At 72.8% G+C, this 56,093-nt stretch carries 53 protein-coding genes and 2 pseudogenes (1 of these 55 running past the window's edge); 35 read left to right on the top strand and 20 right to left on the bottom strand.

What is annotated here, in order from left to right; genetic code table 11:
- Positions 1 to 137: 137 nt before the first annotated feature.
- From ACIBBD_RS24390 to ACIBBD_RS24400, 3 genes are all read right to left on the bottom strand, one after another.
- Entirely contained in the window at positions 138 to 929 is a 792-nt protein-coding gene (locus ACIBBD_RS24390; protein WP_399421623.1) for a S1 family peptidase, read from the bottom strand.
- 266 nt (positions 930 to 1,195) lie between these two features.
- Positions 1,196 to 4,012 (bottom strand): AAA family ATPase, encoded by a 2,817-nt coding sequence (locus tag ACIBBD_RS24395; protein WP_399421624.1) that lies wholly within the window; start codon positions 4,010 to 4,012, stop codon positions 1,196 to 1,198.
- A gap of 255 nt (positions 4,013 to 4,267) precedes the next feature.
- Entirely contained in the window at positions 4,268 to 5,098 is an 831-nt protein-coding gene (locus tag ACIBBD_RS24400; RefSeq protein WP_399421625.1) for a response regulator transcription factor, read from the bottom strand.
- 123 nt (positions 5,099 to 5,221) lie between these two features.
- On the opposite strand from ACIBBD_RS24400, the gene ACIBBD_RS24405 reads away from it, so the two are divergent.
- Positions 5,222 to 6,892 carry an AMP-binding protein gene (locus ACIBBD_RS24405; protein WP_399421626.1) on the top strand — a complete coding sequence of 557 codons (1,671 nt, stop codon included), beginning with the start codon at positions 5,222 to 5,224 and terminating at the stop codon, positions 6,890 to 6,892.
- Positions 6,889 to 8,490: an AMP-binding protein gene (locus ACIBBD_RS24410; RefSeq protein ID WP_399421628.1), complete on the top strand. Its 1,602-nt coding sequence runs from the start codon at positions 6,889 to 6,891 to the stop codon at positions 8,488 to 8,490. The genes ACIBBD_RS24405 and ACIBBD_RS24410 overlap by 4 nt, the downstream gene beginning before the upstream one ends.
- 164 nt (positions 8,491 to 8,654) lie before the next feature.
- Here the strand turns inward: ACIBBD_RS24410 and ACIBBD_RS24415 are convergent, their stop codons facing one another.
- Positions 8,655 to 9,494, bottom strand: coding sequence for a hypothetical protein (locus ACIBBD_RS24415; protein ID WP_399421629.1), 840 nt, complete (start codon positions 9,492 to 9,494; stop codon positions 8,655 to 8,657).
- Between the two features lie 176 nt (positions 9,495 to 9,670).
- Here ACIBBD_RS24415 and gcl point away from each other — a divergent pair, with 176 nt between their 5' ends.
- Positions 9,671 to 11,455, top strand: coding sequence for a glyoxylate carboligase (gene gcl, locus ACIBBD_RS24420; RefSeq protein ID WP_399421630.1), 1,785 nt, complete (start codon positions 9,671 to 9,673; stop codon positions 11,453 to 11,455).
- Positions 11,456 to 11,531: 76 nt separating this feature from the next.
- Here gcl and ACIBBD_RS24425 read toward each other — a convergent pair whose 3' ends face one another.
- From ACIBBD_RS24425 to ACIBBD_RS24445, 5 genes and pseudogenes are all read right to left on the bottom strand, one after another.
- A complete protein-coding gene (locus ACIBBD_RS24425) occupies positions 11,532 to 12,170 on the bottom strand; it encodes a TIGR04222 domain-containing membrane protein (RefSeq protein WP_399421631.1) in 639 nt (212 codons plus the stop codon).
- A 134-nt stretch (positions 12,171 to 12,304) separates the two neighbouring features.
- The gene (locus tag ACIBBD_RS24430; RefSeq protein WP_399421632.1) at positions 12,305 to 12,550 is read right to left on the bottom strand and encodes a hypothetical protein; all 246 of its coding nucleotides are present in this window, start codon (positions 12,548 to 12,550) and stop codon (positions 12,305 to 12,307) included.
- Positions 12,551 to 12,949: 399 nt separating this feature from the next.
- A pseudogene (locus ACIBBD_RS24435) lies at positions 12,950 to 13,153 on the bottom strand (catalase-related domain-containing protein); the annotation flags it as partial.
- 236 nt (positions 13,154 to 13,389) lie between these two features.
- Positions 13,390 to 14,295: a 2-hydroxy-3-oxopropionate reductase gene (locus ACIBBD_RS24440; protein ID WP_399421633.1), complete on the bottom strand. Its 906-nt coding sequence runs from the start codon at positions 14,293 to 14,295 to the stop codon at positions 13,390 to 13,392.
- 49 nt (positions 14,296 to 14,344) lie between these two features.
- Entirely contained in the window at positions 14,345 to 15,184 is an 840-nt protein-coding gene (locus tag ACIBBD_RS24445) for a TIM barrel protein (RefSeq protein ID WP_399421634.1), read from the bottom strand.
- Between the two features lie 500 nt (positions 15,185 to 15,684).
- Between ACIBBD_RS24445 and ACIBBD_RS24450 the strand changes: the two genes are divergently transcribed.
- The 7 genes from ACIBBD_RS24450 to ACIBBD_RS24480 all read left to right on the top strand — a co-directional run bounded on the left by ACIBBD_RS24450 (position 15,685) and on the right by ACIBBD_RS24480 (position 21,580).
- Positions 15,685 to 15,936 carry a thiamine-binding protein gene (locus ACIBBD_RS24450; protein WP_399421635.1) on the top strand — a complete coding sequence of 84 codons (252 nt, stop codon included), beginning with the start codon at positions 15,685 to 15,687 and terminating at the stop codon, positions 15,934 to 15,936.
- Positions 15,933 to 16,301 carry a helix-turn-helix domain-containing protein gene (locus ACIBBD_RS24455; RefSeq protein ID WP_399421636.1) on the top strand — a complete coding sequence of 123 codons (369 nt, stop codon included), beginning with the start codon at positions 15,933 to 15,935 and terminating at the stop codon, positions 16,299 to 16,301. The genes ACIBBD_RS24450 and ACIBBD_RS24455 overlap by 4 nt, the downstream gene beginning before the upstream one ends.
- 147 nt (positions 16,302 to 16,448) lie before the next feature.
- A complete protein-coding gene (uraD, locus tag ACIBBD_RS24460; protein WP_399421637.1) occupies positions 16,449 to 16,958 on the top strand; it encodes a 2-oxo-4-hydroxy-4-carboxy-5-ureidoimidazoline decarboxylase in 510 nt (169 codons plus the stop codon).
- Positions 16,959 to 16,965: 7 nt separating this feature from the next.
- Positions 16,966 to 17,367, top strand: coding sequence for a hydroxyisourate hydrolase (gene uraH, locus ACIBBD_RS24465; RefSeq protein ID WP_399421638.1), 402 nt, complete (start codon positions 16,966 to 16,968; stop codon positions 17,365 to 17,367).
- 4 nt (positions 17,368 to 17,371) lie between these two features.
- A complete protein-coding gene (pucL, locus tag ACIBBD_RS24470; RefSeq protein WP_399421639.1) occupies positions 17,372 to 18,319 on the top strand; it encodes a factor-independent urate hydroxylase in 948 nt (315 codons plus the stop codon).
- 203 nt (positions 18,320 to 18,522) lie between these two features.
- Entirely contained in the window at positions 18,523 to 19,902 is a 1,380-nt protein-coding gene (locus tag ACIBBD_RS24475) for an 8-oxoguanine deaminase (protein WP_399421640.1), read from the top strand.
- Between the two features lie 334 nt (positions 19,903 to 20,236).
- Positions 20,237 to 21,580 carry a nucleobase:cation symporter-2 family protein gene (locus tag ACIBBD_RS24480; protein WP_399421771.1) on the top strand — a complete coding sequence of 448 codons (1,344 nt, stop codon included), beginning with the start codon at positions 20,237 to 20,239 and terminating at the stop codon, positions 21,578 to 21,580.
- Here the strand turns inward: ACIBBD_RS24480 and ACIBBD_RS24485 are convergent.
- The 6 genes and pseudogenes from ACIBBD_RS24485 to ACIBBD_RS24510 form a co-directional block, all read right to left on the bottom strand.
- Positions 21,546 to 22,148 carry an exonuclease domain-containing protein gene (locus ACIBBD_RS24485; RefSeq protein WP_399421641.1) on the bottom strand — a complete coding sequence of 201 codons (603 nt, stop codon included), beginning with the start codon at positions 22,146 to 22,148 and terminating at the stop codon, positions 21,546 to 21,548. The genes ACIBBD_RS24480 and ACIBBD_RS24485 overlap by 35 nt on opposite strands.
- A 438-nt stretch (positions 22,149 to 22,586) precedes the next feature.
- A complete protein-coding gene (locus ACIBBD_RS24490) occupies positions 22,587 to 23,009 on the bottom strand; it encodes an acyl-CoA thioesterase (protein ID WP_399421642.1) in 423 nt (140 codons plus the stop codon).
- Positions 23,010 to 23,067: 58 nt separating this feature from the next.
- Positions 23,068 to 23,727 carry a hypothetical protein gene (locus ACIBBD_RS24495; RefSeq protein ID WP_399421643.1) on the bottom strand — a complete coding sequence of 220 codons (660 nt, stop codon included), beginning with the start codon at positions 23,725 to 23,727 and terminating at the stop codon, positions 23,068 to 23,070.
- 121 nt (positions 23,728 to 23,848) lie between these two features.
- Positions 23,849 to 24,448: a histidine phosphatase family protein gene (locus ACIBBD_RS24500; protein ID WP_399421644.1), complete on the bottom strand. Its 600-nt coding sequence runs from the start codon at positions 24,446 to 24,448 to the stop codon at positions 23,849 to 23,851.
- 47 nt (positions 24,449 to 24,495) lie between these two features.
- Positions 24,496 to 24,693, bottom strand: a complete 198-nt coding sequence (locus ACIBBD_RS24505) for a DUF397 domain-containing protein (protein WP_399421645.1) — start codon at positions 24,691 to 24,693, stop codon at positions 24,496 to 24,498.
- A pseudogene (locus ACIBBD_RS24510) lies at positions 24,690 to 25,541 on the bottom strand (helix-turn-helix transcriptional regulator). Before ACIBBD_RS24510 ends, ACIBBD_RS24505 begins: the two are co-directional and overlap by 4 nt.
- Before the next feature lie 157 nt (positions 25,542 to 25,698).
- On the opposite strand from ACIBBD_RS24510, the gene ACIBBD_RS24515 reads away from it, so the two are divergent.
- A complete protein-coding gene (locus tag ACIBBD_RS24515) occupies positions 25,699 to 26,145 on the top strand; it encodes an ATP-binding protein (RefSeq protein WP_399421646.1) in 447 nt (148 codons plus the stop codon).
- Between the two features lie 21 nt (positions 26,146 to 26,166).
- On the opposite strand, the gene ACIBBD_RS24520 is transcribed toward ACIBBD_RS24515, so the two are convergent.
- On the bottom strand, positions 26,167 to 27,375 hold the full coding sequence (locus ACIBBD_RS24520; protein WP_399421647.1) for a pyridoxal phosphate-dependent aminotransferase: 1,209 nt from the start codon (positions 27,373 to 27,375) through the stop codon (positions 26,167 to 26,169).
- Between the two features lie 81 nt (positions 27,376 to 27,456).
- On the opposite strand from ACIBBD_RS24520, the gene ACIBBD_RS24525 reads away from it, so the two are divergent.
- A complete protein-coding gene (locus tag ACIBBD_RS24525) occupies positions 27,457 to 28,086 on the top strand; it encodes a winged helix-turn-helix transcriptional regulator (protein WP_399421648.1) in 630 nt (209 codons plus the stop codon).
- Between the two features lie 81 nt (positions 28,087 to 28,167).
- Here ACIBBD_RS24525 and ACIBBD_RS24530 read toward each other — a convergent pair whose 3' ends face one another.
- The 3 genes from ACIBBD_RS24530 to ACIBBD_RS24540 are packed head-to-tail and all read right to left on the bottom strand — an operon-like array spanning position 28,168 to position 31,836.
- On the bottom strand, positions 28,168 to 28,974 hold the full coding sequence (locus ACIBBD_RS24530; RefSeq protein ID WP_399421649.1) for a hypothetical protein: 807 nt from the start codon (positions 28,972 to 28,974) through the stop codon (positions 28,168 to 28,170).
- Positions 28,974 to 30,236 carry a vWA domain-containing protein gene (locus ACIBBD_RS24535; protein ID WP_399421650.1) on the bottom strand — a complete coding sequence of 421 codons (1,263 nt, stop codon included), beginning with the start codon at positions 30,234 to 30,236 and terminating at the stop codon, positions 28,974 to 28,976. Before ACIBBD_RS24535 ends, ACIBBD_RS24530 begins: the two co-directional genes overlap by 1 nt.
- 55 nt (positions 30,237 to 30,291) lie before the next feature.
- Positions 30,292 to 31,836: an IucA/IucC family protein gene (locus ACIBBD_RS24540; RefSeq protein ID WP_399421651.1), complete on the bottom strand. Its 1,545-nt coding sequence runs from the start codon at positions 31,834 to 31,836 to the stop codon at positions 30,292 to 30,294.
- 74 nt (positions 31,837 to 31,910) lie between these two features.
- On the opposite strand from ACIBBD_RS24540, the gene ACIBBD_RS24545 reads away from it, so the two are divergent.
- Together ACIBBD_RS24545 and ACIBBD_RS24550 are read left to right on the top strand one after the other, a co-directional pair.
- Positions 31,911 to 33,464, top strand: coding sequence for an IucA/IucC family protein (locus ACIBBD_RS24545; protein WP_399421652.1), 1,554 nt, complete (start codon positions 31,911 to 31,913; stop codon positions 33,462 to 33,464).
- Between the two features lie 60 nt (positions 33,465 to 33,524).
- On the top strand, positions 33,525 to 34,487 hold the full coding sequence (locus ACIBBD_RS24550) for a polysaccharide pyruvyl transferase family protein (protein ID WP_399421653.1): 963 nt from the start codon (positions 33,525 to 33,527) through the stop codon (positions 34,485 to 34,487).
- Between the two features lie 269 nt (positions 34,488 to 34,756).
- Here ACIBBD_RS24550 and ACIBBD_RS24555 read toward each other — a convergent pair whose 3' ends face one another.
- Positions 34,757 to 36,001: a PP2C family protein-serine/threonine phosphatase gene (locus tag ACIBBD_RS24555; RefSeq protein ID WP_399421772.1), complete on the bottom strand. Its 1,245-nt coding sequence runs from the start codon at positions 35,999 to 36,001 to the stop codon at positions 34,757 to 34,759.
- A gap of 412 nt (positions 36,002 to 36,413) precedes the next feature.
- On the opposite strand from ACIBBD_RS24555, the gene ACIBBD_RS24560 reads away from it, so the two are divergent.
- From ACIBBD_RS24560 to ACIBBD_RS24660, 21 genes are all read left to right on the top strand, one after another.
- Positions 36,414 to 37,292, top strand: coding sequence for a hypothetical protein (locus ACIBBD_RS24560; protein ID WP_399421654.1), 879 nt, complete (start codon positions 36,414 to 36,416; stop codon positions 37,290 to 37,292).
- Positions 37,293 to 38,265: 973 nt separating this feature from the next.
- On the top strand, positions 38,266 to 38,592 hold the full coding sequence (locus ACIBBD_RS24565) for a TcmI family type II polyketide cyclase (RefSeq protein WP_399421655.1): 327 nt from the start codon (positions 38,266 to 38,268) through the stop codon (positions 38,590 to 38,592).
- A complete protein-coding gene (locus tag ACIBBD_RS24570) occupies positions 38,589 to 39,869 on the top strand; it encodes a beta-ketoacyl-[acyl-carrier-protein] synthase family protein (protein WP_399421656.1) in 1,281 nt (426 codons plus the stop codon). Before ACIBBD_RS24565 ends, ACIBBD_RS24570 begins: the two co-directional genes overlap by 4 nt.
- Complete coding sequence (locus ACIBBD_RS24575) at positions 39,866 to 41,107, top strand: ketosynthase chain-length factor (RefSeq protein WP_399421657.1); 1,242 nt, start codon at positions 39,866 to 39,868, stop codon at positions 41,105 to 41,107. The genes ACIBBD_RS24570 and ACIBBD_RS24575 overlap by 4 nt, the downstream gene beginning before the upstream one ends.
- Positions 41,108 to 41,138: 31 nt before the next feature.
- Entirely contained in the window at positions 41,139 to 41,408 is a 270-nt protein-coding gene (locus tag ACIBBD_RS24580; protein WP_399421658.1) for an acyl carrier protein, read from the top strand.
- Between the two features lie 130 nt (positions 41,409 to 41,538).
- Positions 41,539 to 42,324, top strand: coding sequence for a 3-oxoacyl-ACP reductase FabG (gene fabG / locus ACIBBD_RS24585; protein WP_399421659.1), 786 nt, complete (start codon positions 41,539 to 41,541; stop codon positions 42,322 to 42,324).
- Between the two features lie 21 nt (positions 42,325 to 42,345).
- Positions 42,346 to 43,281: an aromatase/cyclase gene (locus tag ACIBBD_RS24590; RefSeq protein ID WP_399421660.1), complete on the top strand. Its 936-nt coding sequence runs from the start codon at positions 42,346 to 42,348 to the stop codon at positions 43,279 to 43,281.
- A 2-nt stretch (positions 43,282 to 43,283) separates the two neighbouring features.
- Positions 43,284 to 44,774 (top strand): FAD-dependent monooxygenase, encoded by a 1,491-nt coding sequence (locus ACIBBD_RS24595; protein WP_399421661.1) that lies wholly within the window; start codon positions 43,284 to 43,286, stop codon positions 44,772 to 44,774.
- 19 nt (positions 44,775 to 44,793) lie between these two features.
- Complete coding sequence (locus tag ACIBBD_RS24600) at positions 44,794 to 44,976, top strand: hypothetical protein (protein WP_399421662.1); 183 nt, start codon at positions 44,794 to 44,796, stop codon at positions 44,974 to 44,976.
- Between the two features lie 5 nt (positions 44,977 to 44,981).
- A complete protein-coding gene (locus ACIBBD_RS24605) occupies positions 44,982 to 45,164 on the top strand; it encodes an acyl-CoA carboxylase subunit epsilon (RefSeq protein WP_399421663.1) in 183 nt (60 codons plus the stop codon).
- A 93-nt stretch (positions 45,165 to 45,257) separates the two neighbouring features.
- Complete coding sequence (locus ACIBBD_RS24610) at positions 45,258 to 45,893, top strand: NAD(P)-dependent oxidoreductase (RefSeq protein WP_399421664.1); 636 nt, start codon at positions 45,258 to 45,260, stop codon at positions 45,891 to 45,893.
- A 27-nt stretch (positions 45,894 to 45,920) separates the two neighbouring features.
- A complete protein-coding gene (locus tag ACIBBD_RS24615) occupies positions 45,921 to 47,417 on the top strand; it encodes an FAD-dependent monooxygenase (RefSeq protein WP_399421665.1) in 1,497 nt (498 codons plus the stop codon).
- A gap of 18 nt (positions 47,418 to 47,435) precedes the next feature.
- On the top strand, positions 47,436 to 47,948 hold the full coding sequence (locus tag ACIBBD_RS24620; RefSeq protein ID WP_399421666.1) for a nuclear transport factor 2 family protein: 513 nt from the start codon (positions 47,436 to 47,438) through the stop codon (positions 47,946 to 47,948).
- 10 nt (positions 47,949 to 47,958) lie between these two features.
- Complete coding sequence (locus ACIBBD_RS24625; protein ID WP_399421668.1) at positions 47,959 to 49,230, top strand: nucleotide disphospho-sugar-binding domain-containing protein; 1,272 nt, start codon at positions 47,959 to 47,961, stop codon at positions 49,228 to 49,230.
- A 5-nt stretch (positions 49,231 to 49,235) separates the two neighbouring features.
- The gene (locus ACIBBD_RS24630) at positions 49,236 to 49,811 is read left to right on the top strand and encodes a dTDP-4-dehydrorhamnose 3,5-epimerase family protein (protein ID WP_399421669.1); all 576 of its coding nucleotides are present in this window, start codon (positions 49,236 to 49,238) and stop codon (positions 49,809 to 49,811) included.
- 161 nt (positions 49,812 to 49,972) lie between these two features.
- Entirely contained in the window at positions 49,973 to 51,562 is a 1,590-nt protein-coding gene (locus ACIBBD_RS24635; protein WP_399421670.1) for an MFS transporter, read from the top strand.
- Position 51,563: 1 nt separating this feature from the next.
- Positions 51,564 to 51,959, top strand: coding sequence for a hypothetical protein (locus tag ACIBBD_RS24640; RefSeq protein ID WP_399421671.1), 396 nt, complete (start codon positions 51,564 to 51,566; stop codon positions 51,957 to 51,959).
- Positions 51,956 to 53,332 (top strand): FAD-binding oxidoreductase, encoded by a 1,377-nt coding sequence (locus tag ACIBBD_RS24645; protein WP_399421672.1) that lies wholly within the window; start codon positions 51,956 to 51,958, stop codon positions 53,330 to 53,332. Before ACIBBD_RS24640 ends, ACIBBD_RS24645 begins: the two co-directional genes overlap by 4 nt.
- 17 nt (positions 53,333 to 53,349) lie before the next feature.
- Complete coding sequence (locus tag ACIBBD_RS24650) at positions 53,350 to 54,465, top strand: acyl-CoA dehydrogenase family protein (protein WP_399421673.1); 1,116 nt, start codon at positions 53,350 to 53,352, stop codon at positions 54,463 to 54,465.
- 11 nt (positions 54,466 to 54,476) lie between these two features.
- Entirely contained in the window at positions 54,477 to 55,307 is an 831-nt protein-coding gene (locus ACIBBD_RS24655; RefSeq protein ID WP_399421674.1) for an SDR family oxidoreductase, read from the top strand.
- Positions 55,304 to 56,093, top strand: partial view of an SDR family oxidoreductase gene (locus tag ACIBBD_RS24660; protein WP_399421675.1) — the 5' portion only. It continues 35 nt past the right edge of the window; 790 of the gene's 825 nt are visible here — the first part of the coding sequence; the start codon lies at positions 55,304 to 55,306; its stop codon lies off the right edge, out of view. Before ACIBBD_RS24655 ends, ACIBBD_RS24660 begins: the two co-directional genes overlap by 4 nt.

The raw sequence follows: 56,093 nt of genomic DNA on the forward strand, positions 1-56,093 counted from the left end.
GGGGGCGGGGGGTGCGGGCGGGGGGGGGGGCCCGCGGGCCGCCCCGCCCCCCCCCCCCCCCCCCCCCCCCCCCCCCCCCCCCCCCCCCCCCCCCCCCCTGGTACGTCACCTGAGGGGTGCTCAGGAGAACTTTCCGGTCACGAGGTGACCTGTGCGGTCACGAGGCTGGAGAAGGTGGTCAGCCGGGTGTACACACCCGGGTAACCGGCCTCCGCGCAGCCCTCGCCCCAGGAAGTGATCCCTGCCAGGACGCCCCCGATGAGCAGGGGACCGCCGCTGTCGCCCTGGCAGGTGTCCACGCCGCCGGACGTGTATCCGGCGCACACCATGTCGCTCGCGACGAAGTCGGAGCCGTACGAGCTGCCGCAGCTGGAGTCCGACACGATCGGGACGGTCGCCGTGCGCAGCTGGTTGGACGAGCTGCCACCCGAGGAGGTGGTGCCCCAGCCGAGGACGCGGGCCGTGGTGCCGGCCGCGTACACGCTCGTCTGGGAGGAGGAGACGTACGACGCCGTGGTGTACGGCATCGACGTCGACAGGGTCAGGACGGCCACGTCGTCGCCGTTGGTGGCGTCCGTGTAGGACGGGTGGATCCAGATCTTGCTCACCCGGCTCACCGTGCCGTTGGTGCCGTTGAGGTAGGTGCGGCCGCCGACCACTCTCACGCTGCCGGTGGTCTCGCCGACCATGCAGTGCGCGGCGGTGACCACCTTGGTGGGCGAGACGAGGGTGCCGCCGCAGAACTGGTTCTGCGAGGCGTCCGTGATCTGCATCATGAACGGGTACGCCGTCGTGGTGGTCGTCGTACCGCCGACGATCGGCTGCGGCGCTGCGACAGCGGTGGGGGCGCTGAGCAGGGCCGACGCTGCGGCGGCAGCAGTCGCGGCGACGAGAGCCGCGGTCTTCTTGGCACGGTTGAGCCCGAACATGGATCTCCTTGCTGAGGGAGTTGCCGGTGGGGGGTCGCACGGGTGTGGGGGAGTGCACGGGGGTCGCGGGACCGACCCCCGTGTGCCCGGGCGAGCGGCACGTCCCTTACGCTAGGGGCCGGAACCCTTGCCTCCCAATGAGGGAACCCCCTAGGGGAGTTGGGGAGGGAAAACCCTCGGTCGCCCCTTGGCAGACCCCGCGCGCCGAGCCTGTGCCGTGAACGCCCGCGCCAGGAGCCCGCGCTGGCAGTTAACCTGCCGAATCCTTACTTCGCGTGACGCCCCGCCGCCAGTCGGACGATGTCCACCCGCGAGCGGATCCCCAGCTTGCGGTAGACCCGGGTCAGGGTCGCCTCCACCGTCTTGACACTGATGAACAGCCGAGCGGCTATCTCCCGGTTGGTCGCGCCCTCCATCACCAGCGAGGCCACCTGACGCTCCATCGAGGCCAGCCCCTCGAGCGCGTCCGACGCGGGCACCGGCGCCGGCCGCGCCTGCGGCTCCGCCGGGACCTCCGCGGCCGCCGCGTCGACCTGGCGCAGCCACGGCAGCGCCCGGCACCGCCGGAACAGCCGCGCCGCCTCCTCGTACGACGTCGGCCCCGGCCGTCGGGTGCGCAGCCGGGCCAGCGCGAACGCCGCCCGCGCCTCCTCCAGGCCGTAACCCAGCCTGGCGAGCCGGTCCTGAACGGACGTCAGGCGGGTCAGCGCCCCGCCCTGGTCGCCCTGTGCCGCCCGCACCAGCGCCTCCGCCCGGTCCAGCACCGCCAGGACACTCTCCCGGCCCAGCCGCAGCGCTTGCTCGCGGGTGACGTCGATGAGGTCCTGCGCCTCGCGCGGTTCACCGACGAGGACCAGGGCCTCGGCGAGGTCGCCCTGCCAGCGGCCGCGCGCCGGGTCGGTGATGCCGAGACCCTGCTCCAGTTCCCGCACCCGGCGCAGGCTGCCGACCGCGCCGGCCGCGTCCCCGGCCACCAACTGGGCGTAGCCCAGGGCGGCCAGGGCACGGGAGAGGTACATCTGGTCGCCGTCCTCCTCGGCGCGGTCCACGGCCTCCCGGGCCAGCACCAACGCCCGGTCGACGTCGCCGCCGGAGGCCTCCGCGAGGGAGGTGAGCATGGCGGAGGCGCCCAGGCCGATCCCCGAGTCGCGGGCCAGCCGCAGGCTCTCCCGGGCCAGGTCCAGGGCGCGTCCGCAGTGCCCGGAGCGCAGTTCGATGTCGGCGAGGAAACGCTGGAAGTGCACCTCGCTCTCGACCATGCCGCGCCGGCGCACCTCACGCAGCAGCGCCGTGATGGTCGACCGGGCCTCGGACAACTGGTCGCTCATCAGCAGCCAGCGGAACCGGGCCATGCCGACGCCGTTGTGATGGCACGTCACGTACGGGTCCTGGGGCTCCTTCAGTGCCCGCTTGATCGTCGTCGGCGCGAGCGGATGACCCATCAGGATCTCGGTCGACGCCTGGAAGGACAGCGCCATCAGCTCGGTGCGCCGGTCGCCGCCGCGCGCCGCCAGGTCGGCGGTGTGCGCGGCCTCCTGCCGGGCCTCGGCGAAATCACCCTCGACGACCAGCTTGCGCCAGGCCAGCCGGTAGTGGACCAGGGCGAGCAGCCGCGGGTCGTCGCCGGCGTCGGCGAGGGCCTGCGGGAAGACGGCGTCGACCTCGCCCAGGGACTGCCCGGCCGCCTCGATCACCACCTCCCAGGCCCGGACGCGCTCGGCGGGCACCGTGGCCCGGGTGAGCACCTCACGCGCGATGTCCCGGGCAAGGTCCACCTCGCCGGCCGTGATGGCGTCCTCCGCGGCCCGCAGCCGGTGCTCATCGGGGCCGGGGGTGTCGTCCGGCGGGGTGTGGCGGGCCGCGAGCAGACCGAGCGAGGCGGCCACCGAGGGCGCGCCCCGGTCCCGGGCCAGCGCGGCGGCCTCGGCGAGCCGGGCGGCCACCTCCGGGTCGGTGCCGGTGGTCGCCAGGGCGAGGTTGCGGGCCCGCTCGATCGGATCGGAGGCGGCCGTGGACAGCGCGGCGTGCGCGGCCCGCCGCTCCTGCGCGGGCGCCTCCGCGTACAGCGCGGCCGAGATCAGCGGATGCGCGAACCGTACGGCCGGCCCCTCGGGCTCCGTCGCGAGCAGCCCGAGGGCCGCCGCCTGGGCGGTCTCGGCCTCGGCGTTCTCACGGCCGGCCGCGTGCAGCAGCGCCAGGGTGGGGCGGGCGCCCGCGCTGGCGACGAGCAGGGTGCGGCGGGCCTCGTCGGAGAGCATCTCCAGGCGGCTGAGCACCAGGGCGCGCAGCGAGGTCGGCACGGGCAGCGGCTCGCCGGGGCGCGGCGGGGTCGGGTTCTCGCCGAGGGCGCGGCCCAGCTCCAGGGCGAACAGGGGGTTGCCGCCGCTGGTGCGGTGGATCTCGCGGACCGTGGAGCGGGGCAGGTCGGTGTAGCCGCGGTGGTCGAGCAGGACGGAGACCTGGGTGCGGGAGAGGGGGTTGAGGCGGACGGCGAGGGTGTCGGGCGGGGACGCGCGTAGATGACGGTCGTACTCCTGCCCCTCCGTCCGCACCGCGCACAGCAGTTGGACGGGGGTCTCGCCCAGGCGGCGGGCGGCGAAGCCGAGGAGTTCGGCACTGGCGGAGTCCAGCCACTGCAGGTCGTCGGCGACGACCAGGACGGGGCCCGCGGCGGCGAGGGCGCGCAGCGCGGACAGCACGGCCAGCCGGAGGGCGAGGCCGTCGCTCTGCAGAGTCGATTCGCCGCGGCCGGTCAGGGCCGACTCCAGGGCGGTGCGCTGGGCGGCGGGCAGCCGGTCGGAGACCTCGTCGAGGACCAGCCCGAACAGGTCGGCCAGGGCCAGGAAGGGGAGGTGGGATTCGGACTCGGTGGCCGAGCAGCGCAACACGGTGCGGGCCGCCTCGCCGTAATCCGCGGCCAATGCCCGCAGCACGGTCGACTTTCCTATTCCGGCGGGGCCGTGGAGCAGCACACTGCCGCCGCGGGCCAACTGGTCACGGGCGGCCGTGAACAGCTCCTCCCGGCCGATGACCAGGTCGGGGCGGCATCTGGCAGGCTCCTTGAAGTCCCGTCGCACGGTCACCGCTCCCTCCGTGTGTCGTGTCCGGGCCAAATTCTAGGCAACGTCCCCTTGAAATCCGGAGGGACGAGGTGGTGAGGGATATAACAGCTGAGGCACAGGGAAATTCATCGAGGTGAGGGATGAATGAACGGTCGTCGCCCGAAGCCCTCCCTGGCTCGATCCGATCGCTCCGGCGAGGCCGCTCACTCCGCCCCCGCACCCACGCCACGCCCACGGCGGACCCGCGTCCGCCTCCCCCTCCACGGCCCCTCTTCCTTACGGCAGCAACCCCGCCCTCCGTGCCGCGACCACCGCCTCCCCACGCGTGTGGGCCCCCAGTTTCCGCATCGCCGACCGGAGGTAGCCCTTGACCGTCTCCGGGCGCAGACCCAGCCGCTCGGCGGCCGCCGCGTTGGTCGCCCCCGCCGCCACGCACGTCAGGACGTCCAGCTCGCGCGGCGCCAGGCTGAGCTCCGGTACCGCCCGCCCCGCCGTCAGCAGCCCGCAGGCGGCCAGCAACTCGGCCCGCAGACCGGGATCGGTGATGCGCGGGGCCAGCGCCCGCAACGCCGCGTGGGCCTCCCGGACCTGCTCCCAGCCCGCCGCCGAACCGCCACCGGCCTGCGGGCGCGCCGCCGTCAGCAGACCGCGCGCCTCGTCCCCGACCACCAGCGACTGCTCCACGTCCCGCGCCACGCCGACCGCCGCGTTCAGCGTGCGGTCACCCAGCGGCTGGGCCGTCCGCAGGGCGCCGTACAGCACACCCCGCACCCGGCGCCGTACCACGACGGGGACCGCGAGGACCGAGCGCAGGCCCTCCTCGGCCACCGCCGCGTCGTACTCGTGGCTGATCTGCCGGGAGAGGGAGTAGTCGGACACCGCGCAGGGGCGGGCCAGCGCGACCGCCTTGCCGCCGAGACCGTTGCCGGAGGTCACCGCCAGACCGCGCAGCGCGAAGGTGGCCGCGCCGCTCAGTTCGCTGATGCGCATCCGCTGCCGGCCCGGTTCCACCAGCCCGCCGAAGGCGACCGGCAGCCCCGTCACCCGCCGCAGCCGCGCCAGCGCGCCACGGATCTCCACCGCCCCGGCCGCGTCCGCTGCTGCCACCTGCCCGCCCTTCCTCGCGCCCGTGCGCCGCGGTGACCCCCGTTCGGGGGTAGTGAGACCCGCATCACGGATTACACGATGACAGAGAGCCGCCCGGCAATGGTCCGGCACCTAGGAGGACAGATGACGACGGCGACCGAGCAGTTCCGCAGGGCCCGGGACTTCCTGCTGGAACACCGTGAGGACTACGCCAGGGCCTACGAGGGCTTCGAATGGCCCCGGCCCGAGCACTTCAACTGGGCCCTCGACTGGTTCGACGTCATCGCGGAGGGAAACGACCGCCCCGCGCTGCACATCGTCGAGGAGGACGGCTCCGAGGTCCGGCTCTCCTTCGCCGAACTGGCCGAACGCTCCGACAGGGTCGCCAACCTGCTGCGCGAGCGCGGCGTCGAGGCCGAGGACCGCATCCTCGTCATGCTCGGCAACCAGGCCGAACTGTGGGAGACCGCCCTGGCCGCGATGAAGCTGCGCGCCGTCGTCATCCCCGCCACCCCGCTGCTCGGCCCCGCCGACCTGCGCGACCGGGTGGAACGCGGCCGGGTGCGGCACGTCGTCGTGCGCGCCGAGGACGCCGGCAAGTTCGACGACGTACCCGGCGACTACACGCGCACCGCCGTCGGCGGCGTGCCGCAGGGCTGGCAGCCGTACGAGGACGCCCACGCCGCGTCCGCCGAGTTCCTGCCCGACGGCCCCACCCTCGCCGACGATCCGCTGATGCTGTACTTCACCTCCGGCACGACGGCCCGCCCCAAGCTCGTCGAGCACACCCACGTGTCGTACCCGATCGGGCACCTGGCGACCATGTACTGGATCGGCCTCGAGCCCGGCGACGTGCATCTGAACATCTCCTCGCCCGGCTGGGCCAAGCACGCCTGGTCCAACCTCTTCGCGCCGTGGAACGCCGAGGCAACCGTTTTCATCCACAACTACACGCGCTTCGACCCGGCCCGGCTGATGGCGGAGATGGACCGCGCCGGCGTGACGACCTTCTGCGCGCCGCCGACCGTCTGGCGCATGCTCATCCAGGCCGACCTGACCCAGCTGCGCACCCCGCCGCGCGAGGCGGTGGCCGCGGGGGAGCCCCTGAACCCCGAGGTCATCGAGCAGGTGCGGCGGGCCTGGGGCGTGACCGTCCGGGACGGCTTCGGCCAGACGGAGACGGCCGTGCAGATCGCCAACAGCCCCGGACAGCCCCTGAAGACCGGCTCCATGGGCCGCCCGAGCCCGGGCTACCGCGTGGAACTCCTCGACCCGGTGTCGGGCGCGCCCGGCGCGGCCGAGGGAGAGATCGCGCTGGACCTGTCGGCGCGGCCGGTCGGCCTGATGACCGGTTACCACGGCGACGCCGACCGGACGGCGGAGGCGATGGCGGGCGGTTACTACCGCACCGGCGACATCGGGGCACGCGACGAGAACGGTTACCTCACCTACGTCGGCCGCAGCGACGACGTCTTCAAGGCCTCCGACTACAAGATCAGCCCCTTCGAGCTGGAGAGCGCGCTGCTGGAGCACGAGGCCGTCGCCGAGGCGGCCGTCGTCCCCGCCCCGGACGAGCTGAGGCTGGCCGTGCCCAAGGCGTACGTCGTCCTCGCCGAGGGCTGGGAGCCCGGTCCCGACACCGCGAAGGTGCTGTTCGAGCACTCCCGCGAGGTCCTCGCGCCCTACAAGCGCGTCCGCCGCCTGGAGTTCGCGCCGCTGCCCAAGACCGTCTCCGGCAAGATCCGCCGCATCGAGCTGCGCGAGGCCACGGCGGCGGGCTCGGCCGACGAGTACCGCGAGGAGGACTTCCGGTGAACTCCTACGCGCACGGCACCAGCGCGACCCCGCTGCTCGGCGACACCATCGGCGCCGACCTCGACCGGGCCGCGGCGCGGTGGCCGGACCGTGAGGCGCTCGTCGACGTGCCGTCCGGGCGGCGCTGGACGTACGCCCGGTTCGTCGCGGACGTGGACGAGCTGGCGTGCGCCCTGCTCGCGAGCGGGGTCGCCAAGGGCGACCGGGTGGGCATCTGGGCGGTCAACTGCGCCGAGTGGGTGCTGGTCCAGTACGCCACCGCCCGCATCGGCGCGATCATGGTGAACATCAACCCGGCGTACCGCACGCACGAGGTCGAGTACGTCCTGAACCAGGCCGGGATCTCACTGCTGTTCGCCTCCATCAGCCACAGGACGAGCGACTACCGGGCGATGGTCGAGCAGGTGCGGGGCAGGTGCCCGCAGTTGAGGGAGGCGGTCTACTTCGGCGACCCGAGCTGGGAGGCGCTGCTCGGCCGCGGCACCCCCGACCGGCGGGAGGAACTCGCGGCGCGGGGACGGGAGCTGTCCTGCGACGACCCCATCAACATCCAGTACACCTCGGGGACCACGGGCTTCCCCAAGGGCGCGACCCTCTCCCACCACAACATCCTCAACAACGGTTACTTCGTGGGCGAGATGATCGCCTACAGCGAGCAGGACCGGATCTGCATCCCGGTGCCCTTCTACCACTGCTTCGGCATGGTGATGGGAAACCTGGCGGCGACCTCGCACGGTGCCTGCATGGTGATCCCGGCCCCCTCCTTCGACCCCAAGGCCACCCTGGAGGCCGTCCAGCAGGAGCGCTGCACGTCCCTGTACGGCGTCCCGACCATGTTCATCGCGGAGCTGAACCTCCCCGAATTCGCGAGCTACGACCTGTCGTCGCTGCGCACCGGCATCATGGCGGGCTCGCCCTGCCCGGTCGAGGTGATGAAACGGGTGGTCGCCGAGATGAACATGGCGGAGGTGTCGATCTGCTACGGCATGACCGAGACCTCACCCGTCTCCACCCAGACCCGCCGCGACGACGACCTGGAGCACCGCACCGGCACGGTCGGCCGCGTGCTGCCGCACATCGAGGTGAAGGTGGTCGACCCGGCGACCGGCGTGACCCGGCCGCGCGGCAGCGCGGGAGAGCTGTGCACGCGCGGCTACAGCGTGATGCTCGGTTACTGGAACGAACCCGGGAAGACCGCCGAGGCCGTCGACGCGGGCCGCTGGATGCACACCGGCGACCTCGCCGTGATGCGCGAGGACGGGTACGTCGAGATCGTCGGACGCATCAAGGACATGATCATCCGGGGCGGCGAGAACATCTACCCGCGCGAGATCGAGGAGTTCCTCTACGGGCACCCCAAGATCAGGGACGTCCAGGTCGTCGGCGTACCCCATGAGACGTACGGCGAGGAGGTGCTCGCCTGCGTGATCCCGCGGGACCCCGCCGACCCCCTCACCCTGGACGAGCTGCGCGCCTTCTGCCAGGGGCGGCTGGCCCACTACAAGGTGCCGAGCAGGCTCCAGGTGCTGGAGGCCTTCCCGATGACCGTGTCGGGGAAGGTGCGGAAGGTGGAGCTGCGGGAGAGGTACGGGGCGTAGGGGCCGGCGCGGCGGACCCGCGCGGCGGGCCGGCGTGAGGAGCCGGGCCGGGCCGGTGCCAGGGGCCGGACCGGCGTGCGGGCCGGGTCGGCGTCGGGGGCCGGTCGGCCGGAGGGGACGGCCGGGGCGGTGGTGCGGGTGGGGCCAGGGAGCCTCGGGCGGGTTCAGGCGCCCCGGGCCTCCAGTTCCTCGGCCGCCGCGTTGACCGGCTGCGGGATGCCCGCGAGGTCCAGGACGAAGAGGGGGACCGCGAGGGAGTCGGCGCGGGCGCGGGCCTCGGGCGTGTAGCCGGCGAGGGAGAAGTACACGCAGTGCGCCGAGTCCGTCATGGCCGTCAGCCACAGGCACTCGACGTCCCGCAGCGCGGCCGGGTGCACGCTGGGGTCGACGTGCGCCAGCAGCCCACGGGCGGAGAGCCCGATCCCGGAGGTGGGCCGCTGGTCGGCCCGCCGGATGTCCGGGTGGCCGAGCCACCGCAGGTACAGCGCGGTCGCCGTGACCGCGTCGCGGGCGGTACGGATGGCGACGGGGTGGAAAGGGCGGCGGGGGGCGGGGGGTGGTGTGGCCCAGGGGGAGGTGCGAGGCACGCCCCACCGGGAGGCCGGTTCCCGACCTGAGACCGGTTCTGCCGCCCGACCTGAAACCGGTTCCTGCCCCGGAGCCGCCCGCCCGGAGGCCGGCTCCCGTCCCGCGTCGGTCTCCCCTTCCGGCCCGTGGTCCGGCCGCGGGCCGTCGTGCGGTCGCGGGCCGGTCACCGGGATGCGCAGGACCGTGCCGCAGGGGCAGCCCAGTTCCGGGCGGGGCCACTGGGCGCGGTGGCCGCAGGCGGGGCAGGGGACGGTGACCCACTCCTCCTCCCAGGCCCGGTGCGCGACGGCCGTCGGAGCCGTGCGCGGGTCGAGCCGCGGCGCGACCGCGGTGCCGCACACGCAGGGGTAGGACGGCGCGGTGTAGAGGCGCTCGCGCCGGCAGGCCGGGCAGCGCACCGGCACGCTCTCGGACATGGCCCCCATGGTCCTCCGGAAACCGCCGCTTGTCCGTCTCTTGACGACCTTCCTCCCCCCACCTACATTATTTCCAGATAGTAGAAATCAATTTCCACGATACGAAAGTATCGCGGAGGTGCTCACCGCGGGGCGCGACGGGAGAGCGAATCCGACAGCCGAAGCAGGAGTACTCGATGGCTCGAATGACCGCTGCCCGCGCGGCAGTTGAGATCCTCAGGCGCGAGGGCGTCACCGCCGCGTTCGGTGTCCCCGGCGCGGCGATCAACCCCTTCTACGCGGCCCTCAAGGCCTCCGGCGGCATCGCCCACACCCTCGCCCGCCACGTCGAGGGCGCCTCGCACATGGCCGAGGGCTACACCCGGACACACCCGGGCAACATCGGTGTCTGCGTCGGCACCTCGGGTCCGGCCGGCACCGACATGATCACCGGTCTGTACTCGGCCATCGGCGACTCCGTCCCGATCCTGTGCATCACGGGGCAGGCGCCGACCGCCGTGATCCACAAGGAGGACTTCCAGGCCGTCGACATCGCCTCGATCGCCAAGCCGGTGACCAAGATGGCGGTCACCGTCCTGGAGGCCGCGCAGGTCCCCGGCGTCTTCCAGCAGGCCTTCCACCTCATGCGCTCCGGCCGCCCCGGCCCCGTCCTCATCGACCTGCCGATCGACGTGCAGCTCACCGAGATCGAGTTCGACCCGGACACGTACGAGCCGCTGCCCGTCTACAAGCCGGCCGCGACCCGCGCCCAGGTCGAGAAGGCGCTCGGCATGCTGAACGCCGCCGAACGCCCGCTGATCGTCGCCGGCGGCGGTGTCGTCACCGCCGACGCCTGCGAACTCCTCGTCGAGTTCGCCGAGCTGACCGGCATCCCCGTCGTGCCGACCCTGATGGGCTGGGGCACCATCCCCGACGACCACGAGCTGAACGCCGGCATGGTCGGCCTGCAGACCTCGCACCGCTACGGCAACGCGACCTTCCTGGAGTCCGACTTCGTCCTCGGCATCGGCAACCGCTGGGCCAACCGCCACACCGGCAGGCTCGACGTCTACACGGCCGGCCGCACCTTCGTCCACGTCGACGTCGAGCCCACCCAGATCGGCAAGATCTTCGCCCCGGACTACGGCATCGCCTCCGACGCCAGGGCCGCGCTGGAGCTGTTCGTGGCCGCGGCCCGGGAGGCGAAGGCGGCCGGCACGCTGCCCGACCGCTCCGCGTGGGCCGCCGCCGCGCAGGAGAAGCGGGCGACCCTCCAGCGGCGTACGCACTTCGACGACATCCCGATCAAGCCCCAGCGGGTCTACGAGGAGATGAACAAGGCCTTCGGCCCGGAGACCCGCTACGTCACCACGATCGGCCTCTCGCAGATCGCCGGCGCCCAGATGCTGCACGTCTACCGGCCGCGCCACTGGATCAACTGCGGCCAGGCCGGCCCCCTCGGCTGGACCATCCCGGCCGCCCTCGGCGTCGCCACGGCCGACCCGGAGGCGACCGTCGTCGCCCTCTCCGGGGACTACGACTTCCAGTTCATGATCGAGGAGCTGGCGGTCGGGGCCCAGCACAGGATCCCGTACGTCCACGTCCTGGTGAACAACTCCTACCTGGGCCTGATCCGGCAGGCGCAGCGCGCCTTCGACATCGACTTCCAGGTCAAGCTGGAGTTCGAGAACATCAACTCGCCGGAGCTGGGTGTGTACGGCGTCGACCACGTCAAGGTCGCCGAGGGGCTCGGCTGCAAGGCGATCCGCGTCACCGACCCGAACGAACTGGGCGCCGCCTTCGAGCAGGCGAAGAAGCTCGCCGCCGAGTACCGGGTCCCGGTCGTCGTCGAGGTGATCCTGGAACGGGTCACCAACATCTCGATGTCGACGACCAACGACATCGGCGACGTCGTCGAGTTCGAGGAGCTCGCGACGGAGCCCGCTCACGCGCCGACGTCGATCAGGACGCTGAAGGTCTGACGCGCCGCGTCGTCGGCAAGGGGGGCGGCCCGCCCGCGGGGACGGGCCGCCCCCTTGCGCACGCCCGTCCGCGGGTTCAGTCCGAGCCGCCGCCCCCGCCCCCGCAGGAGTAGGCCACACCCTCCGTGCCGCCGCCCCGGGGCGCGCGCGAGGGGAAGCCCCTGTCCGCCGCCTCGGCCCGGGCGACCAGTCCCGCCCGCAGCGCGAAGCGCGGGACGAGGACCTGGAGCGCCGGTTCGCCGTACAGGGCCACCGCCATCAGCGTGTCGGGCACCGACTGGCCCCGCCGGCTCGTGGGGAGCGGGTGTTCCGCGCGCAGGGCGGCGAGGAGCCGCCGGGCGGTCCGGGTGCGGTGGGGCGGAAGGGCGCGCAGGAGCCCCGCGGACTTCAGGCCGGCGCGCAGCTCGGCGAGGGCCAGTCGGACGTCGTCATGGACCAGTACCTCCGGCAGGCCGGCGGGCCGGCCGAGCGCCGAGCGCACGGCCTCGGCGAGGGCCGGAAGGGGCGGAAAGGACGGAAGGGGGAGAGGGGGAGGCGGGGCCTGCCCGGCAGCCTCGGTGGACGATCCCGAGGTCCGCAGTCTGCCGGGCCGGCCCGCCTCCACGGCGCCCCGCAGGTGCAGGGCGACCACGGCCACCGTGACGGCGGCGCGGGGGCCGCCCCGCAGCAGCGCGACCTCGTGCGGCTGGAGCCGTCCGGTCGTGTCCGCGCTCATGGCACACCCCCTGGGGCGGAGTCCGCCGCCCCCGTGCCGGCGGACCCCGCGTGACCACAATGTGCCCTCGGGCAGGGGTGGTTGAAGCCTGCTGAACCATGTTCAGAGGTTGATTTGAGGTTGACGTACGGCGCCTACGTCTCCTGCTGTGAGTGGTGCTCCGACAGCCCCGGCCAGTCCTCCGGGCCGCCGCCCTGCCACTCGACGAGGTCGCTCTCCTCCACGTCGATCTCGTCCAGGTCGGCCAGCCGGAGGATCTCGACGACGTCGTCGAGATGCGTGGCGATCCCCAGGGTGACGTCACCTGCGGTGACCCGGCGGGAGCCGTCCAGGGCCGGGGAGTGGACCACGATGCGCGGGTTCTGCGTCGGATTGCCCATGCCTTCAGGCTGCTGCGGACGCGACGGATCCGCACGCCGGCCGGGGAGACGCCGGGGCTCCCCCGTCGGTCGGTTCTGACGGGGGAGCCCCGGGTGGTCCGGGTGACCCGGCCGTCCGACGGCGCGAGGCCGGGCGCGACAGGACGTTCGCGCCGCCGGACGGGGCCGGGGGGTGTCATGGGGCAGGGACCGCGGCGGATGCGACGGAGCCGGGGTGTCCTCCCTCTGGTCGAGAGGGCACCGCGTTCCTTCACCACCGCACTGGCTCGCACGCCGCCGCGGTCCTCGCCCTGCCCGCCGGTGCCCCGCGATCACCCCTCATCCGGATCGCGCGGTGACGGCGGGCCGCGCGCCCGGGATCACGACGCTCACGTCGGATCCCGTGCGCGGGCCGGGGGTTCAGTCCTCGCCCGGGGCGCGGACCTCCTCCTCCACGCGCCTGCCGTACTCGGGGTCGGCGGCGTGGAAGGGGGCTGGGTTCTGCTCGACCACGTCGTCGCGGGAGACCTGGGAGAGGCCGCCGGCGCCGGGGGCGACCGGACGGGGCTGCTCGTCCTCGGACAGCAGGCGGTACGGCCCGCCCGCCTGGGAGAAGTCGTCGTCCGCGACCGGGGCGCCGGAATCCGTGGTGAGCGTTCTGGTGAGGGCGCGCTGCGGCATCGGGGACCTTCCGGGCGGGTGGCGGCGGAGTCTTCTTCCGCTTCGCGGAGCCTGGGTTCGGGACGAACCGGGCGTCAACGGTGTGTCGAAGTCCGGGGTGTGGTTCCGGGCGGCGCCGCCGCCTTGGGCGCGACAGGACAAGTGTCGGCGGCGGCGCCGCCCGGAGGTCTCGGGAGCCGTCAGGCCTGCGCGCCGGACAGGCGCTCCACGGCCCGCAGCAGTGCCGAGTGGTCCAGGCCGCCGTCGCCCTGCGCGCGCAGGCTCGCCACGAGCTGCGCCACCACGGCGCCGACCGGCAGGGCCGCGCCGACGGCGCGGGCGGCGTCCGTGACGATGCCCATGTCCTTGTGGTGCAGGTCGATCCGGAAGCCCGGCTTGAAGTCGCGGTTCAGGAAGTTGTCCTTCTTGCGTGTCAGCACGGTCGACCCGGCGAGCCCGCCGCCCAGGACGTTCAGCGCCGCCTTCAGGTCCACGCCGGACTTCTCCAGGAAGACGACGGCCTCGGCGCAGGCCTGGATGTTGACGGCGACGATCAGCTGGTTGGCGGCCTTCACGGTCTGGCCCGAGCCGTGCGGACCGCACAGCACGATGGTCCTGCCGAGCGCCTCGAAGATCGGCTCCGCCGCGTCGAAGTCGGCCTGCTCGCCGCCGACCATGATGGACAGCACGGCCTCGACGGCGCCCGCCTCGCCGCCGGACACGGGCGCGTCCAGCACGCGGATGCCCTTCTCCCGCGCGGCCTTCGCCAGGTCGATCGAGGTCTGCGGGGTGATCGAGGACATGTCGATCAGCAGTGTTCCGGGCCGGGCGTTCTCCAGGATGCCGTCGGGGCCGTACGCGATGGCCTCGACCTGCGGGGAGGCGGGCACCATCGTGATCACGACGTCGGCTTCGCGGACGGCCTCGGCGATGGATCCGGCGGCGGTGCCGCCCGCGGCGGCCAGCCGGTCCAGCTTCTCCCGTTCCAGGGTGAAGCCGGTGACGTCGTAGCCCGCCTTGATCAGGTTCTCGGACATGGGGGAGCCCATGATGCCGAGACCGATCCAGGCGATCGTCGGGCGGGTGGTGTGGGCGGGGGTGCTCATGAGGGTGCCTCTCTAACTGCTGCTACGTCGGTGAGGTGGCGCCCGCGCCTCAGCGGGCCCCGCGGGCCTCGGCGGGGAGCCAGCCGAAGGCCTCGGCGCTCGGGCGATCGCCCGGCTTGTACTCCAGTCCCACCCAGCCCGCGTAACCGGCCTTCGCCAGCTGGTCGAGGAGGTCCTCCAGGGGGAGCGAGCCGGTGCCCGGGGCGCCGCGGCCGGGGCTGTCGGCGATCTGGACGTGGCCGGTGACCGAGGCGTACCGCTCGATCACCGACGGCAGGTCCTCGCCGTTCATGGACAGGTGGTACAGGTCCATCAGGAAGCGGGCGTTGCCGAGCCCGGTCGCCTCGTTGACCCGGTCCACCACGCCGACGGCGGCCGGCGCCGACACCAGCGGGTACAGCGGGGACTCGGGCCGGTTCAGCGCCTCGACCAGCAGGATCGCGCCGATCCGGTCGGCGGCCCGCGCGGCGAGCGCCAGGTTCTCCAGTGCCAGCGCGTCCTGCTCGGCCGGGTCCACGCCCTCGACGCGGTTGCCGTACAGCGCGTTGAGCGCGGTGCAGCCCAGGGATCCGGCGAAGTCGGCGGCCACGTCGATGTTGGCGCGGAACCGCTCCGACTCCTCGCCCGGGACCGACAGGGCGCCGCGGTCCGGGCCCGGGAGCCGGCCGGCGTAGAAGTTCAGGCCGGTGAGCCGGACGCCCGCGTCCTCGACCGACCGCCTCAGGGCGTCGAGCTCGGACCGCTCGGGAGTGGGGGAGTCGACCCAGGGCCACCACAGCTCGACCGCGGTGAAGCCGGCCGCGGCGGCGGCCGCGGGGCGCTCCAGGAGCGGGAGTTCCGTGAAGAGGATCGACAGGTTGACGTTGAAGCGCTGGTCTGCGAATCCCATCGGGTGCCGCGCTCCTTCCGTATAGCTTTCCGTATTGCGGAAGTTTGTTTCTGCTTATTGGAAGGTTGCCGCCCGGGGTCGCGGGTTGTCAAGGGGGGCGGACGTGACGGAACCCGGTGGTCCCCGCGCCGGGCGGACGCCACCGGGCCCGTCCGACACGCGGCTTCGCCCGGACGGAGGGACCCTCGACGGCCCCCGCGTCCAGCCGCTCACCGACCGAGGCGAAGGCCGGGGTGAAGGTTCGAGGTGAAGGTTCGAGGTGAGGCCGAGGCGAAGGTGGGCGAGGCTGTCGCCGGGCGGCCGTGCGGGGCGCCCCCAGGCGCCCGGACGGGGCGGGGGCGGGACGCCCTGCTTCCCGGTCGTGCGGTCCGTTAAGGTCGGGGTCCGGGTGTCGGGAACCGGAGGTCGGAAACCGGTCGACGACGGCATCCTGTGCCCCGGAACCGCCCCCCCGTCGGAGGGCCGTCACCACGCGCAGGTCAGAGAGGTATGGGGGCGCGATGCGACTGAGAGTTGAGTTCACCACCGAGCCCTTCGACCTCGACGAGGCACCCGCGCACGCGCTGGTCGCCCGTGAGGTCGTCGAGGCCGCCGACCTGGACGCCGTCGACGTCGGCCCGTTCGGCAACACCGTCGAGGGCGGCACCGACGCGGTCCTGAACGCCGTGGACGCCCTGCTGCGCAGAACCCTGGCGGCCGGCGCCACCCGGGTCTCGCTGCAGGTCAACGTCCTCGGGGAGGGCGAGAAGTGACCCGCGCCGGGGACGAGCTGTTCATCGCGGCCGTGAAACCGCTGGTCGACGCCATGGGTGGCGAGATGCTCCCACCGGACGAGGCCGGCCCCGACGACGTCGTCCTCGCCTGGGAGGGCACCGACGTCGTCGCCGTGCGCCTGCCGCAGCTCGCCGACTCCCTCGACCACATCCTGGCCGCCATGGAGCGCAAGAAGGGCAAGCCGCTGGCCGACCTGGACCGCAAGGCCAAGCAGGAGGTCGTGCGGGTGCTCGAGGCGCGCGGCGCCTTCTCCGTCCGGCACGGCGTGGAGACCGTGGCGAGCGCGCTCGGCGTCAGCCGCTTCACGGTCTACAACTACCTCAACCGAGAGAAAGAGGCCTGACCGGGCAACGGGCCGCACCGGATCGCCGGATCCGCCGGGTTCCGTCACCCAGAATTTTCAACAAAGTGTTGACGTGTTGTGGCGGAGGGCGTTAGCTATCGGCACGCCCGTTCAGCACGACGGCCCAGCGCGGCCACGGAGGCTCCCGTGACTTCGACTTCCACGCCCCCGGGCCTGGCCCGGTTCAACGTCCTGGAGGAGCACGCGGCCCTCACCGCGCTCCACGAGGCGTGCGCCTCCACGGCGTGGGCCCGCCGGCTGCTCGCGGCCCGCCCCTACGCCACCGTCGACGACCTCTACGCCGCCAGCGACGCCGCCATGGCCGAGCTGACCACCGACGACCTCCGGGAGGCGATGGCCGGGCACCCGCCGATCGGCCGTCCCAAGCCGGGCGACCCGACTTCGGCGCGGGAGCAGCGCGGCATGGCCGGCGCCTCCGAGGAGCTCAAGGCGGAGATGCTCGAACTGAACCTCGCCTACCAGGAGAAGTTCGGCCACGTCTTCCTGATCTGCGCCACCGGCCGCACCGGCGAGCAGATGCGCGACGCGGTCAGGGAACGGATCGGCAACGCGCCGGACCAGGAGCGGGAGATCGTCCGCACCGAGCTGGGCAGGATCAACCGTATCCGCCTGGCCCGACTCGTCGAAGAGGACTGACCGCAGCATGAGCACCAGCACCACCGCCTCCGTGTCCACGCACATCCTGGACACCTCCGTCGGCCGCCCCGCCGAGGGCGTCGCCGTCCACCTCTTCGCCCGTGCGGGCCGGGACGCGGACTGGCGGGCGCTCGGCGGCTCCGCGACCGACGCGGACGGCCGGTGCAAGGACCTCCCGGCGCTGCCGGAGGGAACCACCCACGTACGGCTCGACTTCGCGGTGGAGCCGTACTTCGAGAAGACCGAGAAGAAGCAAGCCGATGCGCAGCAGGACGCCCCCGCGAATCGGGACAGCGGTGCCGTGTTCTTCCCGGAGGTGGCGATCACCTTCGCCGTGAACCCCGGCGAGCACTACCACGTGCCGCTGCTGCTCAACCCGTTCGGCTACTCCGTTTACCGAGGGAGCTAGCTACATGACCGCCCATTCCCGTCCTGCCCGCCCTGTGATGCTGGGACAGAACCAGTACGGCAAGGCCGAGAACCGAGTCGTCAGGATCACGCGGGACGGCGCCACCCACCACATCAAGGACCTGAACGTCTCCGTCGCGCTCTCCGGCGACATGGACGACGTCCACTACTCCGGCTCCAACGCCAACGTCCTGCCGACCGACACCACCAAGAACACGGTGTACGCGTTCGCCAAGGAGTACGGCATCGAGTCCGCCGAGCAGTTCGGCATCCACCTCGCCCGCCACTTCGTCACCTCGCAGGAGCCGATCCACCGGGCCCGCATCCGCATCGAGGAGTACGCCTGGGAGCGGATCGAGACCTCCGACGCCGACTCGCAGGTGACCGGGGCCGACGAGGCGAAGCACTCCTTCGTCCGCAAGGGGCAGGAGACCCGCCTGACCCAGATCACCTACGACGGTGCGTCGTGGGAGGTCGTCTCCGGTCTGAAGGACCTCGTCGTGATGAACTCGACCGACTCCGAGTTCTGGGGTTACGTCAAGGACAAGTACACGACGCTCAAGGAGGCCTACGACCGCATCCTCGCCACCCAGGTCTCCGCCCGCTGGCGCTTCGGCTGGTCCGACGACGAGCAGGAGACGCCCCACTGGGAGACGTCCTACGAGCAGACCAGGAAGCACATGCTCCAGGCCTTCGCCGAGACGTACTCGCTCTCGCTCCAGCAGACGCTGTACCAGATGGGCGCGCGGATCATCGACCACCGCGACGAGATAGACGAGGTCCGCTTCTCCCTCCCGAACAAGCACCACTTCCTGGTGGACCTGGAGCCGTTCGGGCTGAAGAACGACAACGAGGTGTACTTCGCCGCCGACCGCCCCTACGGCCTGATCGAGGCCACCGTCCTGCGGGACGGCTGCGAGGCGAGGATCCCGGTGGACCTCACCAACCTGTGAGCCCCCGGCGGACCTCACCCACCCGTGAACCCCGGTGGACCTCACCCAACCGTGAGCCCGGTGGACCACCTCACCTACCTGTGAGCCGATCCCCCTGACATATCTCTTTCGGCACCCGTGGCCGGGGAACCCGCCCCGGCCACGGCACTCAAATCTCCCTGGGTCCTGCCGTGCCCTCTCCACCCCAGCGCAAAGGACGAACCATGGCAGCAGACCGGCGCATCGTCATCGAGAACTGCGCGATCGCGACCGTCGACGCCCACGACACCGAGCACGCGAGCGGACACGTCGTCATCGCCGGCAACCGCGTCGAGTCGGTCGGCGCGGGCAGCGCCCCCGGGAACCTGGAGAACGTCGCCCGCCGCATCGACGCCACCGGGCACCTGGTCACCCCCGGTCTGGTCAACACCCACCACCACTTCTACCAGTGGATCACCCGGGGCCTGGCCACGGACCACAACCTCTTCGACTGGCTCGTCGCGCTCTACCCCACCTGGGCCCGCATCGACGAACCGATGGTCCGCGCGGCCGCGCAGGGCTCGCTGGCGATGATGGCCCGCGGCGGCGTCACCACCGCCATGGACCACCACTACGTCTTCCCGCACGGCTCCGGCGACCTCTCCGGCGCGATCATCGGCGCCGCCCGCGACATGGGCGTCCGCTTCACCCTCGCCCGCGGTTCCATGGACCGCAGCGAGAAGGACGGCGGTCTGCCCCCGGACTTCGCCGTCGAGACCCTGGAGGGCGCCCTCACCGCCACCGAGGAGACCGTACGGCAGCACCACGACGCCTCCTTCGACGCGATGACCCAGGTCGCCGTCGCCCCCTGCTCCCCCTTCTCCGTCTCCACGCAGCTGCTGCGTCAGGGCGCCGAACTGGCCCGGAGTCTCGGCGTGCGTCTGCACACCCACGGCTCGGAGACGGTGGAGGAGGAGAAGTTCTGCCACGAACTGTTCGGCATGGGCCCGACCGACTACTTCGAGTCCACCGGCTGGCTCGGCGAGGACGTGTGGATGGCGCACTGCGTCCACATGAACGACTCCGACATCGAGGCCTTCGCCCGGACGAGGACCGGTGTCGCCCACTGTCCGTCCTCCAACGCCCGGCTCGCGGCGGGCATCGCCCGCGTCCCGGACATGCTCGCCGCCGGCGTCCCGGTCGGCCTCGGCGTCGACGGCACGGCCTCCAACGAGTCCGGCGAACTCCACACCGAACTGCGCAACGCGCTCCTCATCAACCGCCTCGGCGCGCACCGGGAAGCGGCCCTGAACGCCCGCCAGGCACTGCGCCTCGGCACCCACGGCGGCGCCCGGGTGCTCGGCCGGGCCGCCGAGATCGGCTCCCTGGAACCGGGCAAGCTCGCCGACCTCGTGCTGTGGAAGATGGACACCCTCGCCCACGCCTCCATCGCCGACCCGGTGACCGCGCTGGTCTTCGGCGCGGCCGCCCCGGTCACCGCCTCCTTCGTGAACGGCCGCCAGATCGTCGAGGACGGCCGTCTGCTCACCGCCGACGAGGACGCGATCGCCCGCGCCACGCGCGCGGAGGCCCAGCGGCTCGCCCGGATCGCCGCACAGGGCTGAGCGACCGAGAACTCCGGTCGGGGGGGACGGCCCCCGACCGGAAGCCGTGACCGGGGCGCGCGTGGACGCGCGCGCCCCGGAACGGTCCCTCCCCGTCCTCGATGTCCGGTCCCTCCCCACTCTCGACTCCTCCCCACTCTCGACTCATCCCCGCTCTCGACTCCGCTCGAGCGGGGGGACCCCCATGAGGGGGAGGACCTCCATGAGCGGGAGGTGCCCCCATGACCGCGCACCACCTCCCTGACACCCGCGTCAGAGCCGACGTGTACCCGACCGGAGGAGAGCCGCAGTGACGTCCGCCCACCCCGTCGACGAGAAACTCCCCGCCCTGAGAATGGCGACGAGCGGCCTGCAGCACGTGGCCGCCATGTACGCGGGAGTCGTCGCCCCGCCCCTGATCGTCGGCGCGGCCATCGGCCTCACCGGCACCGACCTCACCTTCCTCACCGGCGCCTGCCTCTTCACGGCGGGCCTGGCCACCTTCCTGCAGACCCTGGGCATCTGGAAGATCGGCGCCCGCCTGCCCTTCGTCAACGGCGTCACCTTCGCCGGCGTCGCCCCCATGACGGCGATCGTCGCCTCCACCGACGACAAGGCCGACGCCCTGCCGGTCATCTTCGGAGCGGTCATCGTCGCCGGCCTGCTGGGCTTCCTCGCGGCGCCCGTCTTCTGCAAGGCCGTCCGCTTCTTCCCACCGGTCGTCACCGGCACGGTGATCACCCTGATCGGCGTGTCCCTGCTGCCGGTCGCCTTCGGCTGGGCCCAGGGGCCCGACCCGGCCGCCGACGACTACGGTTCGGCGACCTACCTCACCCTGGCGGGCGTCACCCTGCTGCTCGTCCTCCTCCTGCGCCGCTTCACCCGCGGCTTCGTCAAGCAGATCGCCGTCCTGCTCGGCCTGGTCGCCGGAACGCTGGTCGCCATCCCCTTCGGCGTCACCGACTTCGCCCCGGTCGCCGACGCGGACGTGATCGGCTTCCCCAGCCCCTTCCACTTCGGCGCCCCGCAGTTCCAGCTCGCCGCGATCCTGTCGATGTGCGTGGTGATGGTGGTCTCCATGACCGAGTCCACCGCGGACATGCTGGCGCTGGGGGAGATCGTCGAACGCCCGGCGGACGAGAAGACCATCGCCGCCGGGCTGCGCGCCGACACCCTCGGTTCGGCGATCAGTCCTGTCTTCAACGGTTTCATGTGCAGCGCGTTCGCCCAGAACATCGGGCTGGTCGCCATGACGAGGATCCGCAGCCGCTACGTCGTGGCGGCCGGTGGCGGCTTCCTGGTCCTCATGGGCCTGTGCCCGGTGGCCGCCTCGCTCATCGCCGTCGTCCCGCGCCCGGTCCTCGGCGGGGCGGGCGTGGTCCTGTTCGGGTCGGTGGCGGCCAGCGGCATCCAGACCCTCGTCCGGGCCGGCCTGGACAAGGACAACAACGTCCTGATCGTCGCCGTGTCCCTCGCCGTCGGCATCGTCCCGATCACCGCGCCGGAGTTCTACCACGCCTTCCCGGAGACCGCGCGGATCGTCCTGGACTCGGGCATCTCGACCGGCTGCGTGGCCGCCGTCCTGCTCAACCTGGTCTTCAACCACCTCGGCAGGAGCCGGGACGCGCAGGACGTGACGCACCCGATGGAGGCGGGGGAGGAGATCACCGGGGCGACCCGGGCCCCGGCCACTCCATGAGCCGGGCGAACAGCTCGGCCTGCTCCACGGCGTCGTCCAGGGCGTGATGGGTGTGAGGGCGCCGGGGCAGCAACTGGGCCGGCATCGAGCGCTTGGCCACCGACCGCAGCGGAACCCCGGCCTTCGTGGCGTACAGGGTCTTCATGTCGAGGCAGCCGGAGTGCCCGAAGGGGCTCGACCCCGTGAAACGGATCAGGTACCAGTACAGGAACGTCCAGTCGTACGAGGCCGGATAGCCGCACATCACCGGCTGGGCGTCGCCGCTCACCTCGCGCACCCAGCGGGTGAAGCGGGCCAGAACCACGGTGGGCTCGAGTCCCTCCGTCCGCAACCGCTCCCGGTCGAGGCCGCTCACGGCGAGCGCCTCGGGGACGAACTCCTCACTGATCGGGCGCAGTTCGCGGTAGAAGGTCCGGGCGGTGGGGTCGGCCGCGGTGAAGCCGTCGGCGTCCTGCACGCCCGCGACCGCGGCGCCCAGACTCAGCATCGAGTACGGGCCGGGAATCGGGCCGTCGGCCTCGATGTCCACGGAGATGTAGAGGCTGGGTCTGACACGGCGTACGGACATGGGACGGAGCATCGCAGGCCGACGGGACGCTCCGCACCCGGAATCCGGCCACCGCCGCCGGGCGGCCGGACCGCCGGAAGCAGGCCGGCCGCCCGCCGATCAGCAGCGTGGCCGCCACCCACGGCACCGGTCCCGGCGGTCGGGGGCCGAGACGCGGAGCGGGTGGAGCGGGAGGTCGGCGACACCGGCCCGCCGGTCGCCGCCCACGAGGCGCCCCTCCTCCTCGAGCCGTTCCGCCGGCTCGGCGCCGGCCGGGTGGTCACCGGGAAGGGGGCGGGCCTGGCCTGTCCATCGTGCGGGCGATCGCCCGGGCCCACGACGGCGAGGTCATCGCGACGCCCCGGGAGAACGGGGGGGTCACGGTGACGGTGACGCGCCGAGGGAGCCGGACCCGTGGGGCGGCAGCGGCAGTGGCGGCGGTACCGGTCGCGGTGTCGGTCAGAGCCCGAACAGGCTCGGGTCGGAGGCCAGCTCCTTGAAGTACTCCTGGGGGTGCGCGACCATCCGCCGTTCCTTGAGGTCCAGCAGCCCGCCGACCGCGGTCAGTTCGGCCGCCACCGTGCCGTCCGTCTTGCGGATGGTCTGCTCGATCCGGAACGTCTTGCCACCGCCCCACTCGAAGGCGCAGGTCACATCGACCTCGTCGCCCGCGAGGAGCTCGCGCCGGTAGCGGATGGTCGTCTCCAGGGCGACCGGTCCGACACCCCGGCCGATCAGCCCGGCCTGGGTGATGCCGGCCGCCTGGAGCAGCGACCAGCGCGCGTGCTCCGCGTAGTTGATGTAGACGCTCTGGTTGAGGTGGCCCTGTACGTCGGTCTCGTAGCCGCGGACGGTGACCCGGACGGAGAACGGCTCGCTCACTGCTTCCCCTGCTCGTCGACGAGAATCGGTGCCCTGCCCACTGATCTTGGCATGTCCCTCACACCCGGCGGGGGGAAGCCAGCAGATAGCGCGATCTCGTGCGGGGATCGGTGTGCTCGCCGACCTGCCAGCCCGCCTCCTCCAGTGTCGCCGAGCAGCCGCGGAGTGTTTCGTCGTCCGGTCCGTGCACGGCGATGGCCTCGGGCTGCGGGGTGGCGCGCACCCGGTAGCCGTCGCCGTCGGGTCCGGCGGGGCGGTGTCCGGCCGCCTCCAGCGCCAGCGCGGCGGCCCGCACCAGATGCGTCCGCTCCCAGCCGCACGGCCGGTCGACGGCTCCGTCCGGGTTGGTCATCCGGCGCAGTTCCAGCAGCCCCTGCCAGGCGCTGTGCACCTCCCGGGCGCGGGACGGCCCGGTGTCCGGCCGCTCCTCGCCACCGACGCGCGCGGCGAACACGCCGGTGTCCGCGGCCTCCGGTGCCTCGGGCGGGCGAGCCGCGGACGCGGCGCCGGACCCGGCAGCGGAGGGCTCGGGCGCCCGCTCCCGTATCCGGTGGCCCGCCGGTGTCAGGAAGTGGTCGTGCGGCGGGCGCGGGTGCCGGAAGGCGAGTCCTCGCCCGACCAGCGCCGCCAGCTGGGCCTGGCTGCCCTTGAGGCGCCCGGTGACGGGATCGGCGGCGTCGATCACCCGCCGCTGGGCGGCGGTCGGCGGTCGTGTCACGGCGTGCTCCTCCCCGGTGCCTTCCCCTGCTGCGAAGGCTACGACGAGGGTCTGACAACACGTCTCGCCCGGCCGGTCGGACACCCGCCCGGCCGGTCGGACACCCGCCCGGAGCGGGCCGTCAGGCGCCCGGCCGGATGTTCCACCCGGCGATCACCGGCCGCCCGTGCTCCGTGCCCAGCCGGCACACCGTCCCCGTCGCCAGCTGGAACAGCGCCCCGTGCGACGGCGGCAGTCCCAGCCGCCGTGCGGTGAGCACCCGAAGGAAGTGCCCGTGCGCCACCAGCACCACGCATCCCTCGGTGTTGGCGAGCGCCGCGTCGACCTTGCTCAGCATCCGGTCGGCCCGCTCACCGACCTGCTCCGGCGTCTCCCCGGGGCGATCGGGCGGCCCCGGAGCCACCCCGTCCGTGAACAGGAACCAGCCGGGCCGCCGGCGCTGGATCTCGACCGTGGTCACGCCCTCGTACCCGCCGTAGTCCCACTCCTGGAGATCGGCGTCGACCCGCACGTCGTGCAGCCCGATCAGCTCGGCCGTCTCCCGGGCCCGCTGCCGCGGGCTGACGAAGGCGGCCCCGATCCGGTGCGAGCGGATCAGCGGCACCAGCCGGCGCGCCTCCTCCCGCCCGCGCTCGGTCAGCGGGACGTCGGTCGCTCCGGTGTGCCGGCCGGAGCGCGACCACTCGGTCTCCCCGTGCCGGACGAGAAAGAGATCACCCATGGAGACAGGCTCGCACAGCAGACCCGTCGCCGACGCCACGCGCCCGGTCAGCGATCGGCCGCGTGCGAGACGAAGGCGGCCCACGGGGCCGCGCCGAAGGCGAGTTGGGGGCCGTGCTCGTTCTTGGAGTCCCGTATGTGGACGATGCTGGGGGCGAAGGCGACCTCGACGCACTCGGGGCCGTCGTTGCTGCTGTAGCTGCTCTTGAACCAATTCAGTGAAGCTGCGGACCGCATGGGCGTCATGTTTCCTCTCCCAGGACTTTCTCGATGAAGGCCAGTGACTCCCGGGGTGTGAGAGCCTGCGCGCGGATCATTCCATAGCGCATCTCCAGAATCTGGACCTCCCTGGGGTCGCTGATCAGGCGGCTGTGCAGCTGCGCCTCCGTGTGCCCCACCGTCTTGCCCTAACTGAGTTTCAGCACTTGCAACGAACCGGCCATGCCTGCATGGTCCTCACGGTCCGTGGGCATCACCTGGATTTCGACGTGCCTCAGCGCGCATACCTCCAACAGGTGTTCGAGCTGTTCGCGCAACACCATTCTGCCTCCGATGGGCCGTCGCAGCGTCACCTCTTCCTGGACGAAGCTGAGGAGCGGCGAAGGTACGCGCTCGAAGACGGACTTGCGCGCCATACGTGCGGCAACGTGACGGCTGATCTCGTCCTCCGTGTACGTCGGTCGGCGCATGGCGTACAGCGCCTCCGCGTAGTGCGGGGTCTGCAACAGGCCGTGGATGTGGTGGCTGGCGTAGGCACCCAAGTCAACCGCCTGAGCCTCCAGCTTCTTCAGATCCCGCACCTTCTTCGGGTACCGGGCCTCCTCCACGTCCCTCTGCAGGCCGGCGATCAACCCGCCCGCCCCGAGCACCTCGTCAGCCGCCTCCAGGAACTGCGGCTTCGGTGCCCGCCGCCCCCGTTCCACCGAGGACACCTGCTCCTCGCTGTACCGGATGGCCGTGCCCAGCTCGGCCTGGGTCAACCCCTTGCGTTCCCGGCACATCTTGATGACCTTGCCGACGGTCCGCAGCACCGCGGTCGACTCCTCGTCGTCGGCCTGCGGCTCCCCGGCGGCTCCCCGTCCCGTCGCGCCCATCCTCGGACACCTCCTCGTGCCGTCCGTCCCCAACTCCCCGTCGGCCCCGCAGGTGACGCGTCGCCGTCCGGACAGAACCGGACGGCGACCGGACAGTGACGCTGCGTACCGTCGGCGTTACTGTTCAGAGTAGAGTCGCGCGGCCACGCTGAGTGACATGAATGTGGAGATCGCGCAACCGGCCCCCATCGCCCGTGACTTCAGCGTCCGCCTCTCGGCCACCCCCAGAGGCGCCCGCCTCGCCCGTCACCTGGCGGCCGAACGGCTCGACTCCTGGGGCTGGCCCTACGCCACGGACGCGAACGGCACGGCCGCTCTCCTCGTCGCCGAACTGGCGGCGAACGCCGTACGCCACGGCCGGGAACGGGGCCGCGACTTCCGTCTCCGTCTCACGCTCCACCCGGAGGGCACCACGCTCCGCATCGAGGTGACGGACGCCCGCCCCGGCCACCGGCCACCCACCCCCGGGTCGCTCCGGCCTCCGGCCGCGGACGGGGAGTCGGGCCGGGGTCTCCTCCTCGTCGAGGCCCTGTCCGACCACTGGGGAGCGACGTGGGGAGACCAGTACACGAAGACGGTGTGGTGCGAGGTCACGCCCGGATGAGGCCGGTGGCGTCGCGGAGGCCTACTGCCGGTACCCGCCCAGGAACCGCCCGATCCGTCCGATCGCCGCCTCCAGGTCCTCCGCGTGCGGGAGGGTGAGGATGCGGAAGTGGTCGGGGGCCGGCCAGTTGAAGCCGGTGCCCTGGACCACCTGGATCTTCTCGCGCAGCAGCAGGTCCAGGACGAACTTCTCGTCGTCGTGGATGGGGTGCACCGTCGGGTCGATCCGCGGGAACGCGTACAGCGCGCCCTTGGGCTTCATGCACGACACACCCGGGATCTCGTTCAGCCTCTCCCAGACCACGTCGCGCTGCTCGCGCAGCCGTCCGCCCGGCGCGGTCAGTTCGTGGATGGACTGGCGGCCGCCGAGCGCGGCCTGGATGGCGTACTGGGCGGGGGCGTTGGCGCACAGGCGCATGGAGGCCAGCATGGTGAGGCCCTCCAAGTAGTCCCGGGCGTGCTGCTTGGGGCCGGTGACGACCAGCCAGCCCGAGCGGAAGCCCGCCACCCGGTACGTCTTCGACAGCCCGCAGAAGGTCAGCACCACCAGGTCCGGCGCGAGCGCGGCGGCCGAGTGGTGCACGGCGTCGTCGTAGAGGATCTGGTCGTAGATCTCGTCGGCGAAGACCATCAGGCCGTGCCGGCGGGCCAGATCGAGGATGCCCTCGATGATCTCCTTCGGATAGACCGCGCCGGTGGGGTTGTTGGGGTTGATGATGACGACGGCCTTGGTGCGGTCGGTGATCTTCGACGCCATGTCGTCCAGGTCCGGGTACCACTCGGCCTGCTCGTCGCAGAGGTAGTGGACCGCCTTGCCCCCGGCGAGCGTGGTGACGGCCGTCCACAGCGGGAAGTCCGGGGCCGGGATGAGGATCTCGTCGCCGTCCTCCACCAGCGCCTGTACGGCCATCGAGACGAGTTCGGAGACGCCGTTGCCGAGGAAGACGTCGTCGACGTCGACCTCCAGGCCCCGGTTCTGGTAGCGCTGGGCGACCGCCCGGCGGGCGGAGAGGACGCCGCGCGAGTCCGTGTAGCCGTGCGCCCGCGGCAGCATCCGGATCATGTCCTGGATGATCTCCTCCGGCGCCTCGAAGCCGAAGAGCGCGGGGTTGCCGGTGTTCAGGCGCAGCACGCTGTGGCCCGCCTCCTCCAGCGCGTTGGCGTGCTCTATCACCGGGCCGCGGATCTCGTAACAGACCTCGCTGAGCTTGTTCGACTGCCGGAACTCCATGCGCCCCTCCGGTATCTGGTGTTGCTTGGTTTTACCAAGTTCCGGCTTGGAAAGTCCAACGACATGTCTAGACTGCGTCGCATGTCTCGTCGCCGAAGCTACGACCAGTACTGTTCCGCCGCCCGCGCGCTCGACCTCGTGGGCGACCGCTGGACCCTGCTGATCGTCCGGGAGTTGCTCGCCGGCCCGCGCCGCTACACGGACCTGCACGCCGACCTTCCGGGCGTGAGCACGGACGTACTCGCCTCGCGGCTGAAGGACATGGAACGCGACGGGCTCGCCGGCCGGCGCCGGCTGCCGCCGCCCGGCGCGGCCTACGTGTACGAACTCAACGGACGCGGCCGGCAGTTGCTGCCGGTCCTCCAGGCGCTCGGAGCGTGGGGGCAGGCGGAGCTCGGAGCGCGGCGGCCCACCGACGCCGTCCGCGCCCACTGGTTCGCGCTGCCCCTGCTGCGCGCCCTGGACGGGGAGCACGGGCTGGTCGAAGTCCGGCTGGACGAGGGGGACTTCCACCTCTTCGTCGGTGCGCAGGAGGGGCCCGTGTACGGCGACGGCCCCGCGCCCGGGGAACCCGACGCGCGACTCGTCCTGGACGTCGACACCTGTACGGCCCTGGCGCAGGGGGAACTGGGCCTGGCCGACGCGGTGCGGGCCGGACGGATCGAGGTCGGCGGCGACGGCACGCTCGCCAAGACGCTGCGGGAGGCGTGAGGAGGTCACCGGCGGCGGACGCGGGGAAGGCCCACCGCGACGCCGCAGTGGGCCTTGTCAGGGGCTGCGGCCGCCTCGCCGTCAGACGCCCGGCGGCACCCGGGACGGCCGTCCCGCCCCGCGTGTGAGCGCGTACCCGCCGATCCCGGCGAGCGCGGCCAGCACGCCGCCCACCGCCGTCCACACCCAGCGGTCCGACCACCAGCCGGACGACCAGCCGTCGTCCGGCTCGATGCTCGACAGCACGGGCGAGTCAGACGCGTCGTCGTCCTCCCGCGCCGCGGAGGTGACCGCGACGCCCGGCACCAGGGGTTCGGCCAGTGAGCCGTCCACCGCCGCCGACCCGCCGATGTCCTTGGACTCCACCCGCAGCTCGGTGGTCACCGGGAGGCCGAGGTCGGGCGTCTTCAGACCGACGGCCGTGAGGCGGACGTAGTACGTGCCCGGCAGCGGGTCGTCGGCCCACGGCTCCGACCAGGCGCGGACCGTGCGCAGCACGCAGGCCAGTTCGAGGGAGGCGGTGCCCGGGGCGGCGGTGCGCGTCTGGGCGCCGTACTGGCAGGCCTGGCGGCGCCGCAGGCCGTCGTAGACGTCGACCTGCCAGGTCTGGGCGGCGTGCTCCTGGGGCAGCTTCACCGTCGCCGTGACGGTGGGGCGCTGTCCGGCGTCGGCGGGGAACGACCAGTACAGGTAGTCGCCGGTGGAGCCGCTCGCGGTCGCCGTCTGTCCCTGGTCGACCTCCGTCGCCGTACGGAACGACGTGCCCGCCGCGGTGGGCGCGGAGCCCTCCTCGGAGGGGCTCGCGGAGGGGGTGGAGTCGGCCGCGGCGGGTCCGGCCGCCAGGCCCAGCGTCAGCAGGGCGGCGCCCACCACACGTGTGATCCTCATCAGTTGGTCCTCCAGACCGCGACACGCCAGCGCGACAGCCAGCCCCACAGCAGACCCGCGAGGAAGCCGGCCAGCACCAGGGCGCCGAGCAGCCACCAGCCGCGGCCGAGACCGAAGGAGGCCACGTCGCTCGCCTGCGACGGGCCGTCGACCACGTCCACGGTCAGCTCCAGCGGCATACCGGGCGTCGTCTTCACCCCGGCGGCCGCCGAGAAGGAGTTCGTCACCTGCAGGCACACCGTCTCCGCCGGAGCCTCGTCCTCGTCGCTCTCCGCCTTCGGGTAGCGCAGACCGGTCGAGATGACGTCCGTACGGCCGATGCCGGCCGCCTCGCCGCGCACGATCTCCCGGCCGTGCACCGTGACCGCCCGCAGCAGCACCCCGTAGTCGGGGTTCATGGCGCGGTCCGCCGACACGCTCACCGAGGCGCGCAGCTCCTGGCCCGGGTCGACGTCCACCCGGTACCACCGCTCCTGGCCGAACTCCTCACGGTCGGTGTACAGGCCCGACGTCAGCGTCGGCGCCTTCGCGCAGGACTCCGCGCCCTGGGTGGCGACCGGCGTCACCACCGGGTCGGCCGCGCGGTCCACCAACTGGTTGACCTTGTCGGCGAGCTCGTCGGTGTGCTCCACCGAGGTGTACGTGCCGCCCGTGGCCTCGGCGATGCAGCTGAGCTGCTGGCGCATCTTGGTGTTGGGCACCAGGCCGAGGGTGTCGATGGTCAGGCCGATGCCCTTGGCCGCGATCTCACGGGCCACCTCGCACGGGTCGAGCGGCGCGCAGGTGTCCTCGCCGTCGCTGATCAGCACGATGCGCTTGGAGCCGGTGCCGCCGTCGAGGTCGTCGGCCGCCTTCAGCAGCGCGGGGCCGATCGGCGTCCAGCCGGTCGGCGACAGGGTCGCCACCGCCGTCTTGGCCTCGGTGCGGTCCAGCGGGCCGACCGGGTAGAGCTGCGCGGTGTCCTTGCAGCCCGTCTCGCGGTCGTCGCCCGGGTAGTTGGCGCCCAGGGTGCGGATGCCGAGCCGGACCTCCTCGGGGGTGGCGTCCAGTACCTCGTTGAACGCCTGCTTGGCCGCGGCCATCCGCGTCCCGCCGTCGATGTCCTTCGTCCGCATCGAACCGCTGACGTCGAGGACCAGGTTCACCTTCGGCGCGTTGGCTGTGGTCTCGTCGGCGACCGCCCCGGCCGGGAACGCGATCCCGGCCGTGAGCGCGGCGAGCAGGGCGCCGACGCCCGCCGCCAGCCGTTGTGTTCTGATCATCGGCGGATCCTATTGATCAGCGGTGTCCCGCCACAAAACGGGGCTCCACGCCTCGTCAACCCTCCTTCTCCACCAGGGGATTGGCCAGCTCCGTCCACTGGTCCCCGGCCACCCCCGGCGACAGGCGCATCAGCGTCAGCGCCTTCACCGGCAGCGGCTCCTCGCACAGCGCGGCGAGATCCGCGGTGCGCGGCACCTCCCGTACGGCCGCCGCCAGCGCCTCCCGCAGCGCCTCCCGGCTCCCGGCCACCCCCGCCAGCGCGCCCGCCACCAGCGAGCCGAACAGCTTGCGGCGCAGCGCCGTCACGTCGTCGGTGAGGATGCGCTCCGGCAGCTCTGGTGCCGGCAGCCCGTGGTGGGCCAGCCGCGCCGGGCTGACGCGGATGTCGGCGAGGTCCCGGTAGACCAGCCGCAGCGGGGCGCCCGACGCCGACAGCACCACCAGCAGGTTCTGCCCGTGCGCCTCCAGCGCCACGCCCAGCTCCAGCAGCCGCAGCCCGACGGTCAGCGCGAGGCGCGCGAACCCGGCCGGCCAGCCGGCGCGGGCGGGCAGTCCGGTGGTGGCGAGGGCGGCCACCGGGACGACCTGCTCGCCCGGCCCGGCGTGAACGGCCGGCGACTCGCGCAACACCGCCGCCAGGTCGGGGGAGCGGGCGGTGACCGCGCCCAGCGTCCGGGTCACGTGCAGCAGGCCGTCCGTCCGCGCCGCCAGCGTCTCCCCGAACGCCGACAGGGCCGCGGAGGCGGTGACCGACCCGACGGAGATGTCCCGCACCGAGGAGGTCAGCCGGGTGCTCAACGCGGTCTTCACATGCGGCCCGTCCGGCACCGCGAGCGTGCGCAGCGACATCAGCGGATGCGCCGCGAGCTCCTCCCCGCACGACCGCTTCAGCACGTGCCGCGCCTGCCACGGGTGCACCGGGACGACCAGCCGCTCCCCGTCCCGCAGCGCGGCCGGCCACACCCCCGACACCAGGCACTCGCTCGCCGGCACCGGCAGCAGCCCCAGCCGCACCGCGGGCGGGCGGTGCTCCGGCGCGTACGCCAGCTGCTCGGCGACCGAGAAGCCCGGCCGGGCACGGCAGTTGGGGTGGTACGGGTGCCCGTCGACCACCCGCTGCTCCCACTCCCAGTCCCGCGCGGGCCACTCGTCCGTGTGACGGCCGGAGAACTGCCCGGCCCGGGACAGCGCCAACGACGCCGCGCTGTGCGCCAGTTCGGCCGCGAAATCCCCGCCGTGCGGCACCGCGAGATCCGCCATCAGCCGCGCCGGATCGTCGTACACCACCCCGGCCGGCGCCACCCCGGCCCGTGCCCTCTCGACCAGGCGTACGGCGGTCACGTAGCCGTCGGTCGCGAACGGGTCGGCCAGCGGGCCGTGCAGGCGGCGGCCGTCCCGGAGGTGCAGCACCAGGTCCTCCCGGCCCGGCTCACGGCGCGCGATCCACGGCAGCGGTTCATGGGCGAGCGCCCGCCACAGCCGCGTCAGCACGGCCGCGCGGGCACCCGGCAGCGCGGACGCGAACCGCGGACCGAGCGCGGGGCGCACGGTGGCGAGTTCCGCGGCCAGCTCGGCCTCGGCGGTGGGGGGACGGTGCACGGGCGGTCTCCTCGGGTACGAGTAGGTCGTCAGGGCGGGCCACGACGGCAGCGATACTGATCGTCTCCGCCCGAATGAACCGTAGGGAACGAGTACGACGCGTGGACCTCATCCCCCCGCCCGCCGCGGCCGTGGCGCCCGCCGGCCCCACCGCACACCCCGGCGTCGACGGTCTCGCCGACGCCCACGCGGCCGCGCCGCTGCTGAACTGCCTGCTGCGGGAGGTGGCCGAACCGCTGCCGCAGCACGCCGGACGGCTCGTGCACCGGCTGCCCTCCGGCCGCCTGCTGCGGGTCCGGGGCGCCCGGCGCCCCGCCGAGCCCGAGGTGTACGCGGCCGGCGCCTGGCACCGCCTCGACCACACCGCCCTCGTCACCCTCGTGACCGAGGAGCTGCGCCGGCACACCGGCCACGCCAACCACGACCTCCCCGCCGAGATGCTCGACAGCCGGGAAGCGGTCGCCGCCCTGCTCACCGCACGCGCGCGTGCCACCCCGCCCGACGACCCCTACCTGCGCTCCGAACAGTCCCTCGTCACCGGCCACCCCCACCACCCCGCCCCCAAGGCGCGCGGCGGTGGCCCCGCCGCCGCCTGGCTGCCGTACGCCCCCGAGGCGCACGCCCGCTTCCCGCTCGTCCTGCTCGGCCTGCGCGAGGACCTGGTCGTCGAGGAGGGCGACACCCGCGCGCTCGACGCCCTCGGCGAGGCCCCGCCCGGCTACCGGCTGCTGCCCGCCCACCCCTGGCAGCTCGACCTGGCGCGCCCCGCGCTCACGCCCGCCTTCGCCGACGGCCGCCTGGTCCGGCTCGGCGCGACCGCGTTCGAGGCCTGGCCGACGGCCGCCGTCCGCACGCTGTACGCACCCGGGCCGGACCTGTTCCTGAAGTTCAGCCTCGACGTGCGCATCACCAACGACATCCGCCGGCTGTGGCGCCACGACCTGCTGAGACTGCGCCGGACCGACGCCGCGGTCACGCGGGCCTTCGCGGCGGCCGACGGCCCGGCCGCCTGGCTCGGCGACCGCGGCTACCGCACCGCCGCGTTCGCCTTCGAGGAGCTGGCCGTGCTGGTCCGCGACGGCCTGCGCGACCACGTCCTGCCCGGCGCGACCCCGCTGCTCGCCGCGAGCCTCGTCGAGGACGGCACCGACAGCCCCCTGGCCCGGGCGGCCGACCCGGAGGCCTGGTGGGAGGCGTACCTGGCCGCCGTCGTGCCCCCCGCGCTGGCGGCCTTCGCCGACCACGGCGTCGTCCTCGAGGCGCACCTGCAGAACACGCTGGTCGCCGTCGACGCCGACGGCCTCCCGGTACAGGCCGTGTTCCGGGATGCCGAGGGCGTCAAACTGCTCCCGGACGTGCCGCGTGCCGCCGGCTGGGAGCGGCTCGTGTACTGCCTGGTCGTCAACCACCTCACCGAGGTCGCCGCCGCCCTGGCCGAACGGCACCCCGGCCTGGACCCCTGGCCCGCCGTCGGCCGCGAGCTGCGACGCCACGACCTCCCCGAGGCGCGATCCCTGCTCACCGCGCCCACCCTCCCCGGCAAGACGAACCTGCTGCTGCGCTGGACGGGCGCGGACGGAGCCGACGCCCGCTACCTGCCCCTGCCCAACCCCCTGGCCGGTCCGTGATCCGCACCGCCCCGGCCGGGCGCCGATTGCCCCGCGCCGCGCGGGGAACCCGGTCGCACTGTGCGCGAACAACTGCTGGGAACACTCCCGGACACCCGCCGGAAACTGCTGCTGACCGGCTGGTTCAGCTTTCTGCACGGCGAGGTGACCGCCGGGGACGTGCTGGCCATGGAGCGGGTCCGGGACGTGCTGGTGGGGGCGGGCATCGCCCATGACGTCGCCTGGAGTCCAGGCTTCCGTCCCGAGGCCCTCCACCTGGTGGACGTGCGGCCCGAGGACTACTCCGCCCTCGTGTTCGTGTGCGGTCCGGTGCAGGGGTGGCAGATCGAGGAACTGCACCGGAGGTTCGCGCACTGTGTGCGGGTCGCCGTCGGGACCTCCGTCATCGCCCCGGACAGTCCCGCCGCGACCGGGTTCGACCATGTGCTGGCGCGGGACGCGTCGGACGCCGAGCCCGGCCGGGACCTGGCGGCCAGGGCGCCCGCCCTCCCGCCGCGGCCGGTCGTCGGGGTGGTCCTCACGCACGGCCAGCACGAGTACGGGCGGCAGCGGCGGCACGAACAGGTCGCCGAGCAGGTCACCCGGTGGCTGGCGGGGAAGGACTGCGCCCGCCTGGAGCTCGACACCCGGCTCGACACCCGCGACTGGCGTCTGTGCGCGACGCCCGCCCAGCTGGAGTCCGTGCTCACGCGCCTGGACCTCGTCGTCACGGACCGGCTGCACGGACTGGTCCTGGCGCTGCGCGCGGGTGTCCCGGCGCTGGCCGTCGACCCGGTGGCGGGCGGGGCGAAGGTCACCGCCCAGGCGCGGGCCTGCGCGTGGCCGGCGCTGGTGCCCGCGGAGCGGCTGGACGGGCGTGAGCTGCAACGCTGGTGGCACTGGTGCCTGACCTCCGGGCGGGTGACCGCGCGGCAGATCGCCGCCGAGTTCCGGGAGGGCGTCGTCCGGGACGGCGCCGACCGCCTCGTGGAGGTGCTGCAAACGCGTCTCGCCGGCCACGGGCCGGTGGGCCGCAACGCTTGAGCGGGAAGGGTGCGCCGCGTCCCGCCCGGAGCGCGCCGCGTCCCGCCGGACCCGCGGCAGGACCTGCGGAAGGCCGCGCGGAGGGACCCGCGGAGGGACCCGCCGCGGGACCCGTGGAAGGACCCGCCGCGGGACCCGTGGAAGGACCCGCCGCGGGACCCGTGGAAGGACCCGCCGAGGCGCGCGGCCCGAGCCCGCGACGGGCGCTGCCGTACGGGCGATCCGCACGGGCCCCTCCGGACGCCCCCGTGGCGGACGCCGAACGCCGTTCAGCCGTCGACCACGGGGCCGGGGACTCCCGCCAGGGGAGCGGCGTCCGCCATGGCATCGGCCCGGGGGCCGAGCCATTCGCACAGCAGGATGGTGGCGTCGTCCTGGAGCCGGTTGCCGTGGTGGCCCAGATGGGCGCGGATGAGGCGGCGGAGGGTCTCGGGGACCGAGAGGCCGTCGGTGTGGTGGCGGACCAGGAAGTCGACGAAGCGGGTGAGCCCGAACTCCTCACCACCGAGGGTCCGGGCCTCGGTGATGCCGTCCGTGTAGAGGACGAGGCGGTCACCGGGCTGGAGCTGCTCGCGGCAGACCGTGGTGGGCAGATGCAGGTCGGCGCCCATGGGATGCGCGGGCGCACAGTGCAGGAGGCTGGCCCAGCGTCCGTCGCGGATCACGACGGGGGGAAGATGGCCGCGGTTCACCCAGGTCAGCGTGCCGGTGGAGGTGTCGAGGTCGGCGAGGACACCGGTGACGTACCGGCTGGCGCCGAACTGGTCCAGCAGCACCCGCTCGATGGCGTCGCCGAGGTCGCCCAGGTCGGTTCCCTGCCTGCGGTGGTTGCGGCAGGCGCCCACGGCGAGGTTGGCGGTGAGGCCGGCCGAGGTGTCGTGCCCCATGGCGTCGAAGACCGACAGATGGACGACGTCGGCGGCGGTGGCGTAGTCGTAGGCGTCCCCGCTCACCTCGTACGCGGGCTCCATCACGGCGCCGATGATCACCCGGTGGTCGGCGTAGGTGCGGGGCGGCATGAGGGTCCACTGCATCTCCGCGGCGACGTTCATGGGCCTGTTCCGGGTCAGACGGGCGTACGAGTCACTGGTGTCCCGGCTCCCGACCACCAGCATCGCCACCAGGGAGGCCAGGGCCAGCATGTCCTCACGGACCTCCTTGCCGTCCTCCGCGGGGGACGCCATGTACAGCACCCCGAGGCGTTCGGTGCCGTCCAGGAGCGGCACCCACCATCCGTGCAGCCCGTCCCCGGTGTCGGCGGCGGGCACGATGCTCCCGTACTGGTAGGCCCGTCCGGCGACCGTGCCCTCCACCGACAGCACCGCCCTGCCCTCCGGCGCGCCCCCGGCGGCGTCCGGTCCCTCCCCGGTGAGTAGGCGCAGGACGTCGCGCTGCAGGTCCCCCAGGTAGATGAGGACCTCGGAGAAGCCGGCCGTGGCCGCGTGCCGCGCCACCCGCGAGGGCAGGTTCTCGAACGGCATCACGTGACTCTCGTCCAACAGCCCCGTCAGCATGTGCCGCACCGCGCTGTCCCGCTCTGTCACGAGACACCTCCTCACGCCTCACCCGTCCCCCCACCACGCCCGGATACGTCTACCCCGCTCACCCCTGACAGACCCGGCGGTCGGGCATATGCCGGGCGGAGACCGGCCGACGGGCCCGGCGGCGCCGTACGGCCCGGCGCCGCCGTGCTCGTCCCCCCACGGTATCCCCGTCCGGCTGAAAATCGCGCGCCCCGCCGTCCGAAATGCGGCGGGCGTCGACCGTACCGAGCCGATCGACATATGCAGGACAGCTCCTCAGGGAAAGGGAAAGCCTGCTACAGAGAATTGACATGGAGCCGGCCTTTCCTTGCCTGCCGTGGAATCCGCGAAATACATTCGCCCCACTCGAGACGGGGGCAACATGACACGCACATTCAACGAAATGACACGAACGCCCTATGCGGTGGCGGACCTCGCGGAATGCGAGGGCGCGGCATGCCGCGGCACAGGCGAGGCAGCGGGGCGTCGACGCGACGTCGCCGTCGCCGGAACCCGGCTCTGCTCGGCCTGCGCCCGGCACCTGACCGGCAACCTGACGCGGCTGCCCCGCCTGTACGACGAGTGCGGACTGCTTCTCGGGGGCTCCGACGGGCCACGCGACCGTACGTCCGGCGGCGGCTCGATTCCCGGGCTCCCCTTCAACACCGCGGCGGCCGAGGCCCGCTCCGTGATCGTCGGCGTACTGCGTTCCTGGGCCGGACTGGTCGTCGCGGAGCGGGTCGTCGCCGCGCCCCGGGACACGGTGGCCGGCGTCGCCGAGTTCCTGATCCGGCACGCCGGGTGGCTGGCTGCCCACGAAGCCGCAGGTGAGCTCTCCGGGGAAGTGGCGCGAGCGGTACGCCGGGCGGGGTATGTGATCGACCCCTCCCCCGGCCGGGGCATGCGGGCCGGGACGTGCGCCGTGGCGGGCTGCACGGGCGGGCTGACGGCCGTGGCGCGCGTCGACCGGACCGATCCGCCGGTCGAGATCAGATGCGCCGCGGTTCCCTCCCACCGCTGGTCCGCGCAGGAGTGGATGACGCTGAGCCGCGGCGCGTCGGCGGACCGGACCGAGCGGCCGGCCGACCCTGCGCCCCCGTCGTCACCGGTGCGGTGGCTGAGTGCCCGGGACATCTCCCTGCTGTGGTCGATTCCCTCCGGCAGCGTGTACCGCCATGCCAGCGAACAGCGGTGGCGGCGGCGCACCGGCAAGGGCCGCACCTTCTACCACGGCGAGGATGTCCTGCGGTCCCTCGGAACGCGCACCGGCGGCCGCTCCTGACGGACGGGTCCTCCGGGAGCGAGCGGGCACGGCCTCGGGGCCGTGCCCGCTCTGTTTTTTCGCGGATATTCGGGCGTGCGCGAAACTGCGTCGCATCCGCACCCTGGTCAGGTAAAACCGCCGTGTCCGCACAGAGTGACTTGACCATTCTCTGACTCAGCCCTGTCGCAGCTTTGAGGGAGTGGAGTTGACATCCTCCGGTTCTTCGAAGAAGCTCATCACTAACTTCCTCAGCACTGTGTCGATGCGCCGACCGGGATAATCGACGGTCAGTTTCGAGGAATACTTTTCGAGTGCGTGACCGCCGACTGCGGAAGACTTCGCGCACATCCGTCCGCCGCCCGGCGGCAGACACGAACTCCGGTCAGCGGAACGCGGTGAACCGGCGCTGGAAGCCTTCCGCCCCTGTGCGGCGCCGCCCGGGAACCACCGCTCGCCACACACCACGGGAGCGGCCCGTGACGGCGAGCGGTGGACGGTGACCACCAGGGCCCGCCTTCCTCCGCGGCGGGGACGTGCGGCCGCTGCGCGACGTACTGGCCGAGCCGATCAGGCGGGAGGAACCGGCCGTCACCCGGCCGGCACGGTGAGCGGTCCGGACATCCGCCGCGACGTCGGCCCAGGCGGCCGTCCACTGCTTCGACCGCACATGCCGACCCGGAGTGGGACACCCGCGGCCGGAACACCGGCCGCACCAGGAACCGCACGCACGGGCGGGGCGTTTCGCTCGACCCGGAGGACAGCGCCGTCCTCCGCGACCGGGCGCCGGGGCGGCCCGGCCTGTGGGCATCGTGACCGCGGCTCCCCACGGGCCGCAGCCCGGCAACCCGCTCACCGGCACACCGGCCGTCCTCGGCCGTCGGCGAAGGGCACGCGGCCCGGGCCGTGAGCGGCCGCCGTCAAGGACCTGCCCACAGCGCTCGAGCGCTGGTCAGGCCCTCCCGGATCTGATCGTCCAGACAAGGAGATGTGGATGCACAGCACGTTGATCGTGGCTCGGATGGAACCCCACTCGGCCGCGGAGGTCGCGCGTCTCTTCGGTGCGTTCGACGGCACGGAGATGCCCCACCGGATGGGAACCAGGCGCCGGCAGCTCTTCTCGTACCGCGGCCTGTACTTCCACCTGCAGGACTTCGACGGCGAGGACGGTGGCGAGCGCATCGAGGAGGCGAAGACCGACTCCCGGTTCGTCACCATCAGCAACGACCTCAAACCGTTCATCACCGCCTACGACCCGGCCACCTGGCGCTCTCCCGCTGACGCCATGGCGGAGCGCTTCTACCACTGGACCGCGCAGTGAGCGCGCCGCATGGCCGGCGGGTCGTCATCACCGGGATCGGGGTCACCGCGCCCGGTGGCGTGGGCGTCAAGAACTTCTGGAGTCTGCTGACGGACGGCCGAACCGCCACCCGCCGCATCAGCTTCTTCGACCCGGCCCCGTTCCGCTCCCAGGTCGCCGCCGAGGTCGACTTCGACGCCGAACTCCTCGGGCTGAGCAGCCAGCAGATCCGGCGGATGGACCGGGCCGCGCAGTTCGCCGTGGTGACGGCGCGCGAGGCGGTGACGGACAGCGGACTGGACGTCACCGCCCTCGATCCGCACCGCACCGGCGTGACGATCGGCAGCGCGGTCGGCGCCACCATGGGGCTGGACGAGGAGTACCGCACGGTCAGCGACAGCGGCCGGCTCGAACTCGTCGACCACACCTACGCCGTGCCGCACCTCTACAACTACCTGGTACCCAGCTCCTTCGCCGCCGAGGTGGCGTGGTCCGTGGGCGCCGAGGGCCCCGCCACGGTGGTCTCCACCGGCTGCACCTCCGGGCTGGACGCGGTGGGCTACGCCACCGAGCTGATCCGTGAGGGCTCGGCCGACGTCATGGTGGCCGGCGCGTCGGACGCTCCCATCTCACCGATCACACTGGCGTGCTTCGACGCGATCAAGGCGACCACGTCGCGCAACGACGATCCGGAGCACGCCTCCCGTCCCTTCGACCGCACCCGCAACGGATTCGTCCTGGGCGAGGGGGCGGCCGTCTTCGTCCTGGAGGAACTGGACAGCGCCAGACGCCGCGGAGCGCACGTCTACGCGGAGGTCGCCGGCTATGCCACGCGCAGCAACGCCTTCCACATGACGGGTCTGCGGCCCGACGGCCGGGAGATGGCCGAGGCCATCCGGGTCGCCCTGGACGAGGCCCGGCTCAACCCGGACGGCGTCGACTACGTCAACGCGCACGGCTCGGGCACCAAGCAGAACGACCGGCACGAGACCGCCGCTTTCAAGCGCAGCCTGGGCGAGCACGCCTACCAGGTGCCCGTCAGCTCGATCAAGTCGATGGTGGGTCACTCGCTGGGCGCCATCGGTTCGATCGAGATCGCGGCCAGCGTGCTCGCGATGGAACACGGTGTGGTGCCGCCGACCGCCAACCTGCACACGCCCGACCCCGAGTGCGACCTGGACTACGTGCCGCTGACGGCGCGTGACTGGCGGACCGACGCCGTGCTCTCGGTGGGCAGCGGCTTCGGCGGTTTCCAGAGCGCGATGGTGCTGGCCCGTCCGGAGAGGAGCGCGGCATGAGTGACGCCGCCGTGAGGACCGTGGTCACCGGTCTGGGCGTGGCCGCCCCCAACGGCTGCGGCTCGGACGAGTACTGGGCGGCGGTCCGCAAGGGGATCAGCGGCATCGGCCGTGTCTCGCGCTTCGACCCCGCGCAGTACCCGGCCCGGCTGGCGGGGGAGATCGACGACTTCGTCGCCGAGGACCACTTGCCGGGGCGGCTGCTGCCGCAGACGGACCGGATGACCCGGATCGCTCTGGCGACCGCGGACTGGGCGCTCGCCGACGCGGGCGTCGACCCGCAGGAGTCGTCCGACTACGACATGGGCGTGATCACGGCCAGCTCGTCGGGCGGGTTCGAGTTCGGTCAGCGGGAGCTGCAGGCGCTGTGGAGCAAGGGCAGCCGTCACGTGAGCGCCTACCAGTCCTTCGCCTGGTTCTACGCGGTCAACAGCGGCCAGATCTCCATCCGCAACGGTATGCGCGGCCCGAGCGGTGTGGTCGTCAGCGACCAGGCGGGCGGGCTCGACGCGATCGCTCAGGCCCGGCGTCAGATCCGCAAGGGCACCGGGCTGGTGATGTCGGGAGCCGTCGACGCCTCGATCTGCCCGTGGGGCTGGGTCGCCCAGATGGCAGGCGGCCGGCTGAGCACGAGCGAGGACCCGGAGCGGGCGTATCTGCCCTTCGACCCGGCCGCGCGCGGACATGTGCCGGGGGAGGGCGGGGCGCTGCTGGTCCTCGAGGATCTGGCGAGTGCCCGTGCCCGGGGGGCCCGTGAGATCTACGGAGAGATCGCCGGATACGGCTCCACCCTGGACCCCCGGCCGGGCAGCGGCCGTCCCCCCGGACTGGCCAGGGCGATCGAACTGGCGCTGGCCGACGCGGGTGTCGCCCCGGAGGAGATCGACGTGGTGTTCGCCGACGCGGCCGCCGTCCCCGAGCTGGACCGTGTCGAGGCCGAGGCGATCTGCCGGGTGTTCGGTCCGCGGGCGGTGCCGGTCACCGCGCCCAAGACCATGACCGGACGCCTCTACTCGGGCGCCGCACCGCTGGACGTGGCCGCCGCGTTCCTGGCCATGCGGGACGGAGTGATCCCGCCCTCCATCGGCGTCACCCCCGACCCCGCGTACGACCTGGACCTGGTCGTCGACGAGGAGCGCGCCGCGACGGTCCGCTCCGCCCTGGTGATCGCCCGCGGCCACGGCGGCTTCAACTCCGCGCTGGTGGCACGCGCCGTCCAGCCCGGCCCCGCACAGTGACCGCTCCACCAAGATGAAAGGACAGCCCTTCATGTCTGCTCGCGAGTTCACCGTCGACGACCTCAAGCGCATCCTGCGCGAGGGTGCCGGCGCGGACGAAGGCGTCGACCTCGACGGAGAGATCCTCGACACCGACTTCGAGTCGCTCGGCTACGAGTCGTTGGCCATGCTGGAGACCGGCAGCCGAATAGAACGCGAGTTCGGTGTGATGCTGGACGACGACACGCTGACCGATGCCAGGACGCCCCGCGCCCTGATCGACGCCGTCAACGGCGTGCTGGTGCCGTCCGTCGCCCTCTGACCCCCCGACCGCGCCGCCGGCCCCGGTCCCCCGCGGGGTCGGCGGCGCACCCACCGCACTGCACGCCCGTGCCCGGCCGTGCCACGGCCGGCGTGCCCGGCGTCACCCACCGACGCAGTCAGGAGACAGCATGACGGAGCAGGAACCCAAGGTCGCCATCGTCACCGGTGCCACCAGCGGCATCGGCCTGGAGGCAGCCAGGCTGCTGGCCCGCCAGGGCCACCGCGTGTTCCTCTGTGCCCGTACGGAGGACAGCGTCACCCGTACCGTCAAGGAGCTGGTCGACGAGGGACTCGACGTCGACGGCGCCCCCTGTGACGTCCGCTCCGCGACGGACATCCACCGCTTCGTGCAGCAGGCCGTCGACCGCTTCGGCCCGATCGACGTGCTGGTCAACAACGCGGGCCGGTCCGGTGGCGGGGTCACCGCCGACATCGCCGACGAGCTCTGGTTCGACGTCATCAACACCAACCTCAACAGCGTGTTCCTGATGACCCGTGAGGTGCTCAACACCGGCGGCATGCGCCACAAGAACCGCGGCCGGATCATCAACATCGCCTCCACCGCCGGAAAACAGGGCGTGGTGCTCGGTGCCCCGTACTCCGCCTCCAAGCACGGCGTCGTCGGCTTCACCAAGGCGCTCGGCAACGAACTGGGCCCGACCGGGATCACCGTGAACGCCGTCTGCCCCGGCTATGTCGAGACCCCGATGGCGCAACGCGTCCGCCAGGGCTACGCGGCCGCCTACGACACGAGCGAGGAGGCCATCCTCCAGAAGTTCGAGGCGAAGATCCCGCTGGGCCGTTACTCCACCCCCGAGGAGGTCGCGGGTCTGGTCGGCTACCTGGCCTCCGACACCGCCGCCTCCATCACCGCGCAGGCACTGAACGTCTGCGGCGGCCTGGGCAACTTCTGACACTCGCGGAGAAGAGAACCTATGACGAACCGTCAGGTCGAGCACGAGATCACCATCGAGGCCCCGGCCGCCGCCGTCTACCGGCTGATCGCCGAGGTGGAGAACTGGCCCCGCATCTTCCCGCCGACCATCTACGTCGACCACGTCGAGCGGGGTGACGAGGAGGAGCGCATACGGATCTGGGCCACCGCCAACGGCGAGGCCAAGAACTGGACCTCGCGCCGCACCCTCGACCCGCGCGCACTGCGGATCACCTTCCGGCAGGAGGTCTCCAGCCCGCCGGTCGCCGCCATGGGCGGCACCTGGATCGTCGAGCCGCTGTCCGACTCGGCCTCCCGGGTGCGGCTGCTGCACGACTACCGGGCGGTCGACGACGACCCGGAGAGCCTGAAGTGGATCGACGAGGCCGTCGACCGCAACTCCCGCAGCGAACTCGCCTCCCTGAAGCGGAACGTCGAACTGGCCCACGACTCCGAGGAGGTCACCTTCTCCTTCGAGGACACCGTCCAGATACAGGGCCAGGCCAAGGACGTCTACGACTTCGTCAACGAGGCGGGGCTGTGGGCCGAGCGGCTCCCGCACGTGGCGAGCGTCCGCCTGGAGGAGGACACTCCGGGGTTGCAGACGCTGGAGATGGACACCCGCGCGCAGGACGGCTCCACACACACCACCAAGTCCTACCGGGTGACCTTCCCGCACCACAGGATCGCGTACAAGCAGGTCACCCTGCCCGCCCTGATGACGCTGCACACCGGGTACTGGACCTTCACGGAGAACGAGCAGGGCGTCGCCGCCTCGTCGCAGCACACCGTGGTCCTCAACACCGACAACATCGCCCGGGTGCTCGGCCCCGCGGCGAGCGTCGCGGACGCCCGTGAGTACGTCCGCAACGCGCTGAGCACCAACAGCCGCGCCACCCTCGGCCACGCGAAGGACTACGCGGAGAACAAGCGCTGACCATGGCAGCGCACTCTGTGGACACCGACGTGATCGTCGTGGGCGCCGGGCCGGTCGGGCTGATGCTCGCGGGTGAGCTCCGGCTCGGCGGAGTGGACGTGATGCTCCTGGAGCGCCTGGCGGCTCCCACCACCGAATCGCGGGCCTCGACCCTGCACGCCCGCACCATGGAGATCTTCGACCAGCGAGGACTGCTCGACGCGTTGGGGACGGTGCCCCACGACCTGGTCGGACACTTCGGCGGGATCCGCCTCGATTTCAGCGGGCTGGACAGCCCGTACCGGGGTCTGTGGAAGGTGCCGCAGGCCCGCACCGAGCACCTGCTGAGCGACTGGGCGGTCGGTCTCGGCGCGGTCGTCGGGCGCGGTCACGAACTCGTGGGCCTGCGGCAGACCGAGTCGGGGGTCGAAGCCGAGGCGGTGGGCCCCGATGGCGGGGTCCGGGTCCGGGCCGCCTACCTGGTGGGCTGCGACGGCGAGAACAGCGCCGTACGGCGGCTGGCGGGCTTCGCCTTCCCCGGCACGGACGCGACGAAGGAACTGCTCCGCGCCGACGTGGCCGGCATCGACGTGCCCGACCGCCGGTTCGAACGCCACGAGCACGGCCTGGCCATCGCCCACCGTCGGCCCGACGGGGTCACCCGGGTCATGGTGCACGAGTTCGGCAGGGCCGCCTCGGCCCGTGCCGTGGAGCCGGAGTTCGCGGAGGTCGCCGCCGCCTGGGCGAAGGTCACCGGGGAGGACATCGGCGCGGGCAGGCCGATCTGGGTGAACGCCTTCGGGAACACCCGCAGGCTGGCCGAGCGGTACCGCAGCGGCCGGGTGCTGCTCGCCGGGGACGCCGCCCACGCGCAGATGCCGGTCGGAGGCCAGGCCCTCAACCTGGGTCTGCAGGACGCCGTGAACCTGGGCTGGAAGCTGGCGGCGCAGGTGCGCGGCTGGGCGCCGACGGGCCTGCTCGACAGCTACCACGACGAGCGGCGCGCCGTGGGCCGCCGCGTGCTGGCCAACATCGAGGCGCAGGCCATGCTGCTGCTCGGCGGCGCGGAGGTGGAGCCGCTGCGCGCGACCGTGGCCGAGCTGCTCGGCCACGACGAGGTGGTCGGGCATCTGGCCGGCATGATCAGCGGCCTGGATGTCCGGTACCCCGACGGAAGCGACGCCCCGCCGCTCGTCGGCAGGGCGCCGTACGGGGAGCTGACCACCGAGACCGGCCCGTCCAGTACCGCGGAGCTGCTCCGCACCGGACGCGGGGTGCTGCTCGACCTCGCGGCCGGCCTGCCGTCGGGAGCGGCGGCCGGCTGGACGGAACGGGTCCGCACGGTATCCGCCGCGACGCCGCACGGCCCTGGGACCGGGGCCCCGTTCGAGTCCGGCGGGACGGCCGTCCGAGCGGTCCTGCTCCGCCCCGACGGTCACGTCGCATGGGTCGACGACTGCGCGACACCTCTCCATGCCGCCCTGCACCGCTGGTTCGGCACGCCGAACCCATGATCGAGGGAGAGTCCCCGCCATGAACAGGACCACGAGGAAACGACCCGGCCCGGCTCCAGCGGGACCGGGCGGTACCGGACAGGCCTGGCTCGACCAGGCGCAGGCGTCGGCCGGAGCCCGGACCGCACACCGCGGCTGCGGCGCCACCGGCCACGACCACCCCGGCCTGCCGGTGCGCAAGCACGGCGGTCCACCCCGGTGATCCGCGTGGTGAGGGGGCGCCCGACGGCCGAGGAACTGGCCGCCGTGATCACGGCCCTGCTGGCGCGCCAGGAGACCGGCTCTGGCGCGCCCGGCCGGGCGCGCCGGGCCACCGCGGGCTGGCGGCGCGTCGAGCGGGCGCCGGGTCACCCGTCGCCCCGCAGCTGGCAGTCGCCCGCCGACGCGTGAAGCGGGCCCGGCGCGGCCGCCGTCGCGCGGCGTCGGGGGTGGCGACACCCCGCAGCACCGGGAGACCGGGCAGGACCGGCTGAAGGGAAGCGTATGAAGCTCACCGTTTTCGGGGCGACCGGCGGCACCGGCACGCAGATCGTCCGCCAGGCACTGGACGCCGGTCACCGGGTGACGGCCGTCGTGCGCGATCCGGTCGCGTTGACGGTCCGTCACGAGGCACTGGAAGTGAGGGTCGCCGACGTGACCGACCCGCAGGCGCTGCGGCCGCTCCTGACCGGACAGGAGGCGGCGATCTCCGCCCTCGGCGCGCGCGGCAACGCCGGCGCGGGCATCGCGTCGGCGGCGACCGGGGCGATCATCGAGGCGGCGCAGGACTGCGGGGTGCGGCGGTTCCTCGCGGTGAGTGCCGCTCCGGTCGGCCCGGTTCCCGAAGGGGAGGGCCTGCTGATCCGTACCGTGATCCTGCCTCTGGTGTCCCGGGCGTTCCGGCCGCAGTACGACGATCTCGCGGTGATGGAGGACCTCGTCCGGGGCAGCGCCCTGGACTGGACGATCGTGCGGCCCCCACGGCTGCTGGACCGGCCACTGTCCCGGCGGTACCGCCGGGTCGTCGGCGGCAACGTGCCGAAGTCCTCTTCCGTTTCCCGGGCCGACCTCGCCCACGCCGTCCTGGCGATGGTGGACGACCCCGCGACGGTGCGGCAGCCGGTGGGCGTCGCACGCTGAGCCCACAACCTGAACAGGAGAGCTTTGATGGATGCTGCATTGGACGCCGAGGTCATCGTCGTCGGCGCCGGTCCGACCGGCCTCATGCTCGCCGGGGAACTGCGCCTCGGCGGAGTCGAGGTCATGGTGCTGGACCGGCTGACCGAACCGACCACCGAATCACGCGGACTGGGCTTCACCCCACGGACCATGGAGGTGTTCGCGCAACGCGGCCTGGTGGAGCGGTTCGGCGTGCTGGACATCCCGCTGCAGACGACCACCCGCGGGCACTTCGGCGGGCTGCCGCTGGACTTCGGGGTGTTTCCCGAGGCCCACCCGGCCGTCGTGAACCTGCCGCAGGTCCACACCGAGACGATGCTGCGCGGCTGGGTCGCGGAGCTCGGCTGCGATGTGCGCCGCGGCCACACGGTCGTCGGCCTGGCCGACACCGGCGAGACCGTGGAGGTCACGGCCCAGGGACCTGACGGACCGATGGTGCTGCGCGCGCGCTACCTGGTCGGGTGCGACGGCGGCCGCAGCACGGTCCGCGGGCTGGCCGGCTTCGACTTCCCCGGCACCCCCGCCACCCTCGAACTGTTCCTCGCCGACGTCCGAGGCTGCGACATCCGGCCACGCTTCATCGGTGAGTGGCTGCCCGGCGGGGTCGCGATGTCGGCCCCCATCGGTGACGGGGTGGACCGGATCGTGGTGTGCGAACGGGACACGCCCCCGCAGCGGCGCACCGAGCCACCGACGTTCAGCGAGGTCGCCGCCGGCTGGCAGCGGCTCACCGGAGAGGACATCAGCCACGGCGAGGCCCTGTGGGTGAGCGCCTTCGGCGACGCCACGCGACTGGCGACCGAGTACCGCAGGGGGCGGGTGCTGCTCGCCGGTGACGCCGCGCACGTCCACCTCCCGGCGGGCGGGCTCGGCATGAACACCGGCATCCAGGACGCCTTCAACCTCGGCTGGAAGCTCGCCGCCGTGGTGCGCGGCCGGGCCCCGGACACGCTGCTCGCCACCTACCACGACGAGCGGCACGCGGTGGGCAGGCGGCTGCTCAACAACACCCGCGCCCAGGGGCTGCTCTTCCTGGGCGGCACCGAGATGCAGCCGCTCCGCGACGTGCTGGGCGAGCTCACCGACCACGAGGTCGTGCACCGGCACCTGGCCGGCATGGTCAGCGGGCTGGAGATCCGCTACCCGATGGGCCCGGGCGACCACCCGCTGCTCGGACTGTGCATGCCCGACCTCGAACTCGCCGCCGAGGGAGCGACGACGACGGTCTTCCCGCTGCTGCGCGGGGGGCGCGGCCTCGTGCTGGACCTCGCCCACGACGAGTCCGTACGGCAGTCCGCGCAGCCGTGGGCCGACCGGGTGGACGTGGTGACCGCCAAGCCGGCCGCCGACTCCTCGGTGCCGCGGGTGGACGCCGTGCTGGTGCGGCCCGACGGGCACGTGGCCTGGGCCGCGCCCGGCGGGAAGGAGGGGCTGACCGACGCGCTGGACCGGTGGTTCGGCGCCCCGGCCGCCCTGGTGAGCTGAGAGCGAGGGAGGACGCACATGCCACAGGACGCGGGCGCACTGAGCCGCCTCGCCGACCGGATGGATGTCCAGGACCTGGTCGACCGCTATCTGGCCGGTCTGGACGAGGCGGAGTTCGACGACGCCTGGGCGCGGTCGGTCTTCACCGAGGACGGCAGGTTCCAGTTCCCGATGGGCGGTCACGACGGAGTGGCCGGCATGGCCGAGTTCACCGCCGCCATGATGGGCAAGTGGCGGCGGACCCACCACATGGCCGCCGGCCACTTCGTCGAGATCGACGGGGACCGGGCGCGGGTCAGGGGAAACCTGATCGCCACCCACCTGCACCTCCAGGAGGCGGCACCGCAGGACCCGCCCGGGCAGTCAGGGGCGCGGGAGACGCTCCGGGCACCCGAGCCCTTCCAGGTCGGGGACCGCTTCGAGGGCGAAGCGGTACGGACCGACGCCGGCTGGCGCTTCGCGCGGCTGGCGTTCGAGGTCGTCTGGACCCGCGGCACGCCGCCGGGACGCGTTGACATCCACGACAGCTAGGCGAATTCACATGCGGATTCTTATCGCGGTCGCACCGCTGACCGCTCATCTGTACCCCAGCATCCCGCTGGCGTGGGCGCTGCAGAGCGCCGGACACGACGTGCGGGTGGCCAGCAACACCGGTCTGGTCGAGCAGATCACCGCGGCCGGACTCACGGCGGTCGGGCTCGGCGAACGCACCTCGCCGCCCGCGCCGATCACCGACACGGAGCTGGACCGCTTCAGCGACGCGCTCGGGTTCGAGGCCGGCTCCGACTTCGACCAGCTGTGGCGGGCGACCCGCTACTACCTGGTGGCCGCGTACCGGCGATACCACCCGGACGAGGAGGGACGGCAGGAGCTCGCCGACAACCTGGTCGAGGCCGCCCGGAACTGGCAGCCGGACCTCGTGATCTGGGACCCGGCGTGTCCGGTGGGGGCGGTCGCGGCCCGCGTGTGCGGGGCCGCGTCCGCGAGGATGATGTGGGGCCCCGACTACTTCGGCTGGATCCGCAGGCGCCTGGTCGAACGCATCAACGATCCGGCGTCCGCGGTGAGCGCGGACACGGATCCGCTGGCCGCGACCCTGGCGCCGGTGTTCGGGCGGTTCGGCTACGACTTCTCCGAGGACCTGCTGTTCGGCGACTTCACCGTGGACCCGCTCCCCTCGCAGCTGCCCGGGCCCGAGGGCCTGCGCCGGGTCCCGATGCGCTGGGTGCCGTACACCGGGGCCGCCCCGGTGCCGCAGTGGCTGTCGGAACCACCGTCGCGGCCCCGGGTGTGCCTGTCGCTCGGCGTCACCGGGCGCACGGTCCACGACGGTCCGGACGCACGGGTCACGGCCGCCTTCGAGGCGGTGGCCACGATGGACGTCGAGGTGGTCGCCACGGTCGACGCCGGCCAGTTGGGCGAGGACGTCCGCATCCCCGACAACGTGCGGATGTTCGACTACGTCCCGCTCACCCAGGTCATGCCGACCTGTTCGGCGATCATCCACCACGGTGGCTTCGGCACGTTTTTCGCGGCGGCCGCGCACCGGGTGCCCCAGATGATCGTCATGGAGGAGTTGGGCAGCGCGTTGTCCAGCACCCGCTATCTGACGGCCCGGGGCGCGGGCGTGGCCCTGCCCAGTGAGGGCCTGACCGCGGCGCAGGTGGGCGACGAGCTGTCCCGGTTGCTGACCGAGCCGTCGTTCCAGCGGGGGGCCCGCGCCGTGTACGCGGACCTGACCGCCGCGCCCGGCCCCGGCGAGATCGTGCCGGTTCTGGAGCGGATGGCCGCGCAGTACCGCGCCCGGGACTGAGGGACGTGGACATCGTCGAGACCCGGGTGCCGGGCGCGTTCGTGTTCGACCCGCAGCCAATCCGCGACGAGCGGGGCGCGTTCTTCGAAGGGTTCCGCTGCGACCAGGTCGAGGCTGCCACCGGGCGCCCGTTCCGGCCCGAGCAGATCAACTACTCGGTGTCCCGGTGGAACACGCTCCGCGGGATCCACGGGGTGGCCGTACCGCCGGGACAGGTCAAGTACGTCACCTGCGTGCGCGGGGCGCTGCGCGACATCGTCGTCGACCTGCGGGCGGGCTCGCCCACCTTCGGTGAGCACCACGTGACCCTGCTGGACGCCGGATCCGGGACGTGCGTGTACGTGCCGGAGGGGGTCGGGCACGGATTCCTGTCGCTCACCGAGGACGCCTGCATCTGCTACGTGGTCTCCACGCGGTACGTGCCCGGCACGCAGATCGACATCAACCCGCTCGACGCCGACCTGGCGCTCCCCTGGGGGTTCAGCGAGCCACCGCTGATGTCGGAGAAGGACGCGAAGGCACCCGGGCTGCACGAGGCGCTCGCCGCGGGGCTGCTCGCGGACTGGCACGACGTGCGCTGACCCCTGCCGAACGTGCGCCGACGACGACGTGCGCGCACCCCCCGCTCTTCCCCCACGACCGGGCCAGGGACTGTGGCCGAAGATCGCCTATTGACCTCAACTCGGCTTGAGGTTCTAGCGTTTCGTCGTCCAGCGTTCCCTTACAGCACAAGGAGATCTCTTTGAGTACCGACACCGGTACGACAACGCCACCGCGGGCGACCCGAAAAGAGTGGCTGGGGCTGGCGGTCCTCGCGCTTCCCACCGTGCTCATCGCGATGGACCTGACCGTCCTGCATCTGGCACTGCCCACTCTCACCGCCGACCTGCGGCCCGGCAACACCGAGCTGTTGTGGATCGTGGACATCTACGGCTTCCTCATCGCCGGCTTCCTCATCCCCATGGGCGCGATCGGGGACCGGATCGGCCGTCGGCGGCTGCTGCTGATCGGCGCGGTCGCGTTCGGAGCGGCCTCGGCGATCTCGGCGTTCGCGGTCAACCCGGCGATGCTCATCGCCGCCCGGGCGCTGCTGGGCATCGCGGGCTCCACGCTGATGCCCTCCACCCTCTCCCTGATCCGGGTCATGTTCCAGGACCCCAAGCAGCAGGGTGCCGCGATCGGTGCCTGGACCGGCTTCTTCGGCCTCGGCACGGTGATCGGACCGCTGGTCGGCGGCACGTTCCTGGAGCTGTTCTGGTGGGGCTCGGTCTTCCTCCTCGGCGTCCCGATCATGGTGCTGCTGGTCGTCCTCGGCCCGCTCGTGCTGCCCGAGTACCGGGACGAGTCGGTCGCCCGCCCGGACCTGCTCAGCGTGATCATGTCCGTCGTCGGGATCCTCGGCCTGATCTTCGGTCTGAAGCGGATCGCCGCCGACGGCCTGAGCCTGGAGTCGGGCCTCGCCATCGCCGTCGGCCTGGCGGTCGGGGCGCTCTTCATCTCCCGCCAGGGCAGGATCAGGCAACCGCTGATCGATCTCTCACTGTTCCGCAACAAACTGTTCGGAACCGCCCTCGGCATGCTCGTGCTGGCGACCCTGCTCTCCGCGGGCCTGCAGTTCCTGGTCATGCAGTACCTGCAGCTGGTGCGCGGGCTGGACCCGATCCAGGCCGGGCTGTGGACGCTGCCGATCACACTCGGAGTCATGATCGGCGCCATGGGGGGACCGACCCTCGCCGGACGGATGAAGCTGAGCACCCTGCTCTCCGGGGGCCTCGTGGTCTCCGCGCTCGGCATGGTGCTGCTGGCCCGCGTCAGCGGCCCCTCCGACCTGTTCCTCGCGGTGGCCGGGACGGCCGTCATCGGTCTCGGCCTCGGCCCGATGATCTCGCTGGGCACCGGACTGATCGTGGGAGCCGCCCCGCCCGAGCGGGCCGGTGCCGCGTCCGCGATGGCCGCGACCGGAACCGAACTCGGCAGCGCGCTGGGCGTCGCGGTGATCGGCAGTGTCGGCTTCGCCGTGTACCGGGCGGACCTCGCCGACCGGCTCCCCGAGGGGCTGCCCGCCTCCGTCGGCACGGCGGCCAAGGACACCCTTGCCGCCGCGGCGGACGTCGCCCGCACGCTGCCGGCCGCCGACGGCTCCCGGCTGTTGTCGGTGGCCCGAGAGGCCTTTGTGAACGGCCTGCAGACGACCGCGATCGTCGGTGCGGTGCTCGCCGTGCTGCTGGCCGCGGCCGCAGCGACCCTGCTGCGCACCGCCCGCATGCCGGGCCCTCCGCCGCTCACCGAAGCGGACGACGCGGCGAACTCCTTAGAAAAGGTGGACAACTGACGTGCTGGACACGAACTCTGCGGCCGACGCCGTTCAGACCCCCGTGGGTGTCTGGACCGGCCAGGTGAGCTACGACGGTCACACCGACTCCTACACCATCTCCTTCGCCCCGGACGGCACGGTCGCGCTGCGTACGTCCGCGACCGTGGGCACCGGGACCTGGGCCGCCGGGCAGGCGGGGGGATTCACCTACGACCTCACCGAGACCTTCACCCCGGCGAGCGGCCGCGCGGGGACGGTGGAGGCTCATGTCGAGGCCGGCCTCGAGGGAGCGGCGCACAGCGGGGTCGGCACCGCCCGCATCTACACCCCCGACGGCGTGATGGTTCACACCACCACGGCCGAGTTCACCGGCGAGCGGATCGGTGACGGACCGGCCGCCTGGCACACCGCGTGAGCCTGGGCGCACCCGTCCGCGGCCGCACGCTCCACCCCGGTGACGACGGCTTCGAGGAGGCGACCTCCGGCTGGTTGCTGACAGTCGAGCACCGGCCCGCGGCCGTCGTGGTCGCCGCCGGCGCCGACGACGTGGCCGACGCCGTCCGGTTCGCCGCCGCGGCGAACCGGCCGATCGCGGTGGAGTCGACCGGGCACGGCAGGTCGGTGGCCGCCGACGGTGCGGTGTTCATCGCGACCGGGGGACTGCGGGAGCTGTCGGTCGATCCGCAGGCCGCAACCGCCCGGATCGGGGCGGGGCTGCGGTGGGGCGAGGTGCTTGCCGCCGCCGCCCGGCACGGCCTCGCTCCGCTGTGCGGCTCCTCGTCGGAGGCCGGGGTGATGGGCTACCTGACCGGCGGCGGACTGCCGCTGACCTGCCGCACGTACGGCTTCGCCGCGGACCACGTCCGCTCCCTCGAACTGGTCACGGCCGACGGCCGGATCCGCACCGTCTCGCCGGCCCAGGAACCCGATCTGTTCTGGGCGGTGCGGGGCGGCAAGAGCAACTTCGGCGTGGTGACCGCGGCCGAGATCGACCTGGTGCCACTGCGGAGCGTCTTCGCCGGCGAGCTCTACTACCCGGGGGAGGACCCCGCGCACACGGCGCACGTGGTGCGGTCCTATCTGGCCTGGGCCGAGGAGCAGCCGGACGAGATGTCGTCCTCGGTGACCCTGCTGCGGTTCCCGGACCTGCCGAAGGTGCCCGACGCGTACCGCGGCCGGTCCTTCGTGCTGGTGCACATCGTCCACACCGGCGACGGGGCGCAGGGCGCCCGGCTGGTCGCACCGCTGCGCGCCCTCGGCCCCGAGACGGACACCTGCGCCACGAGGCCGTACACGCAGCTCACCGAGATCCACCACGACCCGAAGCACCCGGTCAGGGTGCACTTCCGCAGCGCTCTGCTGTCCGAGCTGGACGACGGGGCGGTCGAGGCGCTGGTGCCGTTCATCGATCCGGCGGCGCCCGGAGACCCGTTCGTCAACATCGAGCTGCGCCACCTGGGCGGCGCGCTTAACCGGCCGCCCCGACGCGCCCACGCGGTGGGCACCAGGGGCGCGGCGTTCCACCTGTGGACGCGGAGGCCGGCCCCGGCCGAGGAGGCGGGCGCCGCGCGCCGGGCCGCGGACGAGGTGCTGGAACGGCTGAGGCCGTGGGACACCGGCGACCTGCTGCCGGGGTTCCTGTTCGACCACGACGGCGACCCCCAGCGAGTCCGGCGGGCCTACGCGGAGCCGGACCACCGGCGGCTGACCGAACTGAAGACCGAGTACGACCCGCACAACCTGTTCCGCATCAACCACAACATCCCGCCCGTCTTCGACGGTGCGTGAGAGGGGGAGCGACCGGCATGTCACTCGCAACGGAGACACAGGCGGCGGTGGCCGAGGCCGCCAAGCTGGCCGGGGCGCAGGCCGCGCAGGCCGACGCCGAGCGCAGGGTGAGCCCGGAGGTGATGCGGGCGGTGGTGGACGCCGGGTTCGCCCGGTGGCTGGTGCCGACCCGTTGGGGAGGGGACGAGCGCGGCTACAGGGAGCTGACCGCCGCGGTGGCGAAGCTGGGTGAGGAGTGCTCCTCGACGGCGTGGCTGGCCTGCCTCGCCGCTCATGCCGCCCGGTACGTGGCCTGTCTGCCCGAGCAGGGCCAGGCCGACATCTGGGCGGCCGGCCCCGACACGCTGGTCGCGGCCGTCATCAAGCCGCTGGGTACGGCCGTCGCGGTGGAGGGCGGGTTCCGGCTCTCCGGGTCCTGGACCTACGTCAGCGGCGTCGAGTACGCGGACTGGACGCTGCTGACCGGCCCCGCCCCCGGCCCGAAGTCCGGCGGGCAGCCGATGAGGATCTTCGCGGTACCGCGACAGGACTACACCTACGAGGACACCTGGGCCTCCCTCGGCATGCGGGGCACCGGCAGCCACACGCTCGTCCTGGACGACGTGTTCGTGCCCGAGCACCGTGTCTGCCTGCGCGAGGACGCGTTCCGGGGCGCGACGGTGGGCCTGCCGGGACGCACCCCACTGCCGAACGCCGCCGTGAGCGGTCTGACGTTCGTCGTCCCCGTGCTGGGCGCCGCGCGCGGCGCGCTCGCGGTCGCGGCGCAGCTTGTGGCGGTCGCTCCGACCGGTCCGCGGGCCGCCGCCGGCCAGTCCTACCAGGTGGACTTCGCCAGGGCCGCCGGAGAGATCGACGCGGCCCAGCTGCTGCTGGAGCGGGCCTGCGCCGTCGTGGACGGCGGCGCCCTGTCGCCGGAGCTGGCGCGCCGCAACCGGAGGGACTACGCGCTGGCGCTTCAGATGCTGGTCGACGCCACCGACCGGTTGCTGCGGATCGGCGGCACCAGGGCCCAGGAGGACGGGCACCCGCTCCAGCGGTACTGGCGGGACGTGCGCTCCGTCGCCGGCCACGCGGTCATGCAGTTCGAGCCCGCGGCACTCGACTACACCCAGGGTCTCGTCGGGCCGGCCTGAAGGAGACGACAATGATCTTGATATCCGGAGCCACCGGACATGTCGGCAGGCCGCTCGTGGACGAGCTGCTCGCCCGCGGCCGGAAGGTGCGGGCGCTCACCCGCCACCCGGGCAGGGCCGACCTGCCCCCCGAGGTCGAGGTGGCCGCCACCGCCGATCTCCCCCTGGACGGCATCGAGTCCGTCTTCTTCGTCATGGCCGCGTTTCCGGGAGGCTCCGCGGAGCCGATCGCCCGGATGAAGGCGGCGGGGGTCCGCCGCATCGTCGCCCTGTCGTCCTACTCGGTCCTCGATGACGACCCCGAGAACATGATCGCCGTCAAGCACCGGGAGCTGGAGCGCCAGATCCGGGAGACCGGTGCGCAATGGACGTTCCTGCGGCCTGCCGGAGGGTTCGCGGCGACCGCCCTGGAGTGGGCCGGACAGATCAGGACCGAAGGCGTCGCCCGGTTCCCCTTCGGTGACGCCAGGACCGCCCCGGTTCACGAGCGCGACATCGCGGCGGTGGCCGCCCGCGCGCTGCTGACCGACGAACTCGTGGGCCGGACGCCGCTGTTCAGCGGACCGGAGTCGCTCAGCTACGCCGACCGGGCACGGATCATCGGCGAAGTGACCGGCGAGCCGGTCCGCTTCGCGGAGGTCACCCACGACGAGGCGCGGCAGGAGTGGCTGCGGGCCGGTATCCCCCCGCACGCCGTTCAGGCACGGCTGAGGATGTTCGCCCAGCTGGTCGGTCGCCCGCACGAGATCTCACCGGTCGACTCCTACCTCGGCCGCCCCGGGCTGAGCTTCGCCCAGTGGGTGGCCGACCACGCCGACGAGTTCCGGAAGGGAACGTCATGATTCTGGTAGCCGGTGCCACAGGCAACGTCGGCGGTGAGCTGCTGCGGCAGCTGCGTGCCGAGGGGGTCCCCGTTCGGGCGCTCACCCGCAATCCGGGGCGGGCCGCGCTCCCGGCCGACGTGGACGTGGTCGGAGGGGATTTCGCCACGCCGGAGTCGCTGGTCAAGGCCTTCTCCGGGGTGGAGGCCTGCTTCCTCATGATGTCCGGGAACGAGACCGCGGTGGTCGAGGAGGCGGCCCGGGCCGGGGTGCGGCGGATCGTGCTGCTCTCCAGCGTGGCCGTGGAGACCCGCCCGGAATCCCTGATCGGCAGGGTGCACCGGGAGGCCGAACGCGCCGTCGAGGAATCCGGGCTCGAGTGGACGTTCCTGCGTCCGGGCCAGTTCGCCTCCAACACCCGGGCCTGGGCGCCCCAGATCGCGGAGGGCGACGTCGTGCGCACGCCGTTCGCCCGGGTGGGCCTGCCCGCCATCCACCCCGGTGACATCGCGGCGGTGGCCCGGACCGCGCTCACCCGGGAAGGGCACGCCGGCGCGGTCTACCCGCTCAGCGGCCCCCGGCCGATCACGCCCGTCGAGCAGGTGGCGGCGATCGGCGAAGCGATCGGCCGCAAACTCCGGCACGAGGAGATCACTCCGGAGCGGGCCGAGAAGGAGATGTCGGCGTACATGCCGGCCGAGATCGTGGCCGCCACCCTCGACTTCCTCGGCCGCCCCACCGAGACGGAGGTCCGGGCCCTGCCCACGGTCGAAACGGTGACGGGCAAGCCGGCGAGGACCTTCGCGC

Origin of the sequence: Streptomyces sp. NPDC051315, from assembly GCF_044455165.1 — a bacterium.
Lineage (GTDB): Bacteria > Actinomycetota > Actinomycetes > Streptomycetales > Streptomycetaceae > Streptomyces.

Bases quoted from the DNA above. Each gene is read 5' to 3' on its own strand.
- ACIBBD_RS24405 (WP_399421626.1), top strand. From the start codon at position 5,222: ATGACGACGGCGACCGAGCAGTTCCGCAGGGCCCGGGACTTCCTGCTG.
- ACIBBD_RS24580 (WP_399421658.1), top strand. From the start codon at position 41,139: ATGTCTGCTCGCGAGTTCACCGTCGACGACCTCAAGCGCATCCTGCGC.
- ACIBBD_RS24475 (WP_399421640.1), top strand. From the start codon at position 18,523: ATGGCAGCAGACCGGCGCATCGTCATCGAGAACTGCGCGATCGCGACC.
- ACIBBD_RS24425 (WP_399421631.1), bottom strand. From the start codon at position 12,170: ATGAGCGCGGACACGACCGGACGGCTCCAGCCGCACGAGGTCGCGCTG.
- ACIBBD_RS24480 (WP_399421771.1), top strand. From the start codon at position 20,237: ATGGCGACGAGCGGCCTGCAGCACGTGGCCGCCATGTACGCGGGAGTC.
- ACIBBD_RS24520 (WP_399421647.1), bottom strand. From the start codon at position 27,375: ATGGAGTTCCGGCAGTCGAACAAGCTCAGCGAGGTCTGTTACGAGATC.
- ACIBBD_RS24440 (WP_399421633.1), bottom strand. From the start codon at position 14,295: ATGAGCACCCCCGCCCACACCACCCGCCCGACGATCGCCTGGATCGGT.
- ACIBBD_RS24545 (WP_399421652.1), top strand. From the start codon at position 31,911: ATGAACCGTAGGGAACGAGTACGACGCGTGGACCTCATCCCCCCGCCC.
- ACIBBD_RS24625 (WP_399421668.1), top strand. From the start codon at position 47,959: ATGCGGATTCTTATCGCGGTCGCACCGCTGACCGCTCATCTGTACCCC.
- gcl (WP_399421630.1), top strand. From the start codon at position 9,671: ATGGCTCGAATGACCGCTGCCCGCGCGGCAGTTGAGATCCTCAGGCGC.
- ACIBBD_RS24535 (WP_399421650.1), bottom strand. From the start codon at position 30,236: ATGATCAGAACACAACGGCTGGCGGCGGGCGTCGGCGCCCTGCTCGCC.
- ACIBBD_RS24650 (WP_399421673.1), top strand. From the start codon at position 53,350: ATGTCACTCGCAACGGAGACACAGGCGGCGGTGGCCGAGGCCGCCAAG.
- ACIBBD_RS24565 (WP_399421655.1), top strand. From the start codon at position 38,266: ATGCACAGCACGTTGATCGTGGCTCGGATGGAACCCCACTCGGCCGCG.
- uraH (WP_399421638.1), top strand. From the start codon at position 16,966: ATGAGCACCAGCACCACCGCCTCCGTGTCCACGCACATCCTGGACACC.
- ACIBBD_RS24525 (WP_399421648.1), top strand. From the start codon at position 27,457: ATGTCTCGTCGCCGAAGCTACGACCAGTACTGTTCCGCCGCCCGCGCG.
- fabG (WP_399421659.1), top strand. From the start codon at position 41,539: ATGACGGAGCAGGAACCCAAGGTCGCCATCGTCACCGGTGCCACCAGC.
- ACIBBD_RS24445 (WP_399421634.1), bottom strand. From the start codon at position 15,184: ATGGGATTCGCAGACCAGCGCTTCAACGTCAACCTGTCGATCCTCTTC.
- ACIBBD_RS24530 (WP_399421649.1), bottom strand. From the start codon at position 28,974: ATGAGGATCACACGTGTGGTGGGCGCCGCCCTGCTGACGCTGGGCCTG.
- ACIBBD_RS24500 (WP_399421644.1), bottom strand. From the start codon at position 24,448: ATGGGTGATCTCTTTCTCGTCCGGCACGGGGAGACCGAGTGGTCGCGC.
- ACIBBD_RS24430 (WP_399421632.1), bottom strand. From the start codon at position 12,550: ATGGGCAATCCGACGCAGAACCCGCGCATCGTGGTCCACTCCCCGGCC.
- pucL (WP_399421639.1), top strand. From the start codon at position 17,372: ATGACCGCCCATTCCCGTCCTGCCCGCCCTGTGATGCTGGGACAGAAC.
- ACIBBD_RS24595 (WP_399421661.1), top strand. From the start codon at position 43,284: ATGGCAGCGCACTCTGTGGACACCGACGTGATCGTCGTGGGCGCCGGG.
- ACIBBD_RS24515 (WP_399421646.1), top strand. From the start codon at position 25,699: ATGAATGTGGAGATCGCGCAACCGGCCCCCATCGCCCGTGACTTCAGC.
- ACIBBD_RS24485 (WP_399421641.1), bottom strand. From the start codon at position 22,148: ATGTCCGTACGCCGTGTCAGACCCAGCCTCTACATCTCCGTGGACATC.
- ACIBBD_RS24590 (WP_399421660.1), top strand. From the start codon at position 42,346: ATGACGAACCGTCAGGTCGAGCACGAGATCACCATCGAGGCCCCGGCC.
- ACIBBD_RS24555 (WP_399421772.1), bottom strand. From the start codon at position 36,001: ATGCTGACGGGGCTGTTGGACGAGAGTCACGTGATGCCGTTCGAGAAC.
- ACIBBD_RS24415 (WP_399421629.1), bottom strand. From the start codon at position 9,494: ATGTCCGAGAGCGTGCCGGTGCGCTGCCCGGCCTGCCGGCGCGAGCGC.
- ACIBBD_RS24575 (WP_399421657.1), top strand. From the start codon at position 39,866: ATGAGTGACGCCGCCGTGAGGACCGTGGTCACCGGTCTGGGCGTGGCC.
- ACIBBD_RS24615 (WP_399421665.1), top strand. From the start codon at position 45,921: ATGGATGCTGCATTGGACGCCGAGGTCATCGTCGTCGGCGCCGGTCCG.
- ACIBBD_RS24560 (WP_399421654.1), top strand. From the start codon at position 36,414: ATGACACGAACGCCCTATGCGGTGGCGGACCTCGCGGAATGCGAGGGC.
- ACIBBD_RS24505 (WP_399421645.1), bottom strand. From the start codon at position 24,693: ATGACGCCCATGCGGTCCGCAGCTTCACTGAATTGGTTCAAGAGCAGC.
- ACIBBD_RS24390 (WP_399421623.1), bottom strand. From the start codon at position 929: ATGTTCGGGCTCAACCGTGCCAAGAAGACCGCGGCTCTCGTCGCCGCG.
- ACIBBD_RS24600 (WP_399421662.1), top strand. From the start codon at position 44,794: ATGAACAGGACCACGAGGAAACGACCCGGCCCGGCTCCAGCGGGACCG.
- ACIBBD_RS24610 (WP_399421664.1), top strand. From the start codon at position 45,258: ATGAAGCTCACCGTTTTCGGGGCGACCGGCGGCACCGGCACGCAGATC.
- ACIBBD_RS24655 (WP_399421674.1), top strand. From the start codon at position 54,477: ATGATCTTGATATCCGGAGCCACCGGACATGTCGGCAGGCCGCTCGTG.
- ACIBBD_RS24450 (WP_399421635.1), top strand. From the start codon at position 15,685: ATGCGACTGAGAGTTGAGTTCACCACCGAGCCCTTCGACCTCGACGAG.
- ACIBBD_RS24620 (WP_399421666.1), top strand. From the start codon at position 47,436: ATGCCACAGGACGCGGGCGCACTGAGCCGCCTCGCCGACCGGATGGAT.